The organism is Arthrobacter sp. NPDC056886, from assembly GCF_042788715.1.
Taxonomy (GTDB): domain Bacteria; phylum Actinomycetota; class Actinomycetes; order Actinomycetales; family Micrococcaceae; genus Arthrobacter.
Genome location: NZ_JBHUBT010000015.1, coordinates 1 through 55331 on the forward strand (window position 1 = coordinate 1; position 55331 = coordinate 55331).

Here is a 55331-nt window from a genome sequence, read left to right on the forward strand (position 1 = left end):
TTACTGGGGGGGGGCTGTTGTTTTCTCCGGGGGCCCCCCACTTTCCCGCCGTTGTGGGGCCCCCCCCCCTCCGGGGGGTGGCCGACGTCTTACGACGTCGGCCACCCAGCTCCGGCAGGCCCGATGCCACTCCCGGGCCCCCTCCACGGCTCCAAAGGGCCGCCGGAAGAATCCAACGGGAGTCCGTCGTAGACTCGCCTTAGGCGCGTGGCAACAAACCGAATCTGTGTACCTCAGCCGCTAACGCGCCGTCGTACATCCAAATTTTTAGGAGTGGAAATGGCTGATCCCGCACGGGCTGCCAAGTTGGCGCAGCGCATTAAGGTTGTCGTTGCCGAGGCGCTGGGCCGGAGGGTGAAGGATCCCCGTCTGGAGGGCGTCACCGTGACCGACTCGCGGGTGACCAACGACCTGCAGCACGCGACTGTTTACTACACCGTGTTCGGTGATGAAGTGGCCCAGGCCGATGCCGCCAAGGGGCTCGAGAAGGCCAAGGGCGTGCTGCGCCAGGAAGTCGGCCGGAACATCACCGTGCGGCTGACCCCGACGCTCGAGTTCGTGGCCGATCAAATCCCCGTCAACGCCTCGAACCTTGAGGAACTGCTCCGCGCCGCCAAGAAGCGCGACGCCGAGGTGGCTGCGCTGGCCGAAAGCGCCACGCACGCCGGGGACGCCGATCCTTACAAGAGTGACACGCCAGAGGACGTGGAGCTCGACGAGGACGACTTCGACGAAGAGGACATCGACCTCATCGACAACGACGCGATCGACGAGGACCGCAACAAGTAAGCGTGCCTTCCACAGCAGGGGCCGGAACCGGAAACGGATCCGGCCCCTGCTGTTTTCCGTATCCGGGGACCTTCGACCCTTGGCCCGTTCATGGGCGGCGGAGTCCCATGAAACCATGACTGCAGGTGTGCGCAAAGGCGCCGGAGTGCCGTGGAATCCAGCCTGACCAAGTGCCCGCACTGCGGGAAGACTAATCGGATTCCGGCGGCCGCTGCCGGGCACCCGCGGTGCGGGAACTGCGGCCGGGACCTTCCCTGGATTGTGGCAGCGTCGGACGCCGACTTCCCGATTGTCGCGGAGCAGTCTTCGGTCCCGGTCCTGGTCGATTTCTGGGCGGCTTGGTGCGGGCCATGCCGCATGGTCAGTCCGGTGCTGGACAAGCTGGCGCAGGAGCGGGCCGGGCAGTTCAAGCTGGTCAAGGTCGACGTCGACATCTCTCCTGGGTTAACCCGGCGCTTCGATATCCAGGCCATCCCAACCTTGCTTGTCATCAAGAAGGGGACGGTGACGGCCCGCCAGGCTGGCGCGCCGCCGGCCGCGGCGCTCCGCAGCTGGCTCGACGAGGCATTGGCGGCAAGTCTGGGGTGACCACCGGGCAGATGACACCGAGACGGCAGATCACGGCAGTGCGCGGGAGAAACATTGCCGCGAAATGCCCTCTCGAAAGGCTCTAGCGGCGCCGAGAGCGCCCTACGCCCAAGCCGCCCAGCACGGGCGATCCTGCGCCGAGGAGGAAACCGAAGTCATACCAGTTCCCCGCGCGGGCGGAGTTGTAGAACGGGAACTCGCTCCAAGCCCCGAAGACATGGGCGATCAGGACGATCCATGCCGTCAGCCCATTCCAGAAACCCCACAGTAAGTCTTGCCACCACACGATGTACTCCCTCGGCCGGAATCCACGGCCCCCGGACCGGGCCGGGCTAACCCGAGCCAGGATAATAGCGGGCCAGTCTGGGAGCGCCGTGTGCTCAGGCTAGGACGCCAGCCCTTCGGGCGATAGGGCCTGTAGACCCGACGGGGCGGCCAGCTCGCGGGCAGGCAGGCGCTTGAGGCCCTCCACGAGTTCGGTCTGGATTCCGCAGAGCGCAATGCGGATCCAGCCCTCGCCGATGGAACCGAACGCCGTGCCGGGGGCGAAGGCCACGCCGGAGTCCGCCAGGAAGCGGCGCGTCCATGCCCGGACATCCCCGCCGCTGGCGTGGGAGACGTCCGCCCACAAGTAGAACGCACCTTGGGCCGCAAGGTAGGGGATGCCACGGGAGCGCAGCACCGCCGAGGCCGCGTCGCGGTTTGCCCGGTAATGGGCGTGGGCGTCGCTGACGTAGTCCTGCGGCCCGGTCAACGCCGCCAGTGCGGCGTACTGCGACGGCGAGGCCACGCAGGACACGATCGACTCCATGACGTTGTTCATCTTCTGCTCCAGCCCGGGCGGGCAGATCAGCGCGCCGATGCGCAGACCCGTCAGCCCGTAGGTCTTGGAGAGGGTGAGCGAGGTGAACACGCGCGCTTCGCCCGGAGCGTCGCTGTCGAAGCTGGCCGGGCTGACGTGCGGGACATCGTAGGTGAAGGCCTCGTAGCATTCGTCGGAGATGATCCACAGATCGCGCCGCCGGGCCAGCTCCACGAGGCGGCGCGTCAGGTCCTCGCCCAGGACGGCGCCCAGCGGGTTGGACGGAGAATTCAGGATCAACACCTTGGTCCGCGGCGTGATGAGGGCCTCGATGTCCTCGATCCGCGGCTGAAAATCGTGCTCGGGGTACAGCGGATAGCGCACTGGATCGGCATGCAGCAGGCTGCTGGTCATCGCGAACGTGGGGTAGCCGGGGTTGGGAATGAGGATCTCGTCGCCGGGGGAGAGCAACAGGCTCATGGCGAAGTGCAGGCCCTGCTGGGCGCCGTCCACCACATAGACGCGCTCAGCGCCGACCGGCGTCGCGTTGTGTTCACTGAAGCGGGCCGCGAAGGCCTCACGGAGGGCCGGGATGCCGGCGTTCGGCGTGTAGTTGGTCTCGTCCCGGTCAAGGCAGGCCATCCCGGCCTCGAGGACGTGGCGCGGGACAGCGAAACCCGGCTCCCCGATGCTCAGCACGATCGCGCCGGGCGTTCCCCAGGCGGCCTCGGTGATCTCGCGGATCTGGTTGATCGGGACGTCGCGGATATGTGCTGCAAGCTCGGGCATGTGTGCCATCCTAACCGCCGTCCACCCCCGGCGGCAGGTACGGATGGCCTGTATCTGTGACTGACCGGTGAGTGGGGCGGTGGGCGGCAAAGCGGAGCGTGGGCGATGGGGCACGGCTGGCCCGCATATACTGGGAGGCGTGCTTTCTGGACTGGTGATAGTGGACAAGCCGCAAGGCTGGACCAGCCACGATGTGGTTGGACGGATGCGGCGGATCGCCGGTACCCGAAAGGTCGGCCACGCCGGGACACTTGATCCAATGGCCACTGGCGTTCTTGTGGTGGGCATCAACAAAGCCACCCGCCTACTGACGTACATCGTCGGCACCTCCAAGACCTACACCGCCACCATCAGGCTCGGCGAATCCACCGTGACGGACGACGCCGAAGGCGAGGTCACCGCAACCCGCAGCGCCGCCGGGGTCACCGAAGACGCCGTCCGCGCCGGCGTCGGCGCATTGACCGGGGAAATCGAACAGGTTCCCAGCAGTGTCAGCGCCATCAAGGTCAATGGCGAACGTGCCTACGCCCGGGTCCGGTCCGGTGAAGAGGTCAAGCTCGCGGCCCGTCCCGTCACGATCCACCGCTTTGAAGTCCACCAGGTCCGCCGCGTGCGGGAGGCCGAGGCGGACAGGGAAGCCCTGGATGTGGATGTCACGGTGGAGTGCTCTTCCGGCACTTACATCCGTGCCCTGGCCCGCGACCTCGGTGACGCTCTCGGCGTCGGCGGCCACCTGACGGCACTGCGCAGGACGCAAGTGGGCCCGTACACCCTTGACCAGGCGCACACCCTTGAGCAGTTAGCGGAAAAGCTCGACGTTCTGGAGATCTCGGACGCCGCCCGGGCGCTCATGCCGAACCGTGAACTCAGCGACGCCGAGACCACCGAGATTTCCTTCGGCCGCAGGGTCGCCGCTGGAGCCGCAGCCGGCACGCCGGAGGCTGCCACCGCGGATAAGCCGGCGGCGGCGTTCGCGCCGGACGGTACGCTCGTGGCGCTCCTGGCCGACGCGGGAAGCTACGCCAAACCTGTGCTGGTGTTCGCGCCCGACAACGAAAAGCGCTCCAACGAAAAGCAGGCCGACCAGTAGTGGACGCGTATTTCTACATCATCCTCGTGGTGGGCCTGCTTTCCAGCATCATCTGTGCCGCCGCGGGCATCCTGAAGAAGGCGCCCAACGACACGACCATCCTGTCGGTGGCCGCCGTCGAACTTGCCCTCCTGGTCTATCTCGTGGGATCGATTGTCCGGGTGGCCACCGGGGAGCGGATCGCGGGGGAGTCCTGGGAGTTCTGGGGCTATCTGGCGACGGCGCTGATCCTCCCGATCGGCGCCGTGTACTGGTCCATCCTGGAACGGACCCGCTGGAGCAACTTCGTCCTGGCCGCCGTCGGCGTCACCGCCCTGGTGATGGCAGCCCGCATGAACCAGATCTGGTACTGAGATGGAAGAGGCAGAAAACGTGAACGCAAAATCCCCGCAGGACGGCACGAGCACCCCGGCGGGGCCGGCCTCCGGCATCACTGGGGCAGCGGATGCTCGGCAGGCAGCCGCTGGCTCCACGGAAACTGCTCCGACGGAAACTGAGGCGGCGGAAACTGGGGCGACGGCTGGGCCGACGGCGAGTGGGACGGCGCAAACTGCGCCGGCGACCAACACCCGCAACACTGGGCCGGGACGGCTGCTGATTGCTGTCTATGCCGTGTTCGCTATTTCGGCCACCGCCCGGGCCGGCTACCAGATACTCACGAAGTTTTCCGAGGCGCCGCTGGCGTACCTGCTGTCCGCCTTCGCCGCCGCCGTCTATGTTGTGGCCACCGTGTCCCTCGCGAAGCCGGGGCGTACCGCGTTCAAGGTTTCCGTGGCGGCAGTCTTGGTGGAACTTGTGGGCGTGCTCGTGGTGGGGGCGCTGAGCGTCTTCGACTCGGTGAACTTCCCGCACGAGACGGTGTGGTCCTTGTTCGGCCGTGGCTACGGATTCATCCCGCTCCTGCTGCCCATTCTGGGACTCATCTGGCTGTATCGCCGGCGACCCGCGCCCCGGCACCACTAGGCGGGTTGCCCGTCCGGGGCGCGCCGCGAGGCTTCTCCGTCCGGGACTCCACCCGAACACGCGGCTGGGTGGACGGCGCCCGCTACACCCGGCTCGCTAGAACCAGGCTGGCTACGCCTGACCGGTGTAGCGCAGGGCTGGTTACGCTTGGCCGGTGTTGCGCCGGGCCTCCGTGAGCCTGCTGCGCAGTCCGGGCCAAGCGACTGCGAAGCCCGGGTGCAGTTCCTTGCTGGCGACGGCGTCGATCCCCACCCATTGCAGCTCGAGGCTTTCCGGATCACTGATGGCGGCCTCGAAGGGCTTCAGTGCTTCGGCAACCACCGTGGTGTAGGACCAGTAGCCGACGTCGAACACCGACGTGAACAGGACGCGGACGTTTTCCGGGGGCACGGCCGCTTCTTCGCGTGCTTCCCGCAATGCCCCGTGGATGGCCTCTTCCCCTTGGTGCAGGGCGCCTCCGGGGAGGCCCCAGGTGCCACCTTGATGGCTCCACAAGGCGCGGTGTTGAAGCAGGATCCCCTTTGCGGCGTCGTGGACCAGGAGTCCGGCGGAACCGAACCGACCCCAGAAGCGTCCGCGGTCGCCTTCGACCCAGGCGTCACCGGGATCGCGTGGACCCAAATGGTGGTGCGGATTGCCCGGCAGCGGTGGTGCGAAGGGTGATTCCCCGGCTTGGGGCGCGGCTGTGCTGTCCATCCCTACAGCTTGCCACGCGCCGGGCCGTAGGAGGGCGGGCAGCGTACGCAGTGTTACGCGCGGTGAGTGGGCGGGCGCCGCCGTCCACCCAAATTCCCGGACCAAACGCCACGACCTCAATCCTCGGTACCCGGAGTCACGCCGCGACCAAGATCCTGCGGCCCAGTTTCTCTCCCGAACCCTGCGATCCAAGCCGCTGCGTGGCCGCCTTGTCCCGGCGTAATGGCCCGGCGGAACCAGGCCGATTATTTCTGTCGTATCCCTCTGGGAGAGTTCGGCTATTGAAGCCATGGGTGAGTACATTCCGGATCAGGGCGTGTGGGCCGGCCCGGTGGTGGAATCCCTGCCGCCCCGCCATCGTGGTGCGGCGGAACCAGGTCCATTATTTCTGTCGTACCTCTCTGGCAGAGTTTGGCTATGGAAGCCATGGGTGAGTTCATTCCGGATCAGGCCGTGTGGGCCGGCCCGGTGGAATCCCTGCCGCCCCGCCATCGTGGTACGGCGGAACCAGGTCCATTATTTCTGTCGTACCTCTCTGGCAGGGTTTAGCTATGGAAGCCATGGGTGAGTTCATTCCGGATCAGGCCTTGTCGGCCGGCCCGGTGGTGGAATCCCTACCGCCCCGGCTGGCCCAGCTGGCTGCCGCTGGCGGCGCAGATGATGCAGCGGGCGATGCCCTGAATGGCACGGTGACCGGCCCAAGGAAAGGCACAATCACAGACGCGGCGGACCTTACCGCCGGCGACGCAGTGGACGCGGCCCTGGCTCTGCTGCGCTCCGCGGGCCAATCGGCGTGCGCTGAAGCGGATGGGTTCGGCCTGCTGGATGCCGCGGACTTCGCCGGCCGGATGGAGGACGTTTCCCGCACGGTCGAATACCTGCAGCTCGTTGCCGCCGGCGCGGTGGACCGAACCCGCAAACAATCCACCGGGACCTGGTCGGCCGCCGCGGGCCAGGGTCCGGACGCGGTGGCGCCCGCGGGCTGGCTCACCGGCTGGACGCAGGAACCAGACACCGGATCCGGCACCAGAACTGGAGCCGAAACTGGAGCGGGCACTGACGCCGGTTCTGACGCTTGGCCGGGCCCCGCGCCGGGATCCAGGGGTGCTGGCTTGGCCGGGCCGTGTGTCCTGTTCGCCGCGGGGGACGACGGCTGCCGGAACGCCACCGAGTTCCTGCGGGACCGGCTGCGGATCAGCGCCGCCGAAGCCCGGCGCCGGCTCACGCTGGCCGCGGAGCTGCTGCCCCGCACCGGCGCCGGTGGCCACATCGAGCCGCCGGTGCGGAAAGAGCTCGCCGCTGCCGTCGCGTCCGGCACCGTTGCCTCCCGCACGGCGACCGTCATCACGCTGGCCCTGGACCGGGTCCGGCACATCTGCCGCCCCGAAGCCGCGGCCACGATGGAGCACGTCCTGACCCTGACGGCGATCGAAAATGACGCCGACTTCCTGGCCCGGATCGCCCGGCGATGGACCGACGCCTTGGACCAGGACGGCGCCGAACCCTCCGGCTTCCAACGCCGCCACGGACTCGGACGCCGACGGGGGTGCGGAGGGGGACGCCGGTAGGGGAACGGCCGAAGTCTCGGCTGCGGCCGCCGTGAGCGACGCCGGTGCAACTGACCTGCTCGACCAGCGCTCCCGGCCGCAACGGCTGCTTGACGGCCTGGTCGGCGCCTGCAAGGCCGCCCTCGCCACCGGCGGGCTGCCCGCCGCCGGCGGACTCCGGCCCCAGGTCATGGCGACCATCGACTACGGCGACCTCGTCAGCCGCCTCCAGGGCACGGGACCACGCCACGAGGGCACCGGATCGCTGACGTTCACCGGTCCCATCGCCGCCTCCACTGTGCGCAAACTGGCTTGCGACGCCGACATCATCCCGGTCCTCCTCGGCGGCGAGGGGCGGATCTTGGACATCGGCCGCGCCTCCCGGGTTTTTCCGCCCCACGTCCGCAAGGCCATCACGGCCCGGGACCAGGGCTGCGCCTTCCCGCAGTGCACCATGCCCGCGCCGTGGTGCGAGGCCCACCACATCACGTATTGGTCTCTCGGCGGGACGACCGGGACAGACAACGGCACGCTGCTCTGCTCACACCACCACCACTTAATCCACAAGGAACAATGGACCATCCGGCTCAAATCCGGCGTCCCGTGGTTTATCCCGCCGCCACACATCGATCCCGCCCGGACGCCCCGCAGGAACAGCTACTTCCGCCTCGAGTGACCCTCCGCCGCGTCCGACCGTTCCTCGTCTGGCCCCTCGTCTCGACTAACCACGCGCTGCGTCGGGCCCTCCGCCTCAGCTAACCCCGCATCGCGCCTAGCCTCCCAGTCGGCTACTTCAGCGCGGAGGTCGTTTCGAGAGGGGATGTTTTGAACGGGAGGGACGTGCCGGGGCCGAAGGGAACGGCACCCTGCGCCGGCGTCATCGTGAACCAGTAGCCGTTCTGCTTGGTGGCATAGATCAACATCCGCCTGCGCCCGTCGAGCGGATCGCCTTCCGGATAGGACACCCCTCCGGTGCACGTCTCTGGCATCGCAGCGATGCGGAGCGGCCCCGGCTCCGGATCGCCCTTCAGGACCTCCTCAACCTCCACTACATGGATGTGTGCCGTGTAGCCGTAGATTCTGGTCTCCGAATCGGTGCCCGCCGGTGTCCCGATGACCACCAGGGTCGCCTGCCGGAACTGGTCCTGGGCGGTCTCGAATCGGACCCAGTCGACGCAGACTTCGGCCGTCGAACCGGGTATCAGGCCGCACCCGGCAATCAGCGCGCAAAGGATCGAACCCACCCCCGCGAGCTGCAATGGCCTCCGCATCTTCAGAACCTAATCGCTCAGATCGTAAATGGTCCAGAGGGGGGACCCGACGCCCCTGCCAACCCGAACCTCATGGCCGCCGCCGGGCAGGAGCGGCCGGGCCCAGCCGGGCCCAGCATCGCCTCCGCCGGGCGGGAGCCACCGGCCGGGCCCAGCTGCGCCCAGCCCGCCCCGCCGGGCAGGAGCCACCGGTCGGGCCCAGCCGGGCCGAATGCCCCTGAACCACGCAGACCTGCACACGCACAGCGCAGTGACTAGGCTGGGAGACATGGACCATCGCCGTCTGCTGTTGCGGGTAGTGAAGTCGATTCACACCATTGCCTGGTTCACGATCGAGGCCTGCATGGCCTACGTCCTGTACACCGGCGTCAGGGGCCGCACCGACAGGAAGACGGGCGTTGCCGCCGTCGTGGTCGCGGGTGAAACCCTAATCTTTGCCGCCAATGGCTTCCACTGCCCGCTGACCGCTGTCGCCCAGGACCTCGGAGCCAGCCACGGCTCCGTCACGGACATCTACCTGCCACGATGGTTCGCAAGGAGGCTGCCGGCAATCCACATCCCGCTGATCCTTGCCGCCGTGCTGCTGCACTGGCGGAACTGGCGGAGTCGCGCGGTCCGGGACAGCCAGCGGAGGCTACTGCTCGGGAGATAGCGAGCCGTTCCCATCGTCCGTTACCAACCCAGCGGCGAATCGCCTACTTCTTCCCGAACAGACCGCCAAGGATATCGCCAAGGCCGCCCAAGCCGCCTTGTCCCTCTTGTTCCCCTTGGCCTCCCTGTCCGGCGGCGCCGCCCTGGCCACCGACCATGCCACCGAGGATCCCGCCTAGTACGCCGCCGAGATCCATTCCGCCGCCCTGACCGGAATCGGCCGGAGTTCCGGCTTCGGTCTGGGAACCAGCCCCCGCCTGGTTTCCGCCGAGAAATTTCTTCGCCAGGTAGGACATGACGATCGGCGCCAGGATAGGCAGCAGTTTCCGGACCAGGTCGCTTCCGGCGCCGCCCAGTTGTCCGGTCCCGGCGAGCTGGCTGGCCACCTGATCCTGCTGGCCGGCAAAGACGTGATTGACGATCTTCTCGCCGTCGGCCGTGTCCACCTGGCCGACGTCGACGCCGCCGTCGATCAGTCCGTCCTGGTGCTGGCCCAGGGCCGACTCAAGCGAGGCAGCACCGTCCGGGGCCTGCGCATTATTATGCATACCGGCCAGCAGCGTGGGCACGGCGGCTTCCACCGCGGTGCGGGCTGTGGGTTCGTCGGTGCCCAGCATGCCGGCAATCTGGTCCATCGGTATCTGGCCGATGATGTCTTGGAGCTCAGTCATGTCGTACTCCTTCAGCCTCGCGCGGCGGCGGGCATCGCGGGAAACGGCGTCTGCATGGACGCCGTCGAACTAGTGCCTTTGAATCGTAGTCCTGCGGATCAGGCCGTGGAAGGCCCGCTCCGGGACCCGAGAACGGTCCGGGGGCGGCCCGGAATGCGGGTAATCTTAGAGAGTTCCGGAGCCGGCACGGTCGCTCCGGAGGAGTTCATGGCAGGCAGCAAAAGGCGAGGTTGATGGTCCACATCTGGAACGATCTGTCCGAAGTCCCGGCGGACTTTGGTCCTTCGGTTGTTACTTTCGGCAATTTCGACGGCGTGCACCGCGGCCACCAGCAGGTGCTGTCGCAACTTATCCGCACCGCCCGATTGAACCACGCCCGCGCCGTCGCGATCACCTTCGATCCGCACCCCGCGCAAGTGCACCGTCCCGAGTCGGCTCCCGAGCTGATCATGGGGCTGGAGGACAAGCTCGTGGCCCTGGGCGAGCTCGGCCTCGATGCCGTGCTGGTCATGAAGTACTCGATGGAACTCGCCAGCCTGACCCCTGAAGAATTTGTCGCCACGGTCCTGGTGGATGGCCTGAAGGCGAGCCATGTGGTGATCGGCCACGACGCCCGGTTCGGCCGCGGCAATTCCGGGGACCTCTCCACCATGCAGGAGCTGGGGCGGAAGCTCGGTTTCGAGGTGCTGGTCATCAGCGAGTTCGGCTCCGAAGGCTTCCCCATCCACGACGACGACGGGACGGACCGCCGCTGCTCGTCCACCTGGGTCCGCGAGGCCCTGCGCGCCGGCGACGTCGCCACCGCCGCTGCGGTGCTCGGCCGGCCGCACCGGATGCGCGGTGAGGTGGTGCACGGTGCCGCCCGCGGCCGCGACCTCGGCTTCCCCACGGCGAACCTCGCCTCGACCGCCAGCGGCTACATTCCCGCGGACGGGATCTACGCCGGCTGGCTGGTGGACCAGGAGGGCACCCGCTGGCCCGCCGCCATCTCCGTGGGCTCCAACCCCACGTTCGACGGCGTGAGCCGCCAGGTCGAGGCCCACGTGATCGACCGCCCGGAAGAGTCCGCCGACGACTTCGATCTGTACGACCAGACAGTTGTGGTGGAATTTGTCTCCAGGCTCCGCGGCATGGTGGCGTACCGTGGGGCTGAGGCTTTGGTGGACCAGATGCGCCTGGACGTCGTCCAGGCCCATGACATCCTGTTCGCCCGCTGACAACCGGGCCGGACCGGCGTCGGCCCCCGCGCTGACGGCGTTCTGGCTCACTGGAGCCGTGAGCTGATTCGCAGCCACGCGGCAAGGAAGGCAAGAGAGACGTGACCATCGAGAAGAACACGAGGGAACTGGACAAGGACATTGTCCGGGACTTCAGCGCACGCATGAGCTACGCGTCCTACCTGCAGTTGCCCACCCTGCTCAGTGCCCAACAGCCGGTCAGCACCCCGGAACACCACGACGAGATGCTGTTCATCATCCAGCACCAGACCACGGAGCTGTGGCTGAAGCTGGTGCTGCACGAGCTTCGCAGCGCCGCCGCCTGGCTGCGCTCAGACGACCTGGGCTCCGCCCTGAAGGCGATCGCCCGGGTCAAGCACATCCAGAAGACGCTCACCGAGCAATGGTCCGTGCTGGCCACCTTGACGCCTACCGAGTACTCCCAGTTCCGCGGCTTCCTCGGCAACTCGTCCGGATTCCAGTCCAGCCAGTACCGTGCAGTCGAGTTCATCCTCGGCAACAAGAACGCCAAGATGCTTCCGGTCTTCGAATCGGACCCCGAGGCCCACGAGATGCTGCGCGAACTGCTCGAGGCCCCGAGTATCTATGACGATTTTCTCGCGTACCTCAAGCGTCAGGGCTTCGATGTCCCGGCCTCCCTGCTGGAGCGCGACGTCACCAAGGCCCATGAGTTCTGCCCGGAGCTGGTCCCGGTGTTCAAGTACATCTACGAGAACGCCGCCGACAACTGGGGCGCGTACGAAGCGTGCGAGGAACTCGTGGATCTTGAGGACAATTTCCAGCTGTGGCGTTTCCGCCACCTGCGCACCGTCCAGCGCACCATCGGCATGAAGTCCGGCACCGGCGGATCCAGCGGTGCCGCGTTCCTGCAGAAGGCCCTCGAGCTGACCTTCTTCCCTGAGCTCTTTGCCGTGCGGACGGAGATCGGCCAGTGAACATCCCCGCCGCCCCCGCCGCCAACGACTCGGACACCCTGCGGCAGCGCGCCCAGGATCTCGACGCCGCCGATCCCCTGGCCGGCTACCGTGGCCACTTCGTCGGCACGGACACGGACCTGTCCTACCTTGACGGCAACTCCCTGGGCAGGCCGCTCAAGCGGACCGTCACCGACATCAGCAGCTTCATCCAGGACAGCTGGGGCGGCCGACTGATCCGGGGCTGGGATGAGGAATGGCTCGAACTGCCCCAGGCCATCGGCGACCAGCTCGGCCGCTCGGTGCTCGGCGCTGCGCCCGGACAGACCATCATCGCCGATTCCACCACCGTGGTGCTCTACAAGCTCATCCGCGCCGCCCTGGCAGCTGTCACGGATCCGGCCCGGACGGAAATCGTCCTGGACACGGACAACTTCCCCACCGACCGCTACCTGGTGGAGGGCATCGCCCGCGAAGAGGGACTGACGCTGCGCTGGATCGACGCCGATCCCGCCTCCGGGGTCACCGTCGAGCAGGTGCGTGCCGCCACAGGCCCGGCCACCGCCGTCGTGGTCCTGAGCCAGATCGCCTACCGCTCGGGGTTCCTCGCGGACCTGCCGGCCATCACCGCGGCAGTCCACGACGCCGGCGCCCTGGTGGTGTGGGACCTGTGCCACTCCGCCGGGTCCGTGGAGATCGCTTTGGACGACGCCGACGTCGACTTTGCGGCCGGCTGCACGTACAAGTACCTGAACGGGGGACCGGGCTCGCCCGCGTTCGCCTACGTCAACACCCGGCACCTGGCCGGGCTGCAGCAGCCGATCTGGGGCTGGATGGGACGCAAGGACGCGTTCGAAATGGGTCCCGGCTACGAGGCCGCTCCCGGCATCCGTGGCTTCCTCAGCGGCACCCCGGCCATCTTCGGAATGCTCGCCATGCGCGGCACCCTGGACCTGATCGAGGAAGTCGGGATGGCCGCCCTCCGGGAGAAGTCCCAGCGACTGACGGCCTTTGCCCTCGAACTCTTCGACGCCTGGCTGGCACCGGCCGGCGTGCAGCTGTCCACTCCACGTGACCCGGCACTGCGCGGCAGCCACGTGACGGTGGACCACCCTGCCTTCCGCGAAATGACGGCCACCTTGTGGGATCAGGACGTGATTCCCGATTTCCGCGCCCCGCAGGGCATCAGGATCGGGCTGTCGCCGCTGAGCACGTCGTTTGCGGAGGTCTACCGGGGCGTCGCCGCCATCCGCGAACTGCTTTCGGGCCAGGAAAGCGGAACACAGGCAACCGGCGCGGCAACCACTGAGGCAACCGGCGCGGCCGGCGGTTTCGACAAGACCGCGGACGTGCCACTAAACTAAACGTTGGATCCGGCTGCAGTCCGTGGCGGCTGGCTCCTGTTGTGCACGGGAAAACCGGCTTCGGCGGGGGATTCCGGGACAGCACCCCCGGCAGTGCATTACTGATTCGGGCCTCACGGCACATCTCTAGGAGTTATTGTGGCACTTGAAGCCGCTGTAAAGCAGTCCATCATCAAGGATTTCGCAACGTCCGAGGGCGACACCGGTTCGCCGGAGGTCCAGGTTGCGGTCCTGACTCAGCGGATCAAGGATCTCACTGAGCACATGAAGGAGCACAAGCACGATTACCACACCCAGCGCGGTCTGCTGGCCATGGTTGGTCGTCGCAAGCGCATGCTCACCTACCTCAAGAACACTGACATCACCCGCTACCGTAAGCTCATCGAGCGCCTCGGCCTGCGTCGCTAGTCAGCTTTAAGGGGCGGCCCCTTCCGGACCGGAAAGGGCCGCCTTCTTCAGGAAAAAACTAAACAGGAGGATCAACCGCATCACGCATTCGCGGTCCTCGGTAGTGATTCCCGGGAACGGCCTCAAGGAATGAGGCCCGGCCCGTGGGTCTCGATCGATGACCGGGTGCAGTGCAGGCCAGTAGACAGATGCTGGACTGGGTTGATGCGGCTGGGCTCCGTGAACCATGAAACGGAGGTGACTCTCTATGGAGGGTCCCGAAATCCAGTTCTCAGAAGCAGTCATTGACAATGGCCGCTTCGGCAAGCGTGTAATCCGCTTTGAAACCGGCCGCCTTGCCAAGCAGGCAGCCGGCGCAGCGATGGTCTACATCGATGAAGAGACCGCGCTGCTGTCCGCAACCACCGCCGGCAAGCACCCGCGTGAAGGTTTCGACTTCTTCCCGCTGACCGTCGACGTCGAAGAGCGTATGTACGCCGCCGGCCGCATCCCGGGCTCGTTCTTCCGCCGCGAAGGCCGTCCCTCCACGGAAGCCATCCTGGCCTGCCGCCTCATGGACCGCCCGCTGCGCCCCGCGTTCGTCAAGGGCCTGCGCAACGAGGTCCAGATCGTCGTCACCGTGCTGTCCATCAACCCGGACGAGCTCTACGACGTCGTCGCGATCAACGCGTCCTCGATGTCCACCCAGCTTTCCGGCCTGCCCTTCTCCGGCCCGATCGGCGGCGTCCGCGTTGCCCTCGTCGCTGACGAGAACGGCTCGCAGTGGGTTGCGTTCCCGAAGCACTCCCAGCTTGAGAACGCTGTCTTCAACATGGTCGTTGCCGGCCGCATCGCCGGTGACGACGTCGCCATCATGATGGTTGAAGCCGAAGCCACCGACAACTCCTGGAACCTCATCAAGGAACAGGGCGCCACCGCCCCGACCGAAGAGGTTGTCTCCGAAGGCCTCGAGGCTGCCAAGCCGTTCATCAAGGCCCTTTGCGAAGCACAGTCCGACCTGGCAGCCCGCGCCGCCAAGCCGACCGTCGAGTTCCCGGTCTTCCTGGACTACCAGGACGACGTCTACGCCGCTGTGGAGTCCGCTGCCGCCGAGAAGCTGGCCGCTGTCTTCCAGATCGCCGACAAGCAGGAACGCGACACCGCCTCGGACGAGCTCAAGGACGAGGTCACCTCTTCCCTGGCCGGCCAGTTCGAAGGCCGCGAGAAGGAGCTGTCCGCAGCTTTCCGCTCCGTCACCAAGCAGGTTGTGCGCCAGCGCATCCTCAAGGACCAGATCCGCATCGACGGCCGTGGCCTGACGGACATCCGCCAGCTCACCGCCGAGGTTGAGGTTCTGCCCCGCGTCCACGGCTCGGCCATCTTCGAACGCGGCGAGACCCAGATCATGGGTGTCACCACGCTGAACATGCTCAAGATGGAACAGCAGATCGACTCGCTGTCTCCCGTGACGCGCAAGCGCTACATGCACAACTACAACTTCCCGCCGTACTCCACCGGCGAGACCGGCCGCGTCGGTTCCCCGAAGCGCCGCGAAATCGGCCACGGTGCCCTCGCAGAGCGCGCCATCATGCCGGTGCTGCCCTCCCGCGAGGAATTCCCCTACGCCATCCGCCAGGTGTCTGAGGCTCTCAGCTCCAACGGTTCGACGTCGATGGGTTCCGTCTGCGCCTCCACGCTGTCCCTACTCAACGCAGGCGTGCCGCTGAAGGCTGCCGTTGCCGGTATCGCCATGGGCCTGGTCTCTGACCAGGTCGACGGCCAGACCCGCTACGCCGCCCTGACCGATATCCTCGGCGCCGAAGATGCCTTCGGCGACATGGACTTCAAAGTTGCCGGTACCTCCGAGTTCGTCACGGCCATCCAGCTGGACACGAAGCTCGACGGCATCCCGGCCTCGGTCCTGGCCGCCGCCCTGAAGCAGGCCCGCGAAGCGCGCCTGCACATCCTGGACGTCCTGAACTCCGCGATCGACACCCCGGACGAGCTCTCCGAGTTCGCGCCGCGCGTCATCGCGGTCAAGATCCCGGTAGACAAGATCGGCGAGGTCATCGGCCCGAAGGGCAAGATGATCAACCAGATCCAGGAAGACACCGGAGCCGACATCTCGATCGAGGACGACGGAACTGTCTACATCGGCGCCACCAACGGCCCCTCTGCCGACGCAGCACGGTCCGCGATCAACGCCATCGCCAACCCGCAGGTCCCGGAAATCGGCGAGCGCTACCTGGGCACGGTCGTCAAGACCACCACCTTCGGCGCCTTCGTTTCCCTGACCCCGGGCAAGGACGGCCTCCTGCACATCTCCGAGCTGCGCAAGATCGCCGGCGGCAAGCGCGTTGACAACGTCGAGGACGTCGTCGCCGTGGGCCAGAAGATCCAGGTGGAAATCACCAAGATCGACGACCGCGGAAAGCTTTCGCTGTCACCGGTAGTTGCTGACGAGGCAGGTTCCGAGAACACAGACAACGCTGAGGTCTCCGCGGACGCCGCAGAGTAGTCTCTCCTGAGTCAAACAGCGGGGCCGGTGGATCATCCACCGGCCCCGCTGCTGTTAAAGGTAGGATTGCAGGCAGATTTGGCACGTGTTCAATGAAAGGCCTTGATGACTGTCGTTCCCCTGCCGCTAGAGCAGAACCAGCACGCTGACACCCTGATCCACGGAGCCGACGGCGGCTCGGAAGTGCGACGCTCGGTCCTGCCCGGCGGTGTCCGCGTGCTGACCGAAGCGATGCCCGGCCAGCGCTCCGCAACGATCGGTTTCTGGGTCGGGGTCGGCTCCCGCGACGAAGCCCCGGGCCAGCACGGCTCCACGCACTTTTTGGAGCACCTGCTCTTCAAGGGCACCAAGCGCCGCACCGCGCTTGAGATCGCCTCGGCCTTCGACGAAGTTGGCGGGGAATCGAACGCCGCCACCGCGAAGGAGAGCACCTGCTACTTCGCCCGGGTGCTGGACTCGGACCTTCCCATGGCGATCGACGTCATCGCGGACATGATCACCGGCGCCGTCCTGGACCCGCAGGAGATGGAGCAGGAGCGGGACGTCATCCTCGAGGAAATCGCCATGGACAGCGACGACCCCACCGACGTCGCACACGAGAACTTCGTAGCCGCCGTGCTGGGAACGCACCCGCTGGGCCGCCCCATCGGCGGCACCCCGGCAGCGATCCGGGCCGTGGCGCGCGACTCAGTGTGGGACCACTACCGCCGCCACTACCGTCCCGACGAGCTCGTGGTCACCGCGGCCGGCGGCCTGGACCACGACGTCGTCTGCGGGCTCGTGGTGGATGCCCTGCACTCCGCCGGCTGGAACCTTGAGCCCGCTGCCGCCCCCGTGCAGCGCCGCTCCACCGAGCGTGCGGCGATCACCGGCACGGCCGGCCTGCATGTGGTCAAGCGGCCGGTGGAACAGGCCAACATCATCATGGGTTGCCCCTCGCTGGTCGCCACAGATGACCGCCGCTTTGTCATGAGCGTGCTCAACGCCGTCCTCGGCGGTGGCATGTCCTCCCGGCTCTTCCAGGAGGTCCGGGAAAAGCGCGGCCTCGTCTACTCGACCTACTCCTTCGCCTCTTCCTACGCCGACGCCGGCTATTTCGGCATGTACGCCGGTTGCACGCCGTCGAAGGTCCGGCAGGTCATCGATCTGCTCGGCGCCGAACTGGACAAGCTGGCGGCGGACGGCATTTCCGACGAGGAGCTCCGCAAGGCCGTGGGGCAGCTCTGCGGCGGAATCGTGCTGGCGCTTGAGGACACCGGTTCCCGGATGTCCCGGCTGGGCCGCGCGGAACTGGTGTCCGGCGAGTACCAGGACATCGATGAAACCCTCCGCCAGATCAAGGCCGTCACAGCGTCGGAGGTCCAGGAGCTCGCCCGTGAGCTCGCGGCAGCCCCGCGGACCGTCACGGTGGTAGGCCCGTTCGAGGAAACCGAGACGTTTGGGCTGTAGGTAGCTCCCGGGCCGATTTCTTCGCTGGGCCAATTTCTGCACGAGGCAATTAATGCAGTGCGGGCCGTGCCCTAGCCTTGCTGGGCACGGCCGGCTGGCGTGCGGCCGGTCTTTACACCGCAGTAGGCACGGCGTCATGATGGTGGCGGGGTCACTCGGGAGGAACTCCACATGGGAGAAACTGTGCACCGGCCACTGCCAGGGAGTGCATGCGAGGCGCTTGAGGCCTTCCTGGGCCGTTGGGCGGGGACCACGCACTGGGAGTCAACCGCGTGGGGTCCCGCGCGCAGTGCGGACACCGAGATCATCTTCTCCCCGGCGGCCGCCGGGCGTGCCGTCACCCAGAGCTACCGGCATACGGATGCGGATGGGACCCGCTCCGAAGGCCATGGTGTTTTCACAACGGACCCCGACCACCCGGAGACTCTCTGGTACCACGTCAACAGCCTGGGACTGCCGCCCGAGGCACCTGCGCGCGCCAACATGGAAGGGGACACCTTGACCGTGGAACGGCGCAGCGACCGCGGCACAGCACGGCACACCTTCCGGGTGGACGACGGCGAACTGACGCACACCGCCGGTCTCCGTCTGGGCTCGGCGAGCGACTTCACCACCCTCATGACTACCGTGTGCCGTCGCGTCGCCGAGGACGCTGCTGTACCGGCGTGAGGTTTCAGGAGGCGGCCTGCAGGATCCGGGTCTTCGGAGTTCCCTCAAGGGCGGGGGCGGCCTCGGCGGAGTTCCAGACGTTCGCCTGAAGATTGGCTAACAGGGCCTCCGCCTGCTCGCGCTGCTCGAAATCCAACTCGACAACCACAGAGTGCGGGTCGTCCACGGGTTGGTTGATGTGGTACGCGGTGACTCCCGACGCCGCGCGGTTCACCGGATCACGGTCGAACGCCGCCTTCCACGTGGCGAAATCCTTGATCCTATGCTCGATCTGCAACGTGAACATGCTGCGCTCCTCATTGGTGTTTGTTGCCCGCCGCGGCGGATATTCCACACTCTAGGACCGGTCAGGTCAACGCGATACCCCAGAATTCCTGGACCCGACATACCGGCTTCACGCCGCCGGCCATGCTCGGGCTAACCGCCGGCGAACGGCGGCAGGACGTCCACGACGTCGGCCGGCTTGAGCGCCGCGGCGTGGTCACGCACGGCAACTTCGTTGAGCAGGAAGCTGGAGCGGGACAGGATGCGGGCCAGCGGAGGCGTCCCGGCTGGCGGTTCGGGGCGCTCGACGGCGAGGATCGCCTCGAGCAGGGAGGCGAGGGTGTCGCCGTCGGTGAGCTCGTAATGTTCCTCATCCACGCCGGCGGCAGCGCGCGCCGCAGCGAAGTAGCGTACGTTCACGAAAAAATCAGCCTCCGATGGCGCTCATGCTGCGGTCCGGCTGGACGAAGTCGGGGGCGTCGAGCCCCACATGGTCCATGCCGTGCGCCTTGGGCTTGATCCACATCGCATCCTGCCAGCGTTCGGCGAGCTGTTCATCGCTTGCGCCCTCGCGCAGCAGCCCCAGCAGGTCCACTTCCTCGCGGGAGAACAAACAGCTCATGATCTTGCCCTCGGCGGTGATGCGCGTCCGGCGGCAGTCTGAGCAGAACGGCTCCGTGACCGAGGCGATGATGCCCACCGTGCCGAGCACGGGGCCGGTGGCCCGGTCGGTGCCGGAAACCCGGGCCCGGACCTCGAACCGTTCCGCCGGGGCGCCATCGCGGTCCCGCGGGTCGGAACTGAGAACGTAGTCGGCGGAGAGCAGTTCGCGGATCTCCGCGGCGGTGATCATGTTCCGGCGGGTCCAGCCGTGGTCAGCGTCCAGCGGCATCTGTTCGATGAAGCGCAGTTCATAGCCGCGGCCCAGTGCCCAGGCCAGCAGGGCCGGGGACTCGGTGTCGTTGATTCCGCGCATGAGCACAGCGTTGAGCTTGACCGGGCCCAGGCCTGCAGCCCAGGCGGCGTCGACGCCGGCGAGGACCTTGTTCAGGAAGGGGCGGCGGGTCAGCTGGGTGAAGGTCTCCTCATGCAAGGAATCCAGAGAGACGTTGATCCTGGTGAGTCCGGCGGCCTTGAGTCCGGCGGCCTTCTTGTCCAGGCCCACGCCGTTGGTGGTCATCGAAATCGGCAGCCCGGGGTGGGCCTGGCGGAGCGCGGAGATGATCTCCAGCAGGTCCGCGCGCACCAGCGGCTCGCCGCCCGTCAGCCGCAATTCACGCACGCCGAGCATGTCGACGCCGATCCGCACGATCCGGACGATTTCCTCCGCGGACATCACCGCCTGCTTGGACAACCACTCCAGGCCCTCGGCCGGCATGCAATAGGTGCAGCGTAGATTGCACTTGTCCGTCAGCGAGAGCCGCATGTCCGTGGCACGGCGGCCGTAGCGATCCACAAGCCCGGCAGGCAAGCCTTCCGGGCGCCCGGACAGTGCGGGCGCAGGAGGCATCCCGGTTCCGGGACTGCCGGCCACGCGGGGCTGGGGCATACCCAGTTGAACTGTCATAGTGTCAGGCTACGCCACCTCCCGGCCCACGTCACAGCCGCATGACGGCACGGATATTACGTGTTCGGGAAGGATGTCCCGCGGGAATCCGGAGCCCTGCCCGCGGCGCGGCCGCGAACCTATGCTGGAAGCGTGAACAACACCCAGCCGGCCCCGGAGGCAACGGAACACCGGCGCATCCTCCTCGTCGAAGACGAGCCGACCATCGCCGGTGTGGTCCGCGACTACCTCGTCCAGGCGGGATTCCAGGTGGTCCTCGCCGCCGATGGGTTCACCGCCCTGCGCCTCGCAGCCGAACGCCGCCCGGACCTGGTGCTGCTGGACCGGATGCTCCCGGGCCTGGACGGCGTGGAAGTCTGCCGCCGGCTCCGTGCGGCACACAGTGTCCCGGTCATCATGCTCACGGCCCTCGGAACTGAGGACGACCGCATCCTTGGCCTGGAAGCCGGCGCGGACGACTACGTCACCAAACCGTTCTCGCCGCGTGAGCTGGTCCTGCGGGTCCGCTCGGTCCTGCGCCGGAGCGTTCCCGAATTCAGCCCGGAGCCCTCCGTCGAAGTGGGCGGCTTCGACCTCAGCCCGGCAGCGCGCACCGTCTCCCGGCATGGCAGGCCCTTGGCGCTGACTGCCCGGGAATTTGACCTGCTGGCCTTCATGCTCCGCCGCCCGCGGCAGGTTTTCAGCCGCGAGGAACTCATGAAGGCCGTCTGGGGCTGGGACTATGGGGACCTGTCTACAGTGACGGTCCACGTGCGCAGGCTGCGGGAGAAGATCGAGGACGACCCCACGCGCCCCACCGTGCTGAAAACGGTCTGGGGCGTGGGCTACCGGCTGGACCCCAGCGACCAGGAAGAGTCCGCCGGTGCAGACCTCTGAACTCCTGACCATCATCGGCTGGGCCCTGGCATGGGGAGCCGTGATCGGAGCCGCGTCGCTGCTCATCCTGAAATCGCTGCGCAGGGCATCGTTCGCGGTCCAGATCTGCGTGGTGGTGCTCGCCGCCGTCGCGGTCCTGACCGCCGGAATGGTCAGCGCCTTCAACGCCATGTTCATCTCGGCACGGGACCTCGAGGTCATGTGGTACGTCCTGGCCGTGGCCTCGGCTGTGGCTGTTTCGATCGCCCTCGTGCTCGGATCAAGGGTGTCGCGGAACGCCAAGGCGCTGGCCGACGCCGCCAGGAGCATCGGCCGCGGCGAGAGCCCCGGGATCCAGTCACCGGTGATGAGCCACGAACTTGCCACCCTCGCCGCCGAGCTCGAATCCAGCAGCCGCATGCTGGAGGCATCCCGGCAGCGTGAGGCCGCCGTCGAGAACGCCCGCCGCGAACTGGTCAGCTGGATCTCGCACGATCTGCGGACGCCGCTGGCAAGCATGCGGGCCATGACCGAGGCCCTGGAGGACGGCATGGCGGCGGACGTTCCCGGCTACTACCGCAAGATCATCGCCCAGACCGACCTCATGGCCGGCATGGTCAACGACCTCCTGGAGCTGTCGAAGATCCACGCCGGAACCATGCGGCTCAAGGCCGAACCGCTGGACCTGTACGACCTCGCCAGCGACGCCATTGCCGATCTCGCCGCGCTGGCGCAGCAGCATGGCATTACGCTCGACGGTGGTGGCCGGCGGGAAAGCCTGGCCCTCGCCGACGGCCCTTCGATGGGGCGGGCCATCCGGAATGTGGTGCTCAACGCGATCGTCCACAGCGCGCCCGGTTCCCGCGTCACCGTCGAGGTCGGCCGGGAAGGGGACCGTGCCGTCGTCGCGGTCACGGACGGCTGCGGCGGGATCCCAGAGGCAGACCTCCCGCACCTGTTCGAGACCGGCTGGCAGAAGGACCCGGCCCGGAGACGGCCCGGCCGTTGGGCTGCCGGGGACGACGGTGCTGGAATGAACGGTGCTGGGATGGACGCCGCCGGGATGGACGGTGCCGGGATGGACGGAGGAGTCCCGAACGACGCTGACCTCGTGCCCGGGCCGGCCGGGGCGGCAGGCACCATGCGCTACAGCGGCGCCGGGCTTGGCCTGAGCATTGTCGCCGGAATAGTCAGTGCCCATCAGGGCACCGTCACCGTGGAAAACGTCGACGGCGGATGCCGGTTCTCGCTGCTGCTTCCTGGCCAGGGACCTGGCGGTGAGGCATCACCTGCAGACGCGCCAAACGCCGCCGTGGCAGCTGCCGGGGGAGTAACTGCAAGGGAAGCAGCTGCAGCGCGAGCCCAGGACCGAATTGCCCGCCCCGATGCGGACGAACAGCTCCGGGCGGGGCGGACACAGTGAGCAGGGGCGTTGGCTTAGACGGGCAGGGGAAGGACATGGACGAGACACTCGCGGGCAAGGCCCACGAACAAGACGGCACACAGGGGCAGCGAGGCTGGGCCCGGCAGCAGCCCACCCATCAACAGCGCACGCAGGAGCCACCCACCCTGCAACTGCGCAGTCAACAACCACCCACGCGGCAACGGCGCGAGCGGGACCTGTGGGCCGCCGCGGCCGGCCTGGTGGCCGTGGGGACCGCCGTAGTGCTCGGTGAACTCGCGGCCAGCCTGGTGAGCCCCACGGTTTCTCCGGTGACCGCCGTGGGCGGGGCCGTGATCGACACCGTCCCGCCGGGCGTCAAAGAGTGGGTTATCTCCGTGTTTGGCACGGCAGACAAAGTGGCCCTCCTGGTCGGCATGGCGCTGGTCATCGCCGCGCTCGCGGCCCTGGCCGGTGTCCTTGAAGTGCGGCGCCGCTTCGCCGGGGTGATTCTCATTGCGGTGTTCGGCGCGGTAGGCCTCATGGCCGTGCTGAGCCGGGCAGACCTGACCGCCAACGCCATCCCCGTCCCGGTGCTCGTGGCACTGGTGGGAATCGCGCTGTTGCGGTGGCTCGTCCGGAAACTGTTGGAGTGGCAGCCGGTGGCGGGCGACGCTCCGGCGCCGGAGACCGCGCAGCCGGATGCCCCTGCAGACGCGCAGCCTGTCGTGCAGGACGCCCCCGCCGCCGCGGAGCCTGCCCCCGCCGCACCGCAGCCTGCCGTACCGGAAGCCCCCGCCGCCGCGGAGCCGGCTCACGCTACAGCCAATGAAACCGGGCCCGCCCGGCGCCGCTTCCTGCTGGCCCTCGGCGGGACCGCAGCCGTTGCCGCCGTCGCCGGGGTGCTCGCCTCCACGCTCAGGGGAGCAACCGCCGTCGTCAGTGACGTGCGCAGCAAGCTGGTCCTCCCGAAGCCCGCCATCCCCGCACCGCCCGTACCGGCGGGAGCCGAATTCCGGCTGGCCGGTCTGACCCCGCTCGTGACGCCGAACAGGGAGTTCTACCGGATCGACACCGCCCTGCGGGTCCCGCTGGTGGACCCGGCGGAATGGACCCTGAAGGTCACGGGCCTGGTGGAACGCGAGATCGAGCTCGACTTCGCCACCCTCCTGGCCAAGCCCCTGACGGAACGCCACGTGACTATCGCCTGCGTGTCCAACGAGGTGGGCGGGGATCTGATCGGCAACGCCCGCTGGCTCGGTTGGCCCGTACGCGAATTGCTCGCCATGGCCGGGCCCAAGGCCGGGGCGGACATGGTGCTCTCCCGCAGCACGGACGGCTGGACGGCCGGGACACCGCTCGAGGCCCTCACGGACAGCCGCGACGCCCTGCTGGTGGTGGGAATGAACGGTGAACCGCTCCCGCTGGAACACGGGTTCCCCGTCCGGCTGATCGTGCCCGGGCTGTACGGCTACGTCTCGGCCACGAAGTGGGTCACCGAGCTGAAAGTGACCCGTTACGCGGACGACGTCGCTTACTGGACGCCGCGCGGCTGGAGCGAGCGCGGGCCCATCAAGACCTCATCCCGCATTGACGTGCCGCGCGACGGCAGCAGGGTGACGGCGGGGACCGTGGTGTTCGGCGGCGTGGCGTGGGACCAGCACACGGGCATCGGCAAAGTGGAGCTGCGCGTCAACCGCGGCGATTGGCACCAGGCCGAGCTGGCCCCGGGCATCTCCAAAGACACGTGGTACCAGTGGAAGCTGGCGTTGCCGCTGACGCCGGGACAGTACGAGGTCCAGGTCCGGGCGACGGCCCTGGACGGGGTGCCGCAGGTCGAGGAGTCCGCCCCGGTCGCGCCCAACGGAGCCACCGGTTTCCACACGGTTAGAGTTGACGTGAAGTCCTAGCGAGCCGAGCAAAGGTCAGGAAACGTATGCACCGCACCGAGACAAGGCACGTCAGCGTTCAAGCGCACCGGGACAAGGTGCGCGCACTGCTGGCCCCGCTCCGCACCGAGGAGCGGGTGGAACAGCTTCCGCTGCTCGAAGCCTTGGGCCGGGGCCTTGCCGCCGATATCCTGGCGCCGCTGGACCTTCCCCCCTTTGCCAACTCGCAGATGGACGGCTTCGCGATCCGCAGCGGCGACGTGCCCAACGGCGGCGCCGAACTGCGCGTCGTCGCGCCCGTCCCCGCGGGTGCCGCACCGGCCGACCTCGCCGCCCGCACGGCCGCCCCGATCATGACCGGCGCGATGATGCCGGCCGGCGCCGACGCCGTCGTGCCCATTGAACAGGCCGTGCCCGATTCCTTCCCCGCGCCCGGGGAGCCCGCCACGGTCCACCTGCCCGCCGCGGCTGCAGGAACGTTTGTGCGCGATGCCGGCAGCGACATCCGGTCCGGCGAGCTCGCCCTCGGTGCGGGGACCTTCCTCGGCCCCGGCCAGCTGGGACTGCTGGCGGCCATGGGCTACACGGAGGTGCCCGTCCATTCCTGCCTCCGGGTGCTTCTGGTCACCACCGGCGACGAAGTGGTGGAACCGGGCAACCCGCTGGGACCGGGCAAGATCTTCGACTCCAACGGCACGCTGCTCGAGTCCTCCATGCGCCAGGCCGGGCTCCGGGTCACCCGGACCGGCGTCTCCACAGACCAACCGGACGAGCTCGCCGTGTTGCTGCGCCGGCATGGCCCAGGCGCGGACCTGATCGTCACCACCGGCGGGGTCAGCAAGGGTGCCTATGAGGTGGTGCGGCAGGCGATGGCGGGGCACGACGTCGAATTCGGCGCCGTGGCGATGCAGCCGGGCGGTCCGCAGGGGATCGGCAGCTTCGACGGTGTTCCGGTGCTGGGGTTCCCCGGCAACCCGGTGAGCTGCCTGGTGTCCTTTGAGATGTTCCTGCGCCCTGTCCTCACGGAGCTGTTCGGCGCTCCGGCGCCCCGGCCAGCCGTGCGGGCGCGCCTCGCCGAACCGCTGACCTCCCCGCCGGGCAAGCACCAGGTCCGGCGCGGCACGCTGGCTCCGGACGGTACGGTCCGGCTGGAGGGCGGTGCGGGCTCGCACCTGGTCCACGCCCTGGCCCGCTCCAACGCCCTGGTTCATGTTCCCGAGGGGACTGCGGCACTCGCAGCGGGCGACGAAGTGGAAGTATGGATCCTGTGAATGAAGCAGAAAACCCTGAAGCGGATGCCGCACCAGCGGCCAACACCGCGGCGGACCACACCCGCCTGACCCACCTCCGCCACGACGGCACGGCCCAAATGGTGGATGTGTCCAACAAGGCACAGTCCACGCGGGAGGCCACGGCCACCGCGACCGTCCGCAGCACGGCCGAGGTCCTTTCCCTCCTCGGCGACGGCGAGCTCCCGAAGGGCGACGCCCTGGCCGTTGCCCGCATCGCCGGGATCATGGCGGCCAAGAAGACGCCGGATCTGATCCCGCTGTGCCACCCGCTGCCCATCGCGAAAGTCACCATCGACTTTGAGCTCGACACCGACTCCGTGACGGTGTTTGCCACGGTCAAGACCCGAGGTGTCACCGGGGTCGAAATGGAAGCGCTGACCGCGGCGTCGATCGCGGCACTGAGCGTGTACGACATGATCAAGGCCGTGGACAAGCACGCGGTCCTGACCGACATTAGAGTGCTCGCCAAAAGCGGCGGCAAGAGCGGGGACTGGACCCTATGAACATGCCCGAACCGCACCGCCACGGAGACGCCACCGGCCGGAAGGCCGGCGTCGTGATCGCCTCCACCCGAGCGGCCGCCGGTATTTATGAGGACCTCACCGGTCCCGTCATCATCGATTGGCTCACCGAACACGGCTTTGAGCCGTTTCCTGCCATGGTGGTGCCGGACGGAGCGCCAGTCGGGGCCGCGCTGAGGGCCCTCCTGAGCCAGCAGCCCGCCGTCATCATCACCAGTGGCGGCACAGGGCTGAGCCCCACTGACGCGACGCCCGAGCAGACCCTGCCCCTGCTGGACCGGGAAATCCCGGGCATCATGGAGGGCATCCGGAGCGCCGGGGCAACCAAGACGCCGATGGCCATGCTCAGCCGGGGCCACGCGGGCGCGGCCGGCCAGACCTTCATCGTGAACCTCCCCGGATCCCCGAAAGGCGTGATGGACGGTCTGGGCGTGCTGGATCCCATTCTTGGACATCTTTGCGACCAGCTGGAAGGCAGCCATGGGCACTGAAACTGGATTTGAAATCGTGCACGCCGTGCTGAGCTCCGAGCCGATTTCCGTGGACCAGGCCATTGCGGCGGTCGAGTCGGACACCGCAGGAGCGGTGGTCAGCTTCAGCGGCGTCGTCCGCAACCACGACGGCGGCAAGCAGGTTTCCCGGCTCAGCTACAGCGCCCACCCGACGGCGCACCAGGTGATGGCCGACGTCGTCGCCGGGCTTGTGGCGGAGCACTCGGCCCCTGCCGGCGGCCAGGCTCCCGGCGGATCCCCGGACGGCGCCGCCGCCGGTGCCGAGGGCACCGGGGAACAGCATCAGCCGGTGCGGATCTGGGCGGCCCACAGGATCGGCATGCTGGAGATCGGCGACCCTGCCCTGGTCTGCGCCGTCTCCGCGGCCCACCGCGGCCAGGCCTTCGAGGTCTGCGCCGAACTCGTGGACCGGATCAAGGCTCAAGTGCCGATCTGGAAGGAACAGTTTTTCACCGACGGCACTGTCGAGTGGGTCGGGGCAGGGGAGTAGTCAGCAAGCTAGCGCGCGATCAGGAGGAAAGAACCCTGCGCCGGACCTCGGCCCGGTCCACCCCCAGTTCATTGAGGAGCGCGGCTGCCGGATCATGTTCCTCACGGTCCAGCAGCGACAACAGAAGATTCGCGGTAGTGATCTGTCGTGACTTCTGGTCCACGGCGTACCGGAGCATGCCTTCCATTACCTGCCGGGCACCTGAGCTGAAGGGCGGCTTTTTGCCCCGGCTGGGCATGGTGACGCGTTCAAAGCCTTGGGCATCTATGCCGATCGACGCGAGTGCTGTGCGGTCTAGCGCCGCTGCCGCTGCCCGTGCCTGATCCAGCGTGACGCCAAGAATGCCTGCCGGACCGGGATCGTGAAGCGCCCCCAGCAGCAGATGGTCCGTGCCCAGCCGCTTGTCACCGCTGTGGCGGGCCTCTTCCATCGCAAAGCCAAGGATCTTACGGGTGTCGTCTGAAAATCGTTCAAACATCGCGATCTCACTCTCGGTATTTTGCGTGAACGGACTGCCGCGAGACGCCCAGGGCGTCACCGATCTGCTCCCAGGTCCATCCCTGGCGTCGCGCAGCTCGTACCTGCGCTGCCTCGACCTGCTCTGCCAGGCGATGCAGAGCTCCGACCGCCCGCAGGCCGATAGCGGGGTCAAGTGAATGAATCTGCGCGGACAGGTCGTCGGTCTCCATGGCTGTCAGTCTAGGTTGACGCGGCGGGCGCGTCAATCCAGCTTGACAGCCGCGGGCTGGAATGGACCACGTGTGTACCGCCCGCATCGCCGGCATCGCGGGGCGGCGCACGGGCTTCATGGCGATCGGACTGTCCGGGGCGGCGGACCTGTAATCCAAACACGCCGGTTCCGGAACGCAACGCCCCCGGCGGTAGGGTTGATGGCATGATCGAACAACTCTCAGTCGCCGTGCTGGGCGCTAGCGGGCGTATGGGCGAAGAAGCCGTGAAGGCCATCGACGCCGCCGCGGACCTGAAGCTCGTTGCGGCCCTTGGCCGCAACGACTCCCTTGACACGCTGGTCAGTTCCGGCGCGCAGATCGTGGTGGACCTGACCGTCCCCGAAAGCACCGAAGCGAACGTCCGTTTCGCCGTCGAGCACGGCATGCACGCCGTTGTCGGCACTACCGGCTGGGATGCCCAGCGGCTCGCGGGGCTGGAGGAACTCCTTGCCGGCCAGCCCGGCGTCGGCGTCCTCATCGCCCCCAACTTCGCCCTCGGCTCGGTCCTTGCCTCCGCCTTCGCCGCCAAAGCGTCCAAGTACTTCGAGTCCGTCGAAATCATTGAACTGCACCACCCGGACAAGGTCGATGCCCCCTCCGGCACTGCTGTGCGCACGGCGCAGCTGATCTCAGCCGAGCGCACCGACGCCGGCGTGCCTTCCAGCCCGGACGCCACCACCACAGAGCTCGCGGGCGCCCGCGGCACCGACATCGACGGCATCCGGGTCCACAGCGTCCGGCTCAGTGGTCTCGTCGCGCATCAGGAGGTCCTGCTGGGCGGGCCGGGGGAGCAGCTGACCATCCGCCACGACTCCTTCGACCGCGCCTCCTTCATGCCCGGAGTGCTGCTGGGGATCCGCAACGTCGCCGCGCACCCCGGTCTCACCGTGGGGCTCGACGGCTACCTGGACCTGGGGTTCTGAGTCCGATGTCCGCCGTCTTGACAGCCCTGAAAGCCAACCGCACCAAGATTTGGGTGGGGGCTGTCACGCTGCTGCTCGTGTTCTACCTGGTGGTGTCCCTCCAACGTTCCGTGCTCCTGATGTCGGACCCCAGCCTCGTGGCGAAGGCGATCGGCGCCGCCTACCTGGTGCTGCCGGTCATTGGCGCGTGGGCCATGATCCGGGAGCTGCTGTTTGGGGCCCGCACGGAGCGTTTGGCGAAGATCCTCGAAGCCGAGGGGGGCCTGCCGGAGGACACCCTGCCGCGCACGCCCGCCGGCCGGATCATCCGCGAAGCCGCCGACCTCGAATTTGAGAAGTACCGCGCCGAGGCCGAAGCCGCCCCCGAGGACTGGCGTTCCTGGTTCCGGCTCAGCTGTGCCTACGATGCCGCCGGAGACCGCAAGCGGGCCCGCGCCTCGATGCGCGACGCCGTGCGGATGTTCCGCGCCGGCGTGCAGGGGTCGTAGCGTGCAGAAGCCCTAGCAAGTCGTGGCCGGCCGCTGAGCCCCGCCGGGTCCGGCCGCGGCACGGCTGCGGCGTGCCTCGAGGAGTAAGGCCGGCAGCGGCTAGCGGAAGCGCTGAGGCTGCCGGCCTTGAGCCGGCTGGTAGTTGCCTACCTGGTTGGCCGCATGGGTTACCCACTCCAGCGGTCCGCGCCATGCCAGTGCCGCGAAAACGGCGCCAGTCACCAGCACCCCGATGGCCTGCGCCCAGTACACACCCTCCACGGTCCAGCCGGGCAGCAGTGGCTGATCGTGCAGGGCCCCCATGATGCACAGATGCGCCGTGTAGAGGCTCAGTGTCATGGCCCCGGCTCCGCGCAGCGGGAGCAGCAGATCAAGTTCCACCCAGTTGCCCAGCCGGCCGAGCAGCAGACACACGCCGATCACGGCGGCAGCGGTCCCCGAGGTGTGCAGCAGATCCAGTGTGGTGCCGGCGTGCGGTGCACTGGAAGCCAGCCACCACGCCGAGCCCGACTGTTCGACGCCGGCAAGGTTGACCTGCAGCAGACTCGCCAGCGGGTAGGTGGGATCGCCGATCTGCGCCTCCAGCGCCTGCCTGCCGCCCCAGTCCTCCATCATGACTATCCCCAGCCACTTGGAAATGATGGCCACCACCGTTCCGGCGGCCAGCAGCAGGAACGGCGCCGCTGCTTTCGACAGCGCCATCCGGCCGATCGCGAGCCCCACCAGGAGATAGGCGATCCACTGCAGCACGGGGTAGTAGCCCGTGAGGAAGAGGTCGCCAAGCAGCCTGTCCGGTGTGGCCAGGTCCTCCCAGCCCGGGTTGTGCCCCAGTCGCAGGGGCGGATCGGCGGACAGCAGCCAGGGCCGCAGCAGGAAGGCCAGGACCGGGGCTGCCAGGATCCAGGCGGCGGCCAGCACCAGTAGGCGTTTCACCCCGAGCCCCACAAAGGGCAGCACGCACAGGAACAGGAGGGCATAGTGGACCAAAATGATCGCGATGTTGACTTCCAGGCCGCCCAGGGAGAGCCCGACGGCGCCGATCACGAGCGCCCGTAGGGCGATGCCCCGGCGCGCCGCCCAGAGTTCGGGGCCTTGAAAGGGCTGCTGCTTCCCCGTGGACAGCGCGAGGCCGACTCCGGCCAGCACGGCGAACAGCGCGGCTGCCCGTCCGGAAAATGCCAGCCCGATCCAGGTGGGCGTGAGTTGTGAATCCGACTCAAAGGTGGCCAGCACGTGGGTGGCCATCATGGCCAGCAGCGCCAGCCCGCGTGCGGCGTCAATGCCGGCCAGTCGGGTACCGGAGGAGGTGCCCTTGACTGTCCGGGAAGCAGTGGTCGTTCCGCGCGCGGTCATCATCTGATCGTCTCATGTTCGGCCGGCCCGCAGCTGCAGTTAGTCTCGGACCGGGCCTTGTATTCGAATATATGTTCGAATAACATGAGCGCATGGACAACGCCTCAGAGCCCGCCTTCCTGAATCCGGAATTTCCAACCCCGGAATTCACCGCCCGGAAAATCACCGGCCCGGAAATCATCGGCCCGGAAATCGCAGGCCGGGAGACCGCTGGCCCGAAATTTACCGGCCGGGCAATCTCAAGCCGGGAACTTGCGGGTGGGCAACATCCGGGCCCGGATCCATCAGGTCCTTGTCTGGCCAACACCCCGCCCCGTGGACGATCGAACGGCGAGCCGGGGGCGGGCGTCCTCAAAGCCATGAGCCCGGGCGTCGTGGACTTCCTCTTCCGGCGCCTGGTCGCCGGGGAGCCGGCCGAGGACGTCCAGTGGGGCAAGGAAGGCACAGCGCTGGCTGTGCAGCCGCCGGGAGCGGAACTGGCCCGGCGGCTGGCCGAGACCGACCTCGACGCTCTCACTCCGACAGAGCTGTTCCATTACGTGCGGGCGGCCCAGCGCCTTGCCGCCTGGGCGGAGGCCCTGCGCGAAACCGCCGTCGCGCGGTACTGCTCGGCGCCATCGGCGCCCTCCGGGAAAGACGAGGTGCCTAGGATGGCAGAGTGACTGCTGGCTCAATCATTGGCTCAATCACCGCCCTGACGCTGTCCGCCATCCAATACGAGGCCCTGGACGGCGGCGTTGCCGCCAACGTGCCCGAGCACATCCGGCTGATCGAAGACGCCGAGTCGCACGGAGCCCGGCTGGTCATCTTTCCTGAGCTCTCGCTGACGGGGTACCGGCTGGACCTGCTGGAGGGGCCGGGGGAGTGGCTGAGCGCTGCTGACGGGCGGCTGGACGGCATCCGGGAAATCTGCCGGCGCACCGGAATAACCGCCGTGGTCGGAGCCGCGTTCAAGGAGGAAGACGGCACGCCGCGGCTGGCCTCCCTCGCGGTCCACCCCGCAGGCGTCATCGAGGCCAGCTTTAAGACGCACCTGCACGCTTCGGAGCAGGACCTCTTCGTGGCCGGCAGCCAACCCACCATCTTGGAAATTGACGGGTGGAAGGTTGCCTTGGCAATCTGCTTCGACGCCGCCCGGCCCGGCCACGCGGAATGGGCCGCGGCAGCCGGTGCGGACATCTATGCCGCCTCGGCTCTCTACACCGCTGGCGAAGACCACCGGCTGGGACTGCACCTTGGCGCCCGCGCCATGGACAACCGGATGTTTTCCGTCCTGGCGAATCTGGCAGGCGCCACGGGGCTCGGACCTTCCTGCGGGTTGAGCGGCTTCTGGGGTCCGGATGGGCTTCCGCTCCGGCAGGCGGCCGGCACCGGCACCGAAGTCTTGACGGCGAGCCTCCAGCACAGCGTTCTGGCGCGATTTCGGCGGCCCTGAGTCCGGCCGGACCGCGGAAACGTGACGTGCGGCCTGGCGAGTTTGACGTTCGTCACACCGCCGCCATTGTCCTAACATGCCGCGGACAAGGTAACGTTTTTCATATGGCTGACTCTGAAATTCGCTCTTACACGTTCGGGACCCTCGTGACTGCCATGGTCACGCCTTTCACAACGGACGGTGAGGTCGACTACCAGCAGTCGGCGGAACTGGCGAGCAAGCTCGTCGACGAAGGCAATGATGCCCTCGTCATCTCCGGCACCACGGGTGAGACCTCCACGCTGGAAGACGACGAAAAAGAGAAGCTCTTCCGCGTCATTGTTGAGGCCGTCGGCGACCGCGCCAAGGTCATCGCCGGAACCGGGACCAACCACACTTCGCACTCGATCGAGATGGCCAAGCGCGCCGCCAAGGCGGGAGCCCACGGCCAGCTGATCGTCACGCCGTACTACAACAAGCCGAGCCAGGCCGGCATCCAGGCGCATGTCGAGGCCGTTGCCGACGCCGCCGACCTCCCGGTCATGGTGTACGACATCCCCGGCCGTGCTGGCGTGCCCATAGAGCCGGAGACCATGATTCGGCTCGCCGACCACCCCAACATCGTTGCCTTGAAGGATGCGAAGGCCGATTTCGCCGCCATTACGCGCGTTCTGGCGAACACCGACATTGATGTCTACTCCGGCGATGACGGCCTCACGCTGCCGTGGATGGCTGCCGGCGCCGTCGGGCTGGTCAGCGTCTCCGCGCACGTCGCGTCGCCGCAGTTCCGCGCGCTGATCGATGCCGCACTTGCAGGCGATTTTGCTACCGCCCGCACCATACATTTCGAACTGGACCCCGTTGTCCGCGCAGTGATGACCCACATTCAGGGTGCTGTCGCTGCCAAGCAGGTTCTTAAGTGGCAGGGAGTCCTGCCCAACTCGGTTGTCCGTTTGCCCCTCGTGGAGCCGGGCGAGGCCGAGATCGCAATCATCCGCGAGGATTTGGCGGAAGCGGGGATGGTCTTTTCCTGATCCGGAGTCACTCCTGATCGTTAAGAACCAGCCCGGCCTCCGCCTGGAAAGTAGTGCACTATGACCCAAACCGCCCTTCCCGGCCTTGTCACGCCGCCGCGCCTCCCGAAGAACACCCTGCGGATCGTGCCGCTCGGCGGACTCGGGGAAATCGGTCGCAACATGACCGTCTTCGAGATCGATGGCAAGCTCCTCATCGTTGACTGCGGTGTCCTCTTCCCCGAGGAGACCCAGCCCGGCGTCGACCTGATCCTGCCGGATTTCTCCTACATCGAGAACCGTGTCCAGGACATCGTCGCGGTCGTCCTGACCCACGGTCACGAAGACCACATCGGCGCCGTCCCGTACCTCCTGCGCCTGCGCGCCGACATTCCCGTTGTCGGTTCACAGCTCACGCTGGCCCTCATCGAGGCCAAGCTGCAGGAACACAGGATCAAGCCGAAAACCAAGACCGTCGTCGAAGGCGAGGTCGAGAAGTTCGGGCCCTTCGAATGCGAGTTCGTCGCCGTCAACCACTCCATCCCGGACGCCCTGGCCGTGTTCATCCGCACCTCGGGCGGCACCGTCCTGCACACCGGTGACTTCAAGATGGACCAGCTGCCGCTGGATGGCCGCATTACCGATCTCCGGCACTTCGCCAAGCTCGGCGAAGAGGGCGTGGACCTGTTCATGTCGGATTCGACCAATGCCGACGTTCCCGGCTTCACCACCGCCGAGAAGGAAATCGGGCCCACCCTGGACCGGCTGTTCGGGCAGGCCTCCAAGCGCATCATTGTCGCCTCTTTCTCCTCGCACGTGCACCGCGTCCAGCAGGTCCTCGACGCCGCCGCCAACCACAACCGCAAGGTTGCCTTTGTGGGCCGCTCCATGGTCCGGAACATGGCCATCGCCGCGAAGCTGGGCTACCTCGAGGTGCCTGCCGGGATCCTGGTGGACATCAAGAACATCGACAACCTGCCGGACAACCGGGTCGTGCTGATGTCCACCGGCTCCCAGGGTGAGCCCATGGCGGCCCTGTCCCGCATGGCCAACGGCGACCACCGCGTCGTCGTCGGCGACGGCGACACCGTCATCCTTGCCTCGAGCCTTATCCCCGGCAACGAAAATGCGGTCTTCCGCATCATCAACGGCCTGCTGAAGCTCGGCGCGGACGTCATCCACAAGGGCAACGCCAAGGTGCACGTTTCCGGCCACGCTGCCGCCGGCGAGCTGCTGTACTGCTACAACATCCTCGAGCCGCTCAACGCCATGCCGGTGCACGGCGAAACCCGCCACCTGATCGCCAACGGCAAGATCGCCCTCGAATCCGGCGTGCCGGAGGAGAGCATCCTGCTCGCGGACAACGGCACCGTGATCGACCTTCGCGACCACCAGGCCGACATCGTGGGCCAGGTCGAGGTCGGGTTCGTCTACGTCGACGGTTCCAGCGTCGGCGAAGTCACGGAAGCGGACCTCAAGGACCGCCAGACTCTCGGCGACGAGGGCTTCATCTCCATCATCACGGTCATCCACCGTGCCACCGGCAAGGTGGTGTCCGGGCCGGAGATCCACGCCCGCGGCGTGGCCGAGGATGATTCCGTCTTCGACGAGATCATCCCCAAGATCAACGAGGCCCTCGAAGAAGCCGTGCTGAACCGCACGGACCACACCACGCACCAGCTGCAGCAGGTCGTCCGCCGGGTCGTGGGCACGTGGGTCAACCGCAAGCTGCGCCGCAAGCCCATGATCATCCCGGTGGTCCTTGAGGCGTAAGCCTCAGATGGTTCGCCGGGCGTAAGCCTCAGATGGTTCGCCGGGCGTAAGCCTCAGATGGTTCGCCGGGCGTAAGCCTCAGATGGTTCGCCGGGGCGTAAGCCTCAGATGGTTCACCGGGCGTAAGCCTGGTAAACGGCCTTCCCGGCCAACCGCAGCCTAACGGCCGCGGAAGGCGGGGGAGGCCGTTTTTCTGTTGGCTCTGGCGGCAACATGATCCCGGACGGCCCGGAAATTCGGGGTTTACGGCCCGGCATCCGGTACCGTGGCGAGTATGGCGACTCGTACTTCTTCCGCGCCTAGAGGAAACTCAAGCGGCAAATCAGGCAGTTCTCCCGGCCGGGGGTCCAGTCCCGCCGCATCCAAATCCACCCGGCCGCGGGGAACCACGGGCGGAACCACCGGAACAGCGCGGACCCGGCAGTTGGCCGTAGTTGAGCCGCACCAGCCCTGGGTGGTGCGGGTGCTGGCCGGTGCATGGCTGGGAATCGCCCACGTCGTCGGCGCCGGCATCAGACGGGTCGGCCACGACGTCAGCGACCTCGCTCCGGAGGACCGGCGCGACGGCGCCGCCCTGTTCAACCTGGCACTCGGCGTTTTCGTCGCCACTTTCGCGTGGTGGGGGTTTCGGGGCTGGTTCCCGGACCTTGTCTTCGCGATCGTCAACGGCACCTTCGGCTGGATGTCCCTGCTGCTGCCGCTCATGCTGTTCGTCTGTGCGTTCCGCCTGTTCCGCCAGCCCGACGACGGCCGCGGCAACAACCGGATCGGCATCGGCTTCCTCATCATGACGTTCGCGGGTTCCGGCCTGGCCCACGTCATCGGCGGCCAGCCGACGGTCGCCGACGGCTTCGACGGCCTGCGCAGGGCCGGCGGCATGCTCGGGTACCTCGCCGCCGCCCCGCTGGCCGCCCTGCACACCGCAGTCCCCGTGGCGGTGTACGGCCTGCTGGCGTTCACCTCGCTGCTGATCGTCACCGCGACCCCCTTCGGCGCCATCCCCGGCCGCCTGCGGGACGGGTACGAGCACCTGATGGGCATCGACCTGCACGACGACGACCACGGCGACGGCCACGACCGCAGCTACCTGTACGAAAACGACGCCCCGGCCCCGCCCAAGAAGAAGCGCAAGCGCCTCTTCGGCAAGGACCACGATGACGAGTCCGGCCTGGAAGGCTACGTCGGCGACGAAGCGTTCGAGCGCGCGGTCATCGACGCTGAGGAAGCAGCGGACGAGGCCCCGCCCGCCAAGGGTGCGAAGGGCACCAAGAACCAGGCCAGCGTCGCCCCCGGCGTCCGCCGTCCCACCCAGGCCGAGATTGCCGTCGAAAAGATCAAGGCCGCCCAAGGCCTCGGCACGGCGGGATCCGCTGGCGAAAACGCCACCGAGGCCATCCCGCTGGTCACCCCAGGGATGGTGGCTGCGGGCTCGCTCAATCCCGCTGCCGCCGCGGCAGCCGCCATGGTCCCCTCCAACCCGGTGGCGCCGGCACCGCTGCCCACCCCGATTCCGCAGCGCACCGAACAGCTCTCCCTGGCCGGCGACGTCACCTACACCCTGCCGGCGTCGGACGTGCTGACACCCGGCTCCATCCCCAAGGAACGCACCGAGGCCAACGACGCGATTGTCGCCTCGCTCACCGAGACCCTCAACCAGTTCAACGTGGAGGCCCAGGTCACCGGCTTCAGCCGAGGCCCCACCGTGACCCGGTACGAAATCGAACTGTCCCCGGGCACCAAGGTGGAGCGGGTCACCGCACTGTCCAAGAACATCTCCTATGCGGTCGCGAGCTCGGATGTGCGCATCCTGAGCCCCATCCCGGGCAAGTCCGCCATCGGCATCGAAATCCCGAACACGGACCGCGAAACCGTGTCCCTGGGCGACGTGCTCCGCAGCCAGAACGCCCGCCGCACCGACCACCCCATGGTCATGGGGGTCGGCAAGGACGTCGAGGGCGGGTACGTCGTGGCCAACCTCGCCAAGATGCCGCACTTGCTCGTGGCCGGTGCCACCGGAGCCGGCAAGTCCTCGTTCGTGAACTCGATGATCACATCGATCCTGATGCGGGCCACCCCGGACGAGGTCCGCATGGTCATGGTGGACCCCAAGCGCGTTGAACTCACGGCCTACGAAGGGGTCCCGCACCTCATCACTCCGATCATCACCAACCCGAAAAAGGCGGCCGAGGCCCTGCAGTGGGTGGTCCGGGAAATGGACGCCCGCTATGACGACCTCGCCAATTACGGCTTCAAGCACATTGACGACTTCAACAAGGCCGTCCGGGCCGGCAAGGTCCACCCGCCGGTCGATTCCAAGCGCGTCATCAAGCCGTACCCGTACCTGCTGGTGATCGTGGACGAGCTCGCTGACCTCATGATGGTGGCCCCGCGCGACGTCGAAGACTCGATTGTCCGCATCACCCAGCTGGCCCGCGCCGCCGGCATCCACCTGGTCCTGGCCACCCAGCGCCCGTCGGTCGACGTCGTGACCGGCCTGATCAAGGCGAACGTGCCCTCCCGCATGGCTTTCGCCACCTCCTCTGTCACCGACTCCCGGGTGGTCCTGGACCAGCCGGGCGCCGAAAAACTCATCGGCCAGGGCGATGCCCTGTTCCTGCCGATGGGAGCCTCCAAGGCGATGCGTGTCCAGGGGGCCTGGGTCACCGAGTCCGAGATCCACAAGGTGGTCGAGCACGTCAAGGGCCAACTCAAGGCCGTCTACCGCGACGACGTCGCGCCTGAAGCGCAGAAGAAGCAGATCGACGACGACATCGGGGACGATCTCGAGGTCCTGCTCCAGGCCACCGAGCTCGTGGTCACCACCCAGTTCGGCTCAACCTCGATGCTGCAGCGCAAGCTCCGGGTCGGCTTCGCGAAGGCCGGACGCCTCATGGACCTGCTCGAGTCCAGGGGAGTGGTGGGACCCTCCGAAGGTTCCAAGGCGCGCGACGTGCTGGTCAAGCCGGACGACCTCGCCGCCGTGCTGGCCGCGATGAAGGGCCAGGACGGCCCGGTGGCCGCTGACTCGCAGACCGCGGCCCTGAGCGATAACGCCAACGCGAACATCGCTCAGGGCGGCTACGCGGAGGACCTCGTGGCGGCCGACCTGGAGAACCGCACTCAGGCGATCGAGTACCACGACGGCGCCGACGCCGGCTCCGACGAGGACGGCTCAGAGGATGCCTGGTCGCTCACCGGACGGTAGAGAGCGAAGCGGGTAGCCTAGGAAGGTGAATAGCGCCGACTCCAACGCCGGATCCGCCTCGCGGATCTGGAACCTGCCGAATATCCTGACGATGCTGCGGATAGTGCTGGTGCCGTTCTTCATCTGGTTCCTCATCCTCGACGCTCCGGGACTGCATGCCCAGAACGGCCCCTGGCGCTGGGCGGCCGCCTTCGTTTTCGCGGTGGCCATCTACACTGACAAGCTAGACGGCGACATCGCCCGGTCCCGCGGCCTGGTCACCGACTTTGGCAAGATTGCCGACCCGATCGCCGACAAGCTCCTGATCGGCTCCGCGCTGGTCATGCTCTCGCTGCTCCAGGAACTGCCGTGGTGGGTCACCATCCTGATCCTGGTCCGGGAGTGGGGCATCACCGCGCTGCGGTTCTTCGTCATCCGCTACGGCGTCATCCCGGCCTCGCGCGGGGGCAAGCTCAAGACGGTGGTGCAGACGGCGGCCATCTTCCTGTACGTCCTTCCGTTGGCATCCCTTGCCCCGTGGCTGGGCGTTGTGGCGTTCGTCGTGATGATGGCGGCGCTGGTCATCACGCTGTGGACCGGCGGCGAATATGTCATCGAGGCCCTCAAGCTGCGGGCCGCCGGCATCAGGGCAGAGAAGGCACGGGTAAGGGAGAACAAGCAATGAACCATCCGGACCCCCATCTGCACCCCAACCTGCACCGCCTGGCGGAGCAGGCCGTCACCGGCGCCCTCGGCCGCGGAATGACGGCCGCCACTGCCGAATCACTCACCGCCGGGATGGTCACCGCCGTGCTGGCCGACACGCCTGGCGCCTCCGGGATGCTGCAGGGCGGGGTGGTGTCCTACGCCAACAAGGTCAAGGCCGACGTCCTGGGCGTCCCCGGCGAACTGCTCGACGCCGTCGGCTCCGTAGACGGCCAAGTCGCCGCGGCCATGGCCGACGGTGCGCGGCGCATCTGCGGCGCCGACGTCGGCGTGTCCACCACCGGCGTGGCCGGGCCGGAACCCCACGACGGCAAAGCGGTGGGCACGGTCTTTATCGGCATTGCCACGGCGGGAGGATCGACGTCGTACCCCTATTCCTTTGAAGGGAGCCGCGCGGAGATCCGCGCACTCGCGTGCGGCGCAGCCCTTGAACGTCTGCTGGAAGCTCTATCTTCCGAAGGCTACCGGGCGTAAAGTTGCCGGGAACAAAAGTTGATCCCGAATAGTTGTTACATTGTGTCGCTTCCAAATAAGGGAGGCGCCTAGGATGAAATCATCAGCAGAGTCCGCCCCCACCGGCGGACTCGACAGTACGAGGAGCAAGGCGATACAGATGGTAAAGCAGCCCGTATCCGTAAACGGCGTTGTCCGCTGGAAGGATGTGGGCCTCGCCGATCAGGCCAAGAGCGAACAGAAGGAGCGCAAGATGGTTGTACTTCGTCACGAAATCGGTGATGTCCTGCGCGATGTCCGCCAGCGCCAAGGCCGTACGCTCCGCGAAGTCTCGCACAGTGCCCGTGTTTCCCTGGGCTACCTGAGCGAAGTGGAACGCGGCCAGAAGGAAGCCTCCTCGGAGTTGCTGTCCTCGATCTGCTCGGCCCTCGATGTTCCGCTTTCGAGCATGCTCCGCGAAGTCAGCGACCGCGTGGCGGTCGCCGAGGGCGTCGCGGTTCCGGACACCGTCCCCCAGGAGTTCGCGCAGCGCTACGGCCGCGACCTCGACCGAGAACTCAACTCCGACCTCAGCGACGAGCTGGCGAAGGGCCTCCTTTCCGGAGCTCGCTAGACGTCAACTCACCTAAGACGCAAGAAAGGACCTCCGGCCCAGGCCGGGGGTCCTTTGACGTGTGCCTGACGTGTGCCGCGGATGACTTGCGCACCCCGCCGGAGGAATCAGGCGGTCTCGTCCCGGGGGAACCCGTCGCGTTCGTAGGTGGCGTTGAGTTTCGCCATGTACATGGCAAGAGCCTGCAGGTCCTCGGCGGGCCACTCTGCCAGGCGTTCCCGAAACACCTCACGCCGGGCGTCCTGAACCTGGTGCATCCGTGCCTCGCCTTCGGGCGTCAGCTGAATTGACTGCGCCCGGCCGTCCAGCGGGTCGGCCTCTTTCGAGACCAGGCCGAGGCCCTCAAGGAAGGCGATCTGCCGGCTCACCGAAGGCTTGCCGACGCCGATGCAGGACGCGAGGTCGGTGAGCCTGATGGGGCCCTGCTTGCGGATCACACTCAGAAGCCCGTAGGCGGCGGGCTCCATGTCCGGGTGGACCTGGCGCGAGAGCTGATGGGAAATCGACCGGCCCCGGCGCCAGAGCAGGCTCAGCTGGTTCTCGACGGCGTCCAGGGCGGCGTCCGCGCCGGCGTTTTCGGGAGAGGAATCTCCCGCGGACTCAGTTGGGTTGCTCATGGCAACCATTCTAGAGTCCTAGGCCGTGAGAGACTTTACTCGTGCGAATCAGTGACTTTTGGCGGCTAATGGACGACGAGTTCGGGGCGGGGTACTCCCGCGTCCTGAGCAGTTCGCTGGTCCTGGCAGGAGTCGGGGGACGCACGGCGGACCAGGCCCTCAGCGCCGGCGTTCCTCCCCGTCAGGTGTGGCTTGCCCTGTGCGACGTCCAAGACGTCCCGCCGGAGCGCCGCCTGGGCCGGGACGTCAAACCCCGCGACACCACCGGACCCCACTGACGCTCCACGCCGCCTGCATGGGCCGACGCCTGACACGCCGCCGGCCGGGACTGGCACTGCCACGCCGCTGGCATGGGCTGACGCCTGACACGCCGCCCGCCGGGACTGGCACTGCCACGCCGCTGGCATGGGCTGACGCCTGACACGCCGCCCGGTTGTTCGAATACCTGTTCGGATAGCGATATGCTTTTTTCAGAGCGTTTTCCCGATGCAGCGTTTTCCACATAGGTGGCTCTCTCGACAACTTTGTCGGAGGGTGCAGGTAGCGTCAGTGATGACAGACGAAGGGCCTACAGGGCCACTCCACAGCGAGAAAGTATTAGAGGTGTGAATCATGGCCGCAGCCCCGGATCGCCAGAAGGCGCTCGACGCAGCGCTTGCCCAGATTGACAAGCAGTTCGGCAAAGGCTCGGTCATGCGCCTCGGCGATGAAGTCCGTGCGCCCATCGAGGTCATCCCCACCGGCTCCATCGCATTGGACGTCGCCCTGGGAATTGGCGGCCTGCCCCGCGGCCGCGTCGTGGAAATCTACGGTCCGGAATCATCCGGTAAGACCACGGTCGCGCTGCACGCGGTCGCCAACGCCCAGCGCCAAGGCGGCATCGCCGCCTTCATCGACGCCGAGCACGCACTCGATCCCGAATACGCCGCGAAGCTGGGCGTCGACACCGACGCGCTCCTGGTCTCCCAGCCGGACACCGGTGAGCAGGCACTGGAAATCATGGACATGCTCATCGGCTCCGGTTCCCTTGACGTCATTGTCATCGACTCGGTAGCCGCCCTCGTTCCCCGCGCGGAAATCGAAGGCGACATGGGCGATAGCCACGTGGGCCTGCAGGCCCGCCTGATGAGCCAGGCGCTCCGTAAGATCACCGGCCGCCTGAGCCAGACGAAAACCACGGCTATCTTCATCAACCAGCTGCGTGAAAAGATCGGTGTCTTTTTCGGCTCCCCGGAGACCACCACCGGTGGTAAGGCGTTGAAGTTCTACGCCTCCATCCGCATCGACGTCCGCCGGATCCAGACCCTGAAAGAGGGCGCGGATTCCGTCGGCAACCGCACTAAGGCCAAAATCGTCAAGAACAAGATGGCCCCACCCTTCAAGATCGCCGAGTTCGACATCATTTACGGCCAGGGCATTTCCCGTGAGGGCGGCATTATCGACATGGGGGTCGAGCACGGCCTGATCAAGAAGTCGGGCTCCTGGTTCACCTACGATGGCGACCAGCTGGGTCAGGGCATGGAGAACTCCCGCCGCTTCCTGCGCGACAACCCGGAGCTGGCATCCGAACTCGAGCGCCTGATCAAGGAAAAGCTCGGCGTAGGCGTGAAGGCCCCGGCCGAAACCGAGGAGTCACCGAAGCTGAAGGCCGTTGACGGCTTCTAACGCAGGAGCGGGCCGTGGGTCAGGGTTCCGTCAGAGGGACCCGGACCGGGACGGCGCTGCCGACCCGCTTGCCGGTTCCGCCGGGCACAGTTCCCGCGGCGCTGGCGGCTCCCGCCGCTCAAGGGCGGCGCCGTCTCCGGAACTGGATCCAGACGCGGACCCGGCAGCGGTTGCTCGCGCCATCGTGTTGCGGCAGCTGACAAATTCGCCCAAGAGCCGGCTGCAGCTCGCGCGCAAGCTGGCCGAGCGCAACGTTCCCGAGGACGTCGCCGACGCCGTGCTGGACCGCTTCGAGGAAGTGCGTCTGGTTGACGACGCCGAGTTTGCTGACTTGTGGGTCCGCAGCAGGTCCCAAACGCGCAAACTTGCCAAGGGGGCCCTGCGGCGCGAACTCGCAGACAAGGGCGTCGACCCGGAAACCGCCGCCGGTGCGCTGGAACAGCTCAGCGACGCCGACGAAGAATCGGCCGCCCGTGAACTCGTGGAGCGCAAGCTGCGGGGCTTCACCGGCGGTGAAGACCGTGCGGAGCGTGACAAGATCACCCGCCGCCTCGCGTCAATGCTGGCCCGCAAGGGATACCAGCCCTCGCTCGCCTTCCGGATTGTGGGCGAGGTGCTCGACGCTGCCACCGGCCGTGCCGATGCCGGGGATTAAGGCTGCTGTTCCGGGGTCTTCGCAGGCCCTGCCACTGCCCGTTACCCATACCCGTTACCCTTAACAAGTGAGTTTTACCATTCCCTCCCCAGCAGCCGTCACGACTTCTCCAGCAACGCCTCCGGCAGTGCCGCCGGCATTCAGTACAGACGTGGCTGCCGCAACGGAAAGTTCCCGGCCGGCCCAGCCCCGCACCTACCAGGTGGGCACCTTCGGCTGCCAGATGAACGTGCACGATTCGGAGCGGATGGCCGGCATGCTGGAAGCCGCAGGCTACGTTCCGTCTGCCGGTGAGCTGGCCGACGTCGTGGTCTTCAACACCTGCGCGGTCCGCGAGAATGCCGACAACAAGCTGTACGGCAACCTCGGCATCCTCGCCCCGGTCAAGGCAGCCAACCCGGGAATGCAGATCGCCGTTGGCGGATGTCTCGCGCAGAAGGACCGGGAGACCATCCTCAAGAAGGCGCCGTGGGTGGACGCCGTGTTCGGCACCCACAACGTCGGTGCCCTGCCGGCGCTGCTTGACCGGGCCCGCCACAACAACGAGGCCCAGCTGGAGATCCTCGAATCCCTCGATGTGTTTCCCTCCACTCTCCCCACCAAGCGGGACTCAGTCTATTCAGGCTGGGTATCGATCTCCGTGGGCTGCAACAACACCTGCACCTTCTGCATCGTCCCGGCCCTGCGGGGCAAGGAAAAGGACCGTCGCCCCGGCGAGATCCTGGCCGAAATCCAGGCGCTCGTGGATGACGGCGCCATCGAAGTAACACTGCTGGGCCAAAACGTGAACTCCTACGGCGTCGAATTCGGCGACCGGCAGGCCTTCTCCAAGCTCCTGCGGGCCTGCGGCGACATCCCGGGCCTGGAGCGCGTCCGGTTCACCAGCCCGCACCCGGCCGCCTTCACCGACGACGTCATTGACGCCATGGCCGAGACCCCCAATGTCATGCCGCAGCTGCACATGCCCTTGCAGTCCGGCTCTGACAAAGTCCTCAAGGATATGAAGCGGTCCTACCGCTCCACCAAGTTCCTGGGCATCCTGGACAAGGTCCGCGAGAAGATCCCGCACGCCGCCATCTCCACGGACATCATCGTCGGGTTCCCCGGCGAGACGGAGGAGGACTTCCAGGCCACGCTCGACGTCGTGGAGAAGTCCCGGTTCGCCACCGCCTTCACCTTCCAGTACTCCAAGCGACCGGGCACGCCTGCCGCTGACCTGCCGGACCAGCTACCCAAGGCTGTGGTCCAGGAACGCTTTGAACGCCTCACGGCCCTGCAGGACCGGATTGCCGCAGAGGAAAACGCCCGGCAGCTCGGCCGCCGCGTCGAGGTCATGGTGACAGCCCAATCGGGCCGCAAAGCCCAGGAAACCCACCGCCTCTCCGGCCGGTCCCAGGACCAGCGGCTGGTGCACTTCTCCGTGCCCGCCGGCGCCGAGGTGCCCCGGCCCGGCGACCTGGTGACCGTCACCATCACAGAGGCGGCCGCTTTCCACCTCGTCTCCGACCCTGCATCGGCAGATGACTACAGCCTGCGCCGGTCCCGTGCCGGTGACGCCTGGGACCGTTCCCAGGCAGACTCCTGCGGCGCCCCCGCCCCGGCCAGCGCGTCGGGCACCTCCGGCGTGTCCCTGGGTATGCCCAGCCTCCCGGTCCGCGGCCGCTAGCGCCGTGCCTGGCCAGCAGGGCACCGCACAGGCCGCCGCGGCCACGGTGGAGCCGGATGCGCTGCCAAGTGCAACGCCGGGTGCACGGCCGGCTGCGCCGCCGGTGATCGCCGTCGTCGGCCCCACGGGGTCCGGCAAGTCAGACCTGGCTGTCGCCCTCGCCCTCGAGCTCGACGGGGAAGTCATCAACGCCGACTCGATGCAGTTCTACCGCGGCATGGACATCGGCACCGCCAAGATCACCGACGCCGAACGCCGGGGCGTGCCGCATCACCTCCTGGACATTCTGGACGTGACCGAGGAAGCGTCCGTTTCGGATTTCCAGCAGCAGGCCCGTGCCCTGATCGCCGACATCCACGGCCGCGGGAAGCGGGCCATCCTGGCCGGCGGCTCGGGACTCTACGTCCGCGCCGTGCTCGATGTCCTGGAGTTCCCCGGTACGGATCCGGACATCCGCCGCCGGCTCGAGACGGAACTGGCCACGGCGGGACCCGCGCCGCTGCGGGAACGGCTGGAAGCAGTGGACCCCGTGTCGGCGGGCAGGCTGGGCGATGACCGCAGGATCATCCGCGCCCTGGAGGTCTTCGAGCTCACCGGGCGCCCGTTCAGCTCCTTCATGCCGGCCCGCGAGTACTTCGAGCCTGCCGTCCAGATCGGCCTCGACGTGGACCGGGAACGGCTCAGGGAGCGCCTTGCCCAGCGCGTCCACGCGATGGTGGATCAGGGGCTGCTGGACGAAGTGCGCCGGCTGGACGCCGCAGGGCTCCGCACCGGCAGGACCGCGCCACGCGCCCTCGGCTATGCCCAGTTCCTCCGGGTCCTCGACGGTGAAGCCAGCCTGGAGCAGGCCGCGGACGAAACAATCATCGCCACCCGGCAGTTCGCGCGCCGCCAGCTGACCTGGTTCCGGGCCGATCCCCGTGTCACCTGGCTGGGCTGGCGCGATCCTGACCTGGTGGCCGAAGCCGCAGCATTGTGCCGCCCGGCGCCCCTTCTGCCGCCGGCGTAGCGATCGGGTCTCGGTCTCGGTCTCTGTCACGGTCACGGTCTAGGTAACGGTCACGGCCGGTCACGGTGCCGGAGCGGTCAGGGCGGACCGGTAACCTTGAAGCATGGACGAATCCCAAGCCGTAGCCGCCGACCGCACTGCCGGCGATACCGCACCGCTCAGCGGTCTGAAGTTTTCCAAAGGCCACGGAACGGGCAATGACTTTGTCCTGATGGCAGATCCCAACGGCACACTCTCGCTCAGCCCCGAGCACGTCGCGGCGCTCTGCGACCGCCACCGCGGCATCGGCGGCGACGGACTCATTCGGGCCGTACCTTCCCGGCTCCTGCCCGAGGGGCAGGAATTGCTGGCCGCGCACCCTGACGCCGAGTGGTTCATGGACTACCGCAACGGCGACGGCTCGCTGTCCGAGATGTGCGGCAACGGAGTCCGCGTCTTTGTGCACTTCCTCATCGCCGAAGGACTCGTGGATCTCCCGGCAGGCGAGTCCCTCGTCATTGGAACCCGGGGCGGTGCCAAGACGATCGTCCGGACAGCTGCGGGCTACGCCGTGGACATGGGCCCCTGGGAGTTCATCTTCCCGGGCGAGGCCACCGCACGGGCCATGGATTCGCTCGTCAGCGCCGAGGGGCTCGAAGTCGCCCGGCCCGCCCTTTCCGTCAGCATGGGCAACCCGCACACAGTGGTGGCCCTGGCCGAGACCGCCGAACTCGAGGCCACACAGCTGTTCACCGCCCCACGGGTAGACCCGACGCCGCCGCACGGGACCAACGTCGAATTCGTCGTGCCGTCCGAACCGCTGGTCCACGACGGCACCGGCACCATCACCATGCGGGTCCACGAGCGCGGGGTGGGGGAGACCCAATCATGCGGCACCGGCGCCTGCGCCGCCGCCGTCGCCATTCGCCACTGGGCCGGCCAGGGCGCACCGGACGCGTGGAACGTCCACGTTCCCGGCGGCGTCGTCGGTGTGAAATTCTTCCTGGGCCCGGAGGGGCACGAACACGTCGAACTCAGCGGCCCGGCCGTGATCGTCGCTAGCGGGACGCTTTCCTGACCCGAAGGATCCGGAACGACTTCGACGTGCTCTCCCGGGTCACGGTGAAGCTGGAGTCGAGTTCGGCCGCCAGCCAGCGCTGCAGCGAGTCGGAGCCGAGGTTCTTCTGCACCACGAGCCAGGCCGATCCACCCGGCGCCAGCCTGGGAACCCACAGGCGCAAGAGGGCATGAAGCTCATCCTTGCCGATCCGGATCGGCGGGTTGGACCAGATGGTGTCAAAGCGCAGTTCGGAGTCCACAGCGTCCGGAGTGCTGGCGGTGACGTTGCTCAGCCCCAACAGCCCGGCGTTTTCGTTGGTGAGGGTCACGCAGCGTTCGTTCACGTCCACCGCGTAGACGTGGGCGTGCGGTGCCCGCAGGGCCATGGTCAGTGCGATCGGTCCCCAGCCGCAGCCGATATCCAGCAGGTTGCCCTGCGGCGCCGGAGCCGGGACGTCGGCGAGCAGCACGGCCGTTCCCTTGTCGATCCCGTCCGGGCTGAAGATCCCTGAGGACGTCTGCAGGCGGCGCGTTTCACCGGCGAGATCCACGGTGAGCGGCTTGCGGGTGAAGGGCCCGGCCGGCTGGGCGCTGAAATAATGTGCAGACTCCATAATGGGCCAGATTAGTTGGCGGCCCGCCCCCTTGGGAAACCGGGCGGGAGCCTTGACGTCTGCTACGCTAAAAAACATGATCTTGATCTCCAAGTAGCCGGCACGGGCCTTGTCCCATCCCCGGGGTGAAGTCTGTCCCAGGAGTGACATCCCGTCCCCGGAGCGACGCAGGTAAACGCCTTCCGCTGAGTGCGCCATCGCTAGGGTGAGTTTTCTCACCCGCTGGGCGCATGCACCACTTGGAATCCAGCCATTTCCTGAGCACCTTGTTGTGCCGGCACCGTGTCCTGCTGGCACCGTGCTCCCCGGGCCGCTCGCAGGCCCGGTTCGGCGGAGGGCACCTACCTCACTGTGTTTACTACAGGCAGCGTTTTCCACAGGCACCGCCTCGCATAGCCAGTGTTCTCACAGCCAGGCGCTTCTGCCGCCTCTACCCAACACCTAGCCACCGCTCCGGACGGAGCCAGCCCCGCCCCGGCACCGTTGCCGCGGGCAATCCAGGAGGCCTGCATGACCCCCCGCCGTCAGCCCAGCGCGAATACCGCCCCACAGAGCACCAATCGGCACTATTCTGAAAGTGCCGAACCCTTAAAGGAGACCATGACCAGCCACCCCAACACCGGACCCGATTCAGCAGCCCAGGACATGAGTCCTGAGGAGATTCAGGCTGTAATCGACCGGATCCTGTCCAAGGACACCCCCGCCCCAGGCGCAGGCCGTGGCGGCGGCTCCGGAGCGGGCGCCAACGGAGGCGCCGGCGTGACCGGCGGCCCGACGTCGGTACTCGGCAAAGCACAGGCCATCTCCCGCCTGGACGAGGTGTACACCAACTTCGACGGCGACCAGCAGGATCTTGAGGAACGCCACGCGTTGCGCCGCAAGGCCGGCCTGTCCACCGAACTCGAAGACGTCACCGAGGTCGAATACCGGCAGTTGCGCCTTGAGCGCGTCGTCCTGGCCGGCCTCTGGACCGAAGGCACCCTCGCGGATGCCGAGAACTCGCTGCGCGAACTCGCGGCCCTCGCCGAGACCGCCGGCTCGGAGGTCCTCGACGGGCTGGTCCAGCGGCGGGCCAAGCCCGATCCCGGAACCTTCCTCGGCTCCGGCAAGGCGCAGGAACTCAAAGCCATCGTGATGTCCACCGGCGCCGACACCGTAGTGGTCGACGCCGAATTGGCCCCGTCCCAGCGGCGCGGCTTGGAGGACATCGTCAAGGTCAAGGTCATTGACCGCACGGCGCTGATCCTGGATATCTTTGCGCAGCACGCGAAGAGCCGCGAAGGCAAGGCGCAGGTGGAGCTGGCGCAGCTGGAATACCTGCTGCCGCGCCTGCGTGGCTGGGGCGAGTCGATGTCCCGCCAGGCCGGTGGCCAGGTGGGCGGGGCCGGCGCCGGCATGGGTTCGCGTGGTCCCGGTGAAACCAAGATCGAACTGGACCGCCGCCGGATCCGCACCCGGATGGCCAAGCTGCGGCGTGAAATCGCCGCCATGAAGCCCGCCCGGGAAACAAAGCGGGCCAACCGCCGTCGTAATGCGGTGCCCTCGGTGGCGATCGCCGGGTACACCAACGCCGGGAAATCCTCGCTGCTGAACAGGCTGACCGACGCCGGGGTGCTGGTGGAGAACGCCCTGTTCGCCACCCTGGACCCCACCGTCCGCAAGGCCGAAACCGCTGACGGGCTGGGGTACACCCTGGCGGACACCGTGGGATTTGTCCGGTCCCTGCCCACCCAGCTCGTGGAGGCATTCCGCTCCACGCTGGAAGAGGTGGCCGACTCGGACCTGATCCTGCACGTCGTGGACGTCTCGCACCCGGATCCGGAAGGCCAGATCGCCGCTGTCCGGACCGTCTTCAGCGAAGTCGACGCGCGCAAGGTTCCGGAAATCATTGTCCTGAACAAGGCCGACGCCGCAGACCCGTTTGTGGTGGAGCGGCTCAAGCAGCGTGAACCGCGCCACGTGGTGGTCTCGGCCCGCACCGGTGAAGGCATTCCGGAGCTGCTCAAGGCCATCAGCGACGGCATTCCGCGGCCCAGCGTGAAGCTTGAACTGCTGATCCCGTACAACCGCGGGGACCTGCTCAGCAAGCTCCACGAGACCGACGCCGAGATCCTCAGCCTCGACCACGAGGAGACCGGGACCCGAGCCGTGGTGATGGTGCGTGAAGGACTCGCAGCCGAACTGGATCCCTTCGTCAGTAATGACTGAGGCTGCGGTGACCAGGGCTGACGCCGGACCTGCTGACGCCGACGCGTCTGACGCTGAATTGGACGCCGCCGGAGGTGCGGGCGCATCGGCCGGCGCCGACGTCGGCTTAGAAGGCGGCTTAGAAGGTGGCTCAGACGCCGAAGGCGACGCCGCTGCGGTTGCGGGCGCGGCCGGTGAGGAGTTCGTGGTTAAACTTCTCGACCGTGCCGTGTCCGGCATGGGCGGCCAGAGCCGCGATGGCCAGCACGAAATGGCCCGGCAGGTGGCGCGCGCGATAGACAGCGGCGACCACCTGCTGGTCCAGGCCGGCACCGGGACCGGCAAATCCCTGGCGTACCTGATTCCGCTGATCGCCCATTCGCTGACCAGCAACAAGCCCACCCTGGTCTCCACCGCAACCCTGGCGCTGCAGACGCAGATCGTGGGCCGGGACCTGCCCAGGCTGCTCAAGACCATCACCCCTGCCCTGGCACGGCCCGTCAAGGTCGCCCTGGTGAAGGGCCGGTCCAACTACGTGTGCCGGCACAAGCTCGAGGGCGGTTTCCCGTCCGAGGAACCTTCCGAGGGACAGCTGTTTTCCCTCGGGGAGGATACCAGCGTGCCGCATTTCGCCGCCGCAGTGGGCGGGCCGTCCTCGCAAATGGGCAAGGAAGTCGTCCGCCTGCGCGAATGGGCTGAGGGGACCACGACGGGGGACCGCGACGAGCTCATGCCAGGCGTCACGGACCGGGCATGGCGCCAGGTCTCGGTCACCTCCATGGAGTGCCTCGGCGCGCAGAAGTGCCCGCTCGCGGCCGAATGCTTCAGCGAGCTGGCCCGGCAGAACGCCGCCGACGCCGACGTCGTGGTCACCAACCACGCCATGCTGGCCGTCAGCGCCTTCGAAGGCCTGGCGGTGCTGCCCGAGTACGACGTCGTGGTGGTGGATGAGGCGCACGAACTTCAGGACCGCGTCACGGGCGCGGTCTCCGGCCAGCTCTCCGTGGCGATGGTGCATGCCGCCGCGTCCGGGGCCCGGAAACACACGGGCATCACCGTGGACGCGCTGAACAATGCTGCCTCCCATCTGGAGCTGGCGATCGACGGCGTCCCGAGTGGGTTGATGCCCAACGGGCTGAACAGCGAGCAGCTGGACTGCATCGACCAGCTGCGCGACGCGTGCCGCGCCGCCCTGTCTGATTCGAAGGGGGACAGCTCCGTGTCGGCCGACGGCGGACGCCAGCTGGCCCGCTCACGCCTGATGGTCATCCTGGAACTCTGTGAGCGGCTCCTGGCAGCGCGCGAAAACCGCGAAGTGGTGTGGTTCTCCCGCAACAGCAGCTTCGACCCGGCGCAGGGCTACTCCCAGCCGGACGAGAGCTCGCCGGCATTGATCAATGTTGCGCCGTTGAGCGTCGCGGGGCGTCTGCGCGAGGGTTTGTTCGCGGACCACACCGTCATCCTGACCTCGGCCACGCTGGCCATCGGCGCTGCCTTCGAGCCGGCTGCCGGCGGCCTCGGCCTCGTTGGCAACGGCGCCCCGAGCTGGACCGGCGTCGACGTCGGATCCCCCTTCGACTATCCGAAGCAGGGCATCCTCTACGTCGCCCGGCACCTGCCCAAACCCGGCCGCGGAACGTCCCCCGAGGCCTTGGACGAACTCGAGAAGCTGATCCGCGCTTCCGGCGGCGGTGCCTTGTGCCTGTTTTCCTCGCGGCGCGCGGCCGAGGAAGCCGCCGAGGCCATGCGGCCCCGGCTGGGCCTCAGCATCCTGTGCCAGGGGGAGTCGACCATGACGGCGCTTGTGCGGCAGTTTGCGGACGAGCCGGACACCTGTTTGTTCGGCACGATGTCCCTGTGGCAGGGCGTCGACGTTCCCGGAGTGTCCTGCCGGCTGGTGGTCATTGACCGGATTCCGTTCCCGCGGCCGGACGATCCGCTGATGACGGCACGCTCGCGGGCCGTCGCCCAGGCCGGCGGCAATGGCTTCATGTCCGTCTCGGCCACGCACGCCGCCATTCGGCTCGCGCAGGGCGCCGGACGGCTGATCCGCTCGACGTCGGACAAGGGCGTGGTAGCGGTGCTGGATTCGCGGCTGTCCACGGAGCGCTACGGCGGATTCCTTCGCGCCGCGCTGCCGCCCTTCTGGCCCACCACCGATTCGTCGATAGCCATGGCGGCCCTGGAGCGCCTGGCCAAAGAATCGGCACAGGCCGCCAAATAGGCAATTGGGGAGCCAGTCGACCAGAAAACGCGAACGTCCCCGTCCGGATTACCGGCGGGGACGTTTGCTTTGGGTTTACGTGGTCCGGGATGACCCGGCCGCAGCCGCTAGAGGGAGCGGAGCACCGAGACGACTTTGCCCATGATGACGGCGTGGTCGCCGAGGATGGGCTCGTACTGGGTGTTTTGCGGCAGCAGCCACGTGTGGCCGTCCCGCTGGCGGAATGTCTTGACCGTGGCTTCGTCGTCCAGCAGCGCGGCAACGATGTCGCCGTTGACGGCATCGCCCTGGCGGCGGACAACCACCCAGTCGCCGTCGCAGATGGCGGCATCGATCATCGAGTCGCCCGCCACCTTGAGCATGAAGAGTTCGCCGTGGCCCACGAGCTGGCGGGGCAGCGGCATGACATCCTCCACCACCTGGTCCGCGAGAATCGGTCCGCCGGCGGCGATGCGTCCGACGAGTGGCACCATTGCGGTGTCAGTGGCGCTGGCGAGTTCATTCACTGACAGGCCGCCGACGGCCCGCAGGCCGCTGGACTTCTCGACTCCCGAAATCGGGGTGGTCCCCTCGTCCAGGGTCAGCGGCATGAGCACTTCCATGGCCCGCGGGCGCTTCGGATCGCGCCGCAGGTAACCGAGCTTTTCGAGCTGGGAGAGCTGATGGGTAACGCTCGACAGGCTGGCCAGACCGACAGTGTCGCCGATCTCGCGCATGGACGGCGGGTAGCCCTTGTCCGTGACGGACCGCTGGATGGTCTCCAGGATTTTCTTTTGCCGGACGGTGAGGCTTTTGGGGGCCCGGGCGGGCTGCGGGCTCCGTGAGGTGGCCCTGCCGCCGGTGGCTTGTGCTGCCATGTTCGCCAACGCCTTTCCGTTCCGCCCGGCTGCCTTGGCTGCTGTCACCGGGAACTTCCGGTCTGAAATGTCAGACCCTGCTGATCAACTACCAATGACTTCACCCAGTGAATTCATTTGTGGTTGTTCTGTCCCTCAAAAATAGGCCAGCCGCAAAGCTTTTTCAAACATTTGTTCTAGCGAGTCTCGACATCGTTCGTTAGTAAGTGCTAAAACAGAACAAGCAGAGTTCGAATATGTGTTCGAGTTCGGAGTTGCGACTCCGGATCCGGTGTTCGGTTCTATGTTCGAAGGTTCGGCCGGTTGGCGGCGAGTACGTGGAGTACGCCGGGCGGCACCGTATGGTCCAGGAGGGCTCAGTTCATGTCAGCTTCAAGCGCGTTTCAAGGCACTTTCGTTCAGGGCGTCACGAATCACCACCGCAGGGCTGGTGCCAGTGGCGTGGTGGATCTCGGCAGCGTCGGCCACAGCACCATCGGCCAGAGCAGCGCAAGCCAGAGCGGCGCCCGCCAGAGCAGTGTCGACCAGACCAGTTTCGGCCAGGGCAGCATCCGTTACGGCAATGTGTACCCGATCAACGCCGGCCCGCGCACCTCCCCGACGTCGCCCGCACCGCTAGGGGTGGCGGCCGCTGTTTCCGCCGGTCGGCCCAAGCAAGCGCCGCTGCGGCTCACCCGGCGCGGACGCTTCGTCTTCTTCGGTGTCCCGCTGATCCTGCTGGCGGCGCTCATTCTGTCGTTCAGCGGATTCCTCAACGCACCCGCGAAGGCGGCGGATTCCGCGGACCAGCTCTCCCCGACACCGACCGTTACCGTCACAGTGCAGCCGGGGGAGTCCCTCTGGGCCATCGCGGGGTCCGTGGCCCCGGAGCGCGATCCCCGCGACGTTGTGGCCGATATCGTGCAGCTGAACAACCTGGATGCCGCGCGTGTGATGCCGGGCCAGGAGCTGTTCGTCCCGTCCAAGTAGCGTCCGGCAAGCCAAGTTCCATCACCCAACTACCCTCACCCAAGTGCCGTTGCAGGCGTCACAGTTTCAGCGCCCGTGCCGGTACCACTTAAACTGGTCACGTGACTGACCAGCTTGAGCGCCTCAACCGACTGCCCCTCCGAACCAATCTGCGTGGCCTGCGTCCGTATGGCGCGCCGCAGCTGGACGTTCCCATCCTGCTCAACGTCAACGAGAACACCCATGGCGTGCCCGCCGATGTCCGGGCGGCGATCACCGAGGCCGTCAGCGCCGCCGCCGTCGGCCTGAACCGCTATCCTGACCGCGAGTTCACCGAATTGCGCGAGGCCCTCGCGGAATATCTTGGCCACGGCCTGGAAGCGGAGAATATCTGGGCCGCGAACGGCTCCAACGAAGTCCTTCAGCAGATCCTCCAGGCGTTCGGCGGCCCCGGCCGGACAGCCCTCGGGTTCCCTCCCACATATTCGATGTACCCGCTGCTGGCCTCCGGCACGGACACTGAGTACATCGTCGGCGCCCGCGCGGCAGACTACGGGCTCAGCGCGGAATCGGCGGCCCGGCAGGTCCGGGAGCTGCAGCCCAACATCGTTTTCCTCTGCTCCCCGAACAACCCCACGGGCACGGGGCTGGGGCTTGATGTCGTCGAGGCCGTCTACGACGCCGGCGAGGCCAGCCAAACCGTCGTGATCGTTGACGAGGCGTACCACGAGTTCGCCCACGACGGCACGCCCAGCGCGCTCACCCTGCTGCCCGGCCGGGAGCGGCTGATCGTGTCGCGCACCATGAGCAAGGCCTTCGCCCTCGCCGGCGCGCGACTCGGCTACATGGCCGCGGCCCCGGAGGTCGCGGACGCCCTGCGCCTGGTCCGTCTCCCGTACCACCTCTCCGCCATCACCCAGGCCGCGGCCCTGGCCGCCCTGCGCCACCGCGAGGCGCTCATGGCGGACGTCGAGGACATCAAACGCCAGCGCGACAGGATCGTGTCCGAACTGACTCGGCTGGGCCTGAGGCCGGCCGCCTCCGACTCCAACTACGTGTTCTTCGGCGGCCTGGAGAACCCCCACGAGGTCTGGCAGGGCATGCTGGACGCCGGTGTCCTCATCCGCGACGTCGGCATTCCCGGGCACCTTCGCGTGACCGCCGGCACTGAGACGGAAACCACAGCCTTCCTTGAGGCCCTTGAACGCATCCTGAACGGCTCCGCAAAGCCGCAGGCCTAGACTTGGTGGGGAGCCCCGAGCACCCCGCCACACTGCCCAACACCCTGCCTTCTTCCAAAGGACACATCTACATGAGCAACACGGGATCCACCGCCGCCGAGGGCCGGACCGCACGCATGGAACGGACCACCAGTGAGTCCTCGGTCCTGGTCGAGATCAACTTGGACGGCACCGGCGTTTCAGACATCAGCACGTCGGTCCCGTTCTACGACCACATGCTGACAGCCCTCAGCAAGCACTCCTTGATTGACATGACCGTCAAGGCCACCGGGGACACCCACATCGATGTGCACCACACGGTCGAGGACGTGGCCATCACCTTCGGCGAGGTCCTGCGGACCGCCCTGGGCAACAAAGCCGGGATCCGCCGGTTCGGCGAGGCGACCGTGCCCCTGGATGAGGCCCTCGCACAAGCCGTCGTGGACGTCTCCGGCCGGCCCTACCTGGTTCACGCCGGGGAGCCGGCAGGCCAGGAATACCACCTGATCGGCGGCCACTTCACCGGCTCCCTGACGCGCCACGTCTTCGAGGCGATCACGCTGCACGCCGGGATCTGCCTGCACATGAACGTCACCGCCGGGCGCGACCCCCACCACATCGTCGAGGCTCAGTTCAAGGCCTTTGCCCGGGCGCTGCGCGCAGCCGTCGAACCGGATCCCCGCGTGGAGGGCATCCCGTCCACAAAGGGTGCCTTGTGAGCGGCCCGCTGCTCCGCGACGGGGCCATCATCGATCCCGCCGCCGCGACCAAGCCGGTGTCCCCGGAGGGAAAG

Annotated in this window: 58 protein-coding genes (1 of these 58 running past the window's edge); 44 read left to right on the plus strand and 14 right to left on the minus strand. The window is 67.3% G+C overall.

What is annotated here, in order from left to right; all coding sequences use genetic code 11:
• The first annotated feature begins 279 nt into the window (after positions 1 to 279).
• Positions 280 to 789, plus strand: a complete 510-nt coding sequence (gene rbfA / locus ACFRJ8_RS21210; protein WP_377988343.1) for a 30S ribosome-binding factor RbfA — start codon at positions 280 to 282, stop codon at positions 787 to 789.
• 150 nt (positions 790 to 939) lie between these two features.
• Complete coding sequence (trxA, locus tag ACFRJ8_RS21215) at positions 940 to 1377, plus strand: thioredoxin (protein WP_377988344.1); 438 nt, start codon at positions 940 to 942, stop codon at positions 1375 to 1377.
• A gap of 82 nt (positions 1378 to 1459) precedes the next feature.
• Here the strand turns inward: trxA and ACFRJ8_RS21220 are convergent, their stop codons facing one another.
• Positions 1460 to 1663 carry a hypothetical protein gene (locus ACFRJ8_RS21220; RefSeq protein WP_377988345.1) on the minus strand — a complete coding sequence of 68 codons (204 nt, stop codon included), beginning with the start codon at positions 1661 to 1663 and terminating at the stop codon, positions 1460 to 1462.
• A gap of 99 nt (positions 1664 to 1762) precedes the next feature.
• A complete protein-coding gene (locus ACFRJ8_RS21225; RefSeq protein WP_377988346.1) occupies positions 1763 to 2968 on the minus strand; it encodes a pyridoxal phosphate-dependent aminotransferase in 1206 nt (401 codons plus the stop codon).
• 139 nt (positions 2969 to 3107) lie between these two features.
• On the opposite strand from ACFRJ8_RS21225, the gene truB reads away from it, so the two are divergent.
• The 3 genes from truB to ACFRJ8_RS21240 all read left to right on the plus strand — a co-directional run bounded on the left by truB (position 3108) and on the right by ACFRJ8_RS21240 (position 5021).
• A complete protein-coding gene (gene truB / locus ACFRJ8_RS21230) occupies positions 3108 to 4058 on the plus strand; it encodes a tRNA pseudouridine(55) synthase TruB (protein WP_377988347.1) in 951 nt (316 codons plus the stop codon).
• Positions 4058 to 4411 (plus strand): hypothetical protein, encoded by a 354-nt coding sequence (locus ACFRJ8_RS21235; protein ID WP_377988348.1) that lies wholly within the window; start codon positions 4058 to 4060, stop codon positions 4409 to 4411. The genes truB and ACFRJ8_RS21235 overlap by 1 nt, the downstream gene beginning before the upstream one ends.
• A gap of 76 nt (positions 4412 to 4487) precedes the next feature.
• A complete protein-coding gene (locus ACFRJ8_RS21240) occupies positions 4488 to 5021 on the plus strand; it encodes a hypothetical protein (RefSeq protein WP_377988427.1) in 534 nt (177 codons plus the stop codon).
• 141 nt (positions 5022 to 5162) lie between these two features.
• Here ACFRJ8_RS21240 and ACFRJ8_RS21245 read toward each other — a convergent pair whose 3' ends face one another.
• Positions 5163 to 5717, minus strand: coding sequence for an NUDIX domain-containing protein (locus tag ACFRJ8_RS21245; RefSeq protein ID WP_377988349.1), 555 nt, complete (start codon positions 5715 to 5717; stop codon positions 5163 to 5165).
• A gap of 551 nt (positions 5718 to 6268) precedes the next feature.
• Between ACFRJ8_RS21245 and ACFRJ8_RS21250 the strand changes: the two genes are divergently transcribed.
• Positions 6269 to 7285, plus strand: a complete 1017-nt coding sequence (locus ACFRJ8_RS21250) for a DUF222 domain-containing protein (RefSeq protein WP_377988350.1) — start codon at positions 6269 to 6271, stop codon at positions 7283 to 7285.
• Between the two features lie 31 nt (positions 7286 to 7316).
• A complete protein-coding gene (locus ACFRJ8_RS21255; RefSeq protein WP_377988351.1) occupies positions 7317 to 7940 on the plus strand; it encodes a DUF222 domain-containing protein in 624 nt (207 codons plus the stop codon).
• 112 nt (positions 7941 to 8052) lie between these two features.
• Here ACFRJ8_RS21255 and ACFRJ8_RS21260 read toward each other — a convergent pair whose 3' ends face one another.
• Positions 8053 to 8535 carry a hypothetical protein gene (locus ACFRJ8_RS21260; protein ID WP_377988352.1) on the minus strand — a complete coding sequence of 161 codons (483 nt, stop codon included), beginning with the start codon at positions 8533 to 8535 and terminating at the stop codon, positions 8053 to 8055.
• 268 nt (positions 8536 to 8803) lie between these two features.
• Here ACFRJ8_RS21260 and ACFRJ8_RS21265 point away from each other — a divergent pair, with 268 nt between their 5' ends.
• Complete coding sequence (locus tag ACFRJ8_RS21265; protein WP_377988353.1) at positions 8804 to 9187, plus strand: hypothetical protein; 384 nt, start codon at positions 8804 to 8806, stop codon at positions 9185 to 9187.
• A gap of 43 nt (positions 9188 to 9230) precedes the next feature.
• On the opposite strand, the gene ACFRJ8_RS21270 is transcribed toward ACFRJ8_RS21265, so the two are convergent.
• Positions 9231 to 9857, minus strand: coding sequence for a DUF937 domain-containing protein (locus ACFRJ8_RS21270; RefSeq protein ID WP_377988354.1), 627 nt, complete (start codon positions 9855 to 9857; stop codon positions 9231 to 9233).
• Between the two features lie 233 nt (positions 9858 to 10090).
• On the opposite strand from ACFRJ8_RS21270, the gene ACFRJ8_RS21275 reads away from it, so the two are divergent.
• The 7 genes from ACFRJ8_RS21275 to ACFRJ8_RS21305 all read left to right on the plus strand — a co-directional run bounded on the left by ACFRJ8_RS21275 (position 10091) and on the right by ACFRJ8_RS21305 (position 18396).
• The gene (locus ACFRJ8_RS21275; protein ID WP_377988355.1) at positions 10091 to 11074 is read left to right on the plus strand and encodes a bifunctional riboflavin kinase/FAD synthetase; all 984 of its coding nucleotides are present in this window, start codon (positions 10091 to 10093) and stop codon (positions 11072 to 11074) included.
• A gap of 101 nt (positions 11075 to 11175) precedes the next feature.
• Positions 11176 to 12030: a tryptophan 2,3-dioxygenase gene (gene kynA, locus ACFRJ8_RS21280; RefSeq protein WP_377988356.1), complete on the plus strand. Its 855-nt coding sequence runs from the start codon at positions 11176 to 11178 to the stop codon at positions 12028 to 12030.
• A 2-nt stretch (positions 12031 to 12032) separates the two neighbouring features.
• Positions 12033 to 13373, plus strand: a complete 1341-nt coding sequence (gene kynU, locus ACFRJ8_RS21285; protein WP_377988428.1) for a kynureninase — start codon at positions 12033 to 12035, stop codon at positions 13371 to 13373.
• Positions 13374 to 13511: 138 nt separating this feature from the next.
• Complete coding sequence (rpsO, locus tag ACFRJ8_RS21290) at positions 13512 to 13781, plus strand: 30S ribosomal protein S15 (protein WP_018774485.1); 270 nt, start codon at positions 13512 to 13514, stop codon at positions 13779 to 13781.
• Positions 13782 to 14028: 247 nt separating this feature from the next.
• A complete protein-coding gene (locus ACFRJ8_RS21295) occupies positions 14029 to 16278 on the plus strand; it encodes a polyribonucleotide nucleotidyltransferase (RefSeq protein WP_377988357.1) in 2250 nt (749 codons plus the stop codon).
• 105 nt (positions 16279 to 16383) lie between these two features.
• Positions 16384 to 17727, plus strand: coding sequence for a M16 family metallopeptidase (locus tag ACFRJ8_RS21300; RefSeq protein WP_377988358.1), 1344 nt, complete (start codon positions 16384 to 16386; stop codon positions 17725 to 17727).
• A 171-nt stretch (positions 17728 to 17898) separates the two neighbouring features.
• Entirely contained in the window at positions 17899 to 18396 is a 498-nt protein-coding gene (locus ACFRJ8_RS21305) for a DUF1579 domain-containing protein (RefSeq protein ID WP_377988359.1), read from the plus strand.
• 4 nt (positions 18397 to 18400) lie between these two features.
• Here ACFRJ8_RS21305 and ACFRJ8_RS21310 read toward each other — a convergent pair whose 3' ends face one another.
• The 3 genes from ACFRJ8_RS21310 to moaA all read right to left on the minus strand — a co-directional run bounded on the left by ACFRJ8_RS21310 (position 18401) and on the right by moaA (position 20227).
• Complete coding sequence (locus tag ACFRJ8_RS21310) at positions 18401 to 18682, minus strand: hypothetical protein (protein WP_377988360.1); 282 nt, start codon at positions 18680 to 18682, stop codon at positions 18401 to 18403.
• 131 nt (positions 18683 to 18813) lie between these two features.
• Positions 18814 to 19080 (minus strand): MoaD/ThiS family protein, encoded by a 267-nt coding sequence (locus ACFRJ8_RS21315; protein WP_377988361.1) that lies wholly within the window; start codon positions 19078 to 19080, stop codon positions 18814 to 18816.
• A gap of 7 nt (positions 19081 to 19087) precedes the next feature.
• Entirely contained in the window at positions 19088 to 20227 is a 1140-nt protein-coding gene (gene moaA, locus ACFRJ8_RS21320; protein ID WP_377988362.1) for a GTP 3',8-cyclase MoaA, read from the minus strand.
• Between the two features lie 132 nt (positions 20228 to 20359).
• On the opposite strand from moaA, the gene ACFRJ8_RS21325 reads away from it, so the two are divergent.
• From ACFRJ8_RS21325 to ACFRJ8_RS21355, 7 genes are read left to right on the plus strand one after another with little or no spacing between them, the layout of a single operon-like run.
• The gene (locus ACFRJ8_RS21325) at positions 20360 to 21103 is read left to right on the plus strand and encodes a response regulator transcription factor (protein ID WP_377988363.1); all 744 of its coding nucleotides are present in this window, start codon (positions 20360 to 20362) and stop codon (positions 21101 to 21103) included.
• Positions 21090 to 22505 (plus strand): sensor histidine kinase, encoded by a 1416-nt coding sequence (locus ACFRJ8_RS21330; RefSeq protein ID WP_377988364.1) that lies wholly within the window; start codon positions 21090 to 21092, stop codon positions 22503 to 22505. Before ACFRJ8_RS21325 ends, ACFRJ8_RS21330 begins: the two co-directional genes overlap by 14 nt.
• A gap of 35 nt (positions 22506 to 22540) precedes the next feature.
• Positions 22541 to 24373: a molybdopterin-dependent oxidoreductase gene (locus ACFRJ8_RS21335; RefSeq protein ID WP_377988365.1), complete on the plus strand. Its 1833-nt coding sequence runs from the start codon at positions 22541 to 22543 to the stop codon at positions 24371 to 24373.
• A 26-nt stretch (positions 24374 to 24399) separates the two neighbouring features.
• On the plus strand, positions 24400 to 25623 hold the full coding sequence (glp, locus tag ACFRJ8_RS21340; protein ID WP_377988366.1) for a gephyrin-like molybdotransferase Glp: 1224 nt from the start codon (positions 24400 to 24402) through the stop codon (positions 25621 to 25623).
• Positions 25611 to 26147: a cyclic pyranopterin monophosphate synthase MoaC gene (moaC, locus tag ACFRJ8_RS21345; protein WP_377988367.1), complete on the plus strand. Its 537-nt coding sequence runs from the start codon at positions 25611 to 25613 to the stop codon at positions 26145 to 26147. The genes glp and moaC overlap by 13 nt, the downstream gene beginning before the upstream one ends.
• Entirely contained in the window at positions 26144 to 26656 is a 513-nt protein-coding gene (locus ACFRJ8_RS21350; protein WP_377988368.1) for a MogA/MoaB family molybdenum cofactor biosynthesis protein, read from the plus strand. The genes moaC and ACFRJ8_RS21350 overlap by 4 nt, the downstream gene beginning before the upstream one ends.
• Positions 26646 to 27167, plus strand: a complete 522-nt coding sequence (locus tag ACFRJ8_RS21355; protein WP_377988369.1) for a molybdenum cofactor biosynthesis protein MoaE — start codon at positions 26646 to 26648, stop codon at positions 27165 to 27167. Before ACFRJ8_RS21350 ends, ACFRJ8_RS21355 begins: the two co-directional genes overlap by 11 nt.
• A 19-nt stretch (positions 27168 to 27186) precedes the next feature.
• On the opposite strand, the gene ACFRJ8_RS21360 is transcribed toward ACFRJ8_RS21355, so the two are convergent.
• Both ACFRJ8_RS21360 and ACFRJ8_RS21365 read right to left on the minus strand, forming a co-directional pair.
• Positions 27187 to 27645: a Clp protease N-terminal domain-containing protein gene (locus tag ACFRJ8_RS21360; protein WP_377988370.1), complete on the minus strand. Its 459-nt coding sequence runs from the start codon at positions 27643 to 27645 to the stop codon at positions 27187 to 27189.
• A 7-nt stretch (positions 27646 to 27652) separates the two neighbouring features.
• Entirely contained in the window at positions 27653 to 27856 is a 204-nt protein-coding gene (locus ACFRJ8_RS21365; RefSeq protein ID WP_377988371.1) for a helix-turn-helix domain-containing protein, read from the minus strand.
• Between the two features lie 206 nt (positions 27857 to 28062).
• Here ACFRJ8_RS21365 and dapB point away from each other — a divergent pair, with 206 nt between their 5' ends.
• Both dapB and ACFRJ8_RS21375 read left to right on the plus strand, forming a co-directional pair.
• On the plus strand, positions 28063 to 28821 hold the full coding sequence (gene dapB / locus ACFRJ8_RS21370) for a 4-hydroxy-tetrahydrodipicolinate reductase (protein ID WP_377988372.1): 759 nt from the start codon (positions 28063 to 28065) through the stop codon (positions 28819 to 28821).
• Positions 28822 to 28826: 5 nt separating this feature from the next.
• Positions 28827 to 29309: a hypothetical protein gene (locus ACFRJ8_RS21375; RefSeq protein ID WP_377988373.1), complete on the plus strand. Its 483-nt coding sequence runs from the start codon at positions 28827 to 28829 to the stop codon at positions 29307 to 29309.
• A gap of 99 nt (positions 29310 to 29408) precedes the next feature.
• On the opposite strand, the gene ACFRJ8_RS21380 is transcribed toward ACFRJ8_RS21375, so the two are convergent.
• Positions 29409 to 30662 (minus strand): heparan-alpha-glucosaminide N-acetyltransferase domain-containing protein, encoded by a 1254-nt coding sequence (locus tag ACFRJ8_RS21380; protein ID WP_377988374.1) that lies wholly within the window; start codon positions 30660 to 30662, stop codon positions 29409 to 29411.
• 92 nt (positions 30663 to 30754) lie between these two features.
• Here ACFRJ8_RS21380 and ACFRJ8_RS21385 point away from each other — a divergent pair, with 92 nt between their 5' ends.
• The 8 genes from ACFRJ8_RS21385 to ACFRJ8_RS21420 all read left to right on the plus strand — a co-directional run bounded on the left by ACFRJ8_RS21385 (position 30755) and on the right by ACFRJ8_RS21420 (position 39838).
• Positions 30755 to 31324: a hypothetical protein gene (locus ACFRJ8_RS21385; protein WP_377988375.1), complete on the plus strand. Its 570-nt coding sequence runs from the start codon at positions 30755 to 30757 to the stop codon at positions 31322 to 31324.
• Positions 31321 to 32097, plus strand: a complete 777-nt coding sequence (locus ACFRJ8_RS21390) for a carbon-nitrogen hydrolase family protein (RefSeq protein WP_377988376.1) — start codon at positions 31321 to 31323, stop codon at positions 32095 to 32097. The genes ACFRJ8_RS21385 and ACFRJ8_RS21390 overlap by 4 nt, the downstream gene beginning before the upstream one ends.
• 104 nt (positions 32098 to 32201) lie before the next feature.
• A complete protein-coding gene (gene dapA / locus ACFRJ8_RS21395; protein ID WP_377988377.1) occupies positions 32202 to 33110 on the plus strand; it encodes a 4-hydroxy-tetrahydrodipicolinate synthase in 909 nt (302 codons plus the stop codon).
• 60 nt (positions 33111 to 33170) lie between these two features.
• Positions 33171 to 34862 carry a ribonuclease J gene (locus ACFRJ8_RS21400; protein ID WP_377988378.1) on the plus strand — a complete coding sequence of 564 codons (1692 nt, stop codon included), beginning with the start codon at positions 33171 to 33173 and terminating at the stop codon, positions 34860 to 34862.
• Positions 34863 to 35136: 274 nt separating this feature from the next.
• Entirely contained in the window at positions 35137 to 38067 is a 2931-nt protein-coding gene (locus tag ACFRJ8_RS21405; protein ID WP_377988379.1) for a DNA translocase FtsK, read from the plus strand.
• Between the two features lie 91 nt (positions 38068 to 38158).
• The gene (gene pgsA, locus ACFRJ8_RS21410) at positions 38159 to 38731 is read left to right on the plus strand and encodes a CDP-diacylglycerol--glycerol-3-phosphate 3-phosphatidyltransferase (protein ID WP_377988429.1); all 573 of its coding nucleotides are present in this window, start codon (positions 38159 to 38161) and stop codon (positions 38729 to 38731) included.
• The gene (locus tag ACFRJ8_RS21415) at positions 38728 to 39246 is read left to right on the plus strand and encodes a CinA family protein (RefSeq protein WP_377988380.1); all 519 of its coding nucleotides are present in this window, start codon (positions 38728 to 38730) and stop codon (positions 39244 to 39246) included. The genes pgsA and ACFRJ8_RS21415 overlap by 4 nt, the downstream gene beginning before the upstream one ends.
• 139 nt (positions 39247 to 39385) lie before the next feature.
• Positions 39386 to 39838: a helix-turn-helix domain-containing protein gene (locus ACFRJ8_RS21420; RefSeq protein ID WP_018774460.1), complete on the plus strand. Its 453-nt coding sequence runs from the start codon at positions 39386 to 39388 to the stop codon at positions 39836 to 39838.
• A 107-nt stretch (positions 39839 to 39945) separates the two neighbouring features.
• Here the strand turns inward: ACFRJ8_RS21420 and ACFRJ8_RS21425 are convergent, their stop codons facing one another.
• On the minus strand, positions 39946 to 40455 hold the full coding sequence (locus ACFRJ8_RS21425) for a MarR family winged helix-turn-helix transcriptional regulator (protein WP_377988381.1): 510 nt from the start codon (positions 40453 to 40455) through the stop codon (positions 39946 to 39948).
• Between the two features lie 41 nt (positions 40456 to 40496).
• Here ACFRJ8_RS21425 and ACFRJ8_RS21430 point away from each other — a divergent pair, with 41 nt between their 5' ends.
• The 6 genes from ACFRJ8_RS21430 to dapF all read left to right on the plus strand — a co-directional run bounded on the left by ACFRJ8_RS21430 (position 40497) and on the right by dapF (position 46507).
• A complete protein-coding gene (locus ACFRJ8_RS21430) occupies positions 40497 to 40733 on the plus strand; it encodes a DUF3046 domain-containing protein (protein WP_277526000.1) in 237 nt (78 codons plus the stop codon).
• A gap of 334 nt (positions 40734 to 41067) precedes the next feature.
• Entirely contained in the window at positions 41068 to 42120 is a 1053-nt protein-coding gene (recA, locus tag ACFRJ8_RS21435; RefSeq protein ID WP_377988382.1) for a recombinase RecA, read from the plus strand.
• Between the two features lie 184 nt (positions 42121 to 42304).
• Entirely contained in the window at positions 42305 to 42775 is a 471-nt protein-coding gene (locus ACFRJ8_RS21440; RefSeq protein ID WP_377988383.1) for a regulatory protein RecX, read from the plus strand.
• A gap of 151 nt (positions 42776 to 42926) precedes the next feature.
• A complete protein-coding gene (gene miaB, locus ACFRJ8_RS21445; protein ID WP_377988384.1) occupies positions 42927 to 44441 on the plus strand; it encodes a tRNA (N6-isopentenyl adenosine(37)-C2)-methylthiotransferase MiaB in 1515 nt (504 codons plus the stop codon).
• A gap of 61 nt (positions 44442 to 44502) precedes the next feature.
• Positions 44503 to 45450, plus strand: a complete 948-nt coding sequence (gene miaA / locus ACFRJ8_RS21450; RefSeq protein ID WP_377988430.1) for a tRNA (adenosine(37)-N6)-dimethylallyltransferase MiaA — start codon at positions 44503 to 44505, stop codon at positions 45448 to 45450.
• Positions 45451 to 45553: 103 nt separating this feature from the next.
• On the plus strand, positions 45554 to 46507 hold the full coding sequence (gene dapF / locus ACFRJ8_RS21455; RefSeq protein ID WP_377988385.1) for a diaminopimelate epimerase: 954 nt from the start codon (positions 45554 to 45556) through the stop codon (positions 46505 to 46507).
• Here dapF and ACFRJ8_RS21460 read toward each other — a convergent pair.
• Complete coding sequence (locus tag ACFRJ8_RS21460) at positions 46488 to 47102, minus strand: class I SAM-dependent methyltransferase (RefSeq protein ID WP_377988386.1); 615 nt, start codon at positions 47100 to 47102, stop codon at positions 46488 to 46490. The two genes, dapF and ACFRJ8_RS21460, sit on opposite strands and share 20 nt — an antisense overlap.
• A gap of 600 nt (positions 47103 to 47702) precedes the next feature.
• On the opposite strand from ACFRJ8_RS21460, the gene hflX reads away from it, so the two are divergent.
• Complete coding sequence (gene hflX, locus ACFRJ8_RS21465) at positions 47703 to 49310, plus strand: GTPase HflX (RefSeq protein ID WP_377988387.1); 1608 nt, start codon at positions 47703 to 47705, stop codon at positions 49308 to 49310.
• Positions 49303 to 51513, plus strand: a complete 2211-nt coding sequence (locus ACFRJ8_RS21470) for an ATP-dependent DNA helicase (RefSeq protein WP_377988388.1) — start codon at positions 49303 to 49305, stop codon at positions 51511 to 51513. Before hflX ends, ACFRJ8_RS21470 begins: the two co-directional genes overlap by 8 nt.
• A 107-nt stretch (positions 51514 to 51620) precedes the next feature.
• On the opposite strand, the gene lexA is transcribed toward ACFRJ8_RS21470, so the two are convergent.
• Positions 51621 to 52370, minus strand: a complete 750-nt coding sequence (lexA, locus tag ACFRJ8_RS21475) for a transcriptional repressor LexA (RefSeq protein ID WP_377988389.1) — start codon at positions 52368 to 52370, stop codon at positions 51621 to 51623.
• Positions 52371 to 52991: 621 nt separating this feature from the next.
• Here lexA and ACFRJ8_RS21480 point away from each other — a divergent pair.
• The 4 genes from ACFRJ8_RS21480 to hisH form a co-directional block, all read left to right on the plus strand.
• Positions 52992 to 53339, plus strand: a complete 348-nt coding sequence (locus ACFRJ8_RS21480; protein WP_377988431.1) for a LysM peptidoglycan-binding domain-containing protein — start codon at positions 52992 to 52994, stop codon at positions 53337 to 53339.
• Between the two features lie 101 nt (positions 53340 to 53440).
• Positions 53441 to 54559, plus strand: a complete 1119-nt coding sequence (locus tag ACFRJ8_RS21485) for a histidinol-phosphate transaminase (RefSeq protein WP_377988390.1) — start codon at positions 53441 to 53443, stop codon at positions 54557 to 54559.
• 71 nt (positions 54560 to 54630) lie between these two features.
• A complete protein-coding gene (hisB, locus tag ACFRJ8_RS21490; protein WP_091557762.1) occupies positions 54631 to 55257 on the plus strand; it encodes an imidazoleglycerol-phosphate dehydratase HisB in 627 nt (208 codons plus the stop codon).
• Positions 55254 to 55331, plus strand: partial view of an imidazole glycerol phosphate synthase subunit HisH gene (gene hisH, locus ACFRJ8_RS21495; protein WP_377988391.1) — the beginning only. 669 nt of this gene lie beyond the right edge of the window; the window shows 78 of its 747 coding nt (coding positions 1-78); it begins with the start codon at positions 55254 to 55256; its stop codon lies beyond the right edge, outside the window. The genes hisB and hisH overlap by 4 nt, the downstream gene beginning before the upstream one ends.

Excerpts from the sequence above, each read along its gene's own strand:
- ACFRJ8_RS21420 (WP_018774460.1), top strand. The coding sequence starts at position 39,386 with ATGGTAAAGCAGCCCGTATCCGTAAACGGCGTTGTCCGCTGGAAGGAT.
- ACFRJ8_RS21415 (WP_377988380.1), top strand. The coding sequence starts at position 38,728 with ATGAACCATCCGGACCCCCATCTGCACCCCAACCTGCACCGCCTGGCG.
- rbfA (WP_377988343.1), top strand. The coding sequence starts at position 280 with ATGGCTGATCCCGCACGGGCTGCCAAGTTGGCGCAGCGCATTAAGGTT.
- ACFRJ8_RS21250 (WP_377988350.1), top strand. The coding sequence starts at position 6,269 with ATGGAAGCCATGGGTGAGTTCATTCCGGATCAGGCCTTGTCGGCCGGC.
- ACFRJ8_RS21265 (WP_377988353.1), top strand. The coding sequence starts at position 8,804 with ATGGACCATCGCCGTCTGCTGTTGCGGGTAGTGAAGTCGATTCACACC.
- ACFRJ8_RS21470 (WP_377988388.1), top strand. The coding sequence starts at position 49,303 with ATGACTGAGGCTGCGGTGACCAGGGCTGACGCCGGACCTGCTGACGCC.
- pgsA (WP_377988429.1), top strand. The coding sequence starts at position 38,159 with ATGCTGCGGATAGTGCTGGTGCCGTTCTTCATCTGGTTCCTCATCCTC.
- ACFRJ8_RS21380 (WP_377988374.1), bottom strand. The coding sequence starts at position 30,662 with ATGACCGCGCGCGGAACGACCACTGCTTCCCGGACAGTCAAGGGCACC.
- ACFRJ8_RS21275 (WP_377988355.1), top strand. The coding sequence starts at position 10,091 with ATGGTCCACATCTGGAACGATCTGTCCGAAGTCCCGGCGGACTTTGGT.
- ACFRJ8_RS21360 (WP_377988370.1), bottom strand. The coding sequence starts at position 27,645 with ATGTTTGAACGATTTTCAGACGACACCCGTAAGATCCTTGGCTTTGCG.
- dapB (WP_377988372.1), top strand. The coding sequence starts at position 28,063 with ATGATCGAACAACTCTCAGTCGCCGTGCTGGGCGCTAGCGGGCGTATG.
- ACFRJ8_RS21225 (WP_377988346.1), bottom strand. The coding sequence starts at position 2,968 with ATGCCCGAGCTTGCAGCACATATCCGCGACGTCCCGATCAACCAGATC.
- ACFRJ8_RS21425 (WP_377988381.1), bottom strand. The coding sequence starts at position 40,455 with ATGAGCAACCCAACTGAGTCCGCGGGAGATTCCTCTCCCGAAAACGCC.
- ACFRJ8_RS21375 (WP_377988373.1), top strand. The coding sequence starts at position 28,827 with ATGTCCGCCGTCTTGACAGCCCTGAAAGCCAACCGCACCAAGATTTGG.
- ACFRJ8_RS21405 (WP_377988379.1), top strand. The coding sequence starts at position 35,137 with ATGGCGACTCGTACTTCTTCCGCGCCTAGAGGAAACTCAAGCGGCAAA.
- dapF (WP_377988385.1), top strand. The coding sequence starts at position 45,554 with ATGGACGAATCCCAAGCCGTAGCCGCCGACCGCACTGCCGGCGATACC.
- ACFRJ8_RS21400 (WP_377988378.1), top strand. The coding sequence starts at position 33,171 with ATGACCCAAACCGCCCTTCCCGGCCTTGTCACGCCGCCGCGCCTCCCG.
- ACFRJ8_RS21260 (WP_377988352.1), bottom strand. The coding sequence starts at position 8,535 with ATGCGGAGGCCATTGCAGCTCGCGGGGGTGGGTTCGATCCTTTGCGCG.
- dapA (WP_377988377.1), top strand. The coding sequence starts at position 32,202 with ATGGCTGACTCTGAAATTCGCTCTTACACGTTCGGGACCCTCGTGACT.
- ACFRJ8_RS21305 (WP_377988359.1), top strand. The coding sequence starts at position 17,899 with ATGGGAGAAACTGTGCACCGGCCACTGCCAGGGAGTGCATGCGAGGCG.
- ACFRJ8_RS21350 (WP_377988368.1), top strand. The coding sequence starts at position 26,144 with ATGAACATGCCCGAACCGCACCGCCACGGAGACGCCACCGGCCGGAAG.
- ACFRJ8_RS21460 (WP_377988386.1), bottom strand. The coding sequence starts at position 47,102 with ATGGAGTCTGCACATTATTTCAGCGCCCAGCCGGCCGGGCCCTTCACC.
- lexA (WP_377988389.1), bottom strand. The coding sequence starts at position 52,370 with ATGGCAGCACAAGCCACCGGCGGCAGGGCCACCTCACGGAGCCCGCAG.
- moaA (WP_377988362.1), bottom strand. The coding sequence starts at position 20,227 with ATGACAGTTCAACTGGGTATGCCCCAGCCCCGCGTGGCCGGCAGTCCC.
- ACFRJ8_RS21335 (WP_377988365.1), top strand. The coding sequence starts at position 22,541 with ATGGACGAGACACTCGCGGGCAAGGCCCACGAACAAGACGGCACACAG.
- ACFRJ8_RS21385 (WP_377988375.1), top strand. The coding sequence starts at position 30,755 with ATGGACAACGCCTCAGAGCCCGCCTTCCTGAATCCGGAATTTCCAACC.
- recA (WP_377988382.1), top strand. The coding sequence starts at position 41,068 with ATGGCCGCAGCCCCGGATCGCCAGAAGGCGCTCGACGCAGCGCTTGCC.
- ACFRJ8_RS21245 (WP_377988349.1), bottom strand. The coding sequence starts at position 5,717 with ATGGACAGCACAGCCGCGCCCCAAGCCGGGGAATCACCCTTCGCACCA.
- ACFRJ8_RS21365 (WP_377988371.1), bottom strand. The coding sequence starts at position 27,856 with ATGGAGACCGACGACCTGTCCGCGCAGATTCATTCACTTGACCCCGCT.
- ACFRJ8_RS21270 (WP_377988354.1), bottom strand. The coding sequence starts at position 9,857 with ATGACTGAGCTCCAAGACATCATCGGCCAGATACCGATGGACCAGATT.
- ACFRJ8_RS21355 (WP_377988369.1), top strand. The coding sequence starts at position 26,646 with ATGGGCACTGAAACTGGATTTGAAATCGTGCACGCCGTGCTGAGCTCC.
- hflX (WP_377988387.1), top strand. The coding sequence starts at position 47,703 with ATGACCAGCCACCCCAACACCGGACCCGATTCAGCAGCCCAGGACATG.
- ACFRJ8_RS21310 (WP_377988360.1), bottom strand. The coding sequence starts at position 18,682 with ATGTTCACGTTGCAGATCGAGCATAGGATCAAGGATTTCGCCACGTGG.
- ACFRJ8_RS21300 (WP_377988358.1), top strand. The coding sequence starts at position 16,384 with ATGACTGTCGTTCCCCTGCCGCTAGAGCAGAACCAGCACGCTGACACC.
- ACFRJ8_RS21295 (WP_377988357.1), top strand. The coding sequence starts at position 14,029 with ATGGAGGGTCCCGAAATCCAGTTCTCAGAAGCAGTCATTGACAATGGC.
- moaC (WP_377988367.1), top strand. The coding sequence starts at position 25,611 with ATGGATCCTGTGAATGAAGCAGAAAACCCTGAAGCGGATGCCGCACCA.
- glp (WP_377988366.1), top strand. The coding sequence starts at position 24,400 with ATGCACCGCACCGAGACAAGGCACGTCAGCGTTCAAGCGCACCGGGAC.
- hisB (WP_091557762.1), top strand. The coding sequence starts at position 54,631 with ATGAGCAACACGGGATCCACCGCCGCCGAGGGCCGGACCGCACGCATG.